The sequence below is a fragment of the Azohydromonas australica DSM 1124 genome, from assembly GCF_000430725.1.
Taxonomy (GTDB): domain Bacteria; phylum Pseudomonadota; class Gammaproteobacteria; order Burkholderiales; family Burkholderiaceae_C; genus Azohydromonas; species Azohydromonas australica.
This window is the reverse complement of sequence record NZ_AUMO01000038.1, coordinates 114,153-169,933: the sequence shown is the minus strand read 5'-3', so window position 1 is coordinate 169,933 and position 55,781 is coordinate 114,153. Positions and strand designations below refer to the sequence as shown.

Here is a 55,781-nt window from a genome sequence, read left to right as displayed (position 1 = left end):
CAGCACGAAGATGATCAGATTGATGATGGTGTGTGAGACTTCCACGGCTTCAGCTCCTCTTGACTTGGCCGTCCTGCGTCATCAGGCACGCGGCCACGATGTCGTCATCCATGGGCACGTTGACGCTGGTCGCATCCTTGGGCAGCACGAGCTTCAGGAAGTCCAGCACGTTGCGCGCGTACAGCGCCGAGGCGTCCGCCGCCACGAGCGCGGGCAGGTTGGTCTCGCCGACGATCGTCACGCCGTGCGCCTGCACGATCTGCCCGGGCACCGTCAGCGCGCAGTTGCCGCCGTTGGCCGCCGCGAGGTCCACGACCACCGAGCCGGGCTTCATGGACTGCACCATCTCCGCCGACACCAGCTTCGGCGCCGGGCGTCCGGGAATGAGCGCCGTGGAGATCACCACGTCGGCCGCCGCCACGCGCTTGGCCACCTCGGCGCGCTGCCTTGCCAGCCAGCTCTCGGGCATCGGGCGCGCATAGCCGCCCACGCCCTCGGCCGCTTCCTTCTCCTCGGCCGTCTCGTAGGGCACGTCGATGAACTTGGCGCCCAGCGACTCGACCTGCTCCTTGACGGAGGGGCGCACGTCGGAAGCCTCGATCACCGCCCCGAGCCGCTTGGCCGTGGCAATGGCCTGCAGCCCCGCCACGCCCACACCCAGGATCACCACGCGCGCGGCCTTCACGGTGCCCGCGGCAGTCATGAGCATCGGGAAGAATTTTTGATAGCGGTCGGCCGCGATGATCACGGCCTTGTAGCCGGCGATGTTGGCCTGTGACGAGAGCACGTCCATGCTCTGCGCGCGCGTGGTGCGCGGTGCGGCCTCCAGCGCGAAGCCGGTCACGCCGGCGGCGGCCAGGCGCTCCAGGCCTTCGCGGTCGAAGGGGTTGAGCATGCCGACCACGGTGGCGCCGCGCTTCATCAGCGCCAGCTCGTCCGGGTCGGGTGAGCGGACCTTGAGCACCAGGTCGCAACCCAGGGCCGCCTTCGCGTCCACCACCTCGGCCCCCGCGGCGCGGTAGGCCGCGTCGGGTGCGGCGGCGGCCACGCCGGCGCCGGACTGCACGAAAAGCTGGTGGCCCTGGGCCTTGAGCTTTTTCGCAGCTTCCGGGGTCGCGGCGACGCGAGTTTCTCCAGCCGCCGTCTCCAGCGGTACTCCAATCAGCATGGCTAGCCTCCTGAACCATTTACGATTACAAATACATCAGCACCCAACAGCCGCCAGGAACAGGCTGAAGTGCGAAATAACCCACAACGCGAATGGCGGGACTCTTGTTTGCCAATCGGGTTTACCCCTAAACTTCTTCTCAACCCTCCAAAACCAAGCCGAGTCGAATATGAAGTCCACCACCATTTCGTCGTCGAACACTTATTCGCGCACGCAAACGGCTTCCCCGAACGCTGCCTGGAGCGAACTTTTCGCGGCCATGCCCATCGGCATCGTCTATCACGCGGTGCGCGAGCTGTTGCACAAGCGCAACCACAAGCGCCTGGTGCTGCAAGCCTTCAAGCGTTGATCAGCCCTCCCCGAATGGGACGATCCGCCTGATCAGTGGCGCACCGTCGCTGATCAGGAACTCCTTGAACGCCTGCGCCACCGGCGGCAGGCGCTTGCCCTGGCGATGCACCACGTACCAGTGGAGCATCAGCGGGAAACCCTGGACATCGAGCGCACACAGGCTGCCCGATGCCAGCTCGCGCGAGATCGTGTGCGCCGACAGGAAGCTCAGTCCCATGCCGGCCATCACGGCCTGCTTGATGGTCTCGGTGCTGCGGATCTCCATCGCGATGTTGAGACCCGACAGGTCGCCACCAAAACCCTCCTGCATTGACTTCCACGTGTCCGAGCCGCGCTCGCGCACCAGAAAGGGCTGGCGCATGACCTCGCCCAGCTCCAGCCGCGGGCGCCCGGCCAGCGGGTGGCCCGGCGGCGCGACGATCACGTAGGGGTGCGGCGCGAAGGCCTCGTGCACGATGTCGAGGTCCTGCGGGGGCCGCACCATCACCGCGAGGTCGGTCCGGTTCTCGGCGATGTGCGCCAGCAGGCCGTCCCGGTTGTGCACCGTGAAGTTGAGCTGCACGCCGGGGTGCCGGCCCACGAAGTCCACCAGCAGCCGGGGAAAGAAGTAGTCCCCCGCGCTGATCACGCCCACGTTGAGCTTGCCGCCCGAGACGCCGCTGAACTGCGCCATCGCGGCCTCGGCGGCTTCGAACTGCAGGATGATCGACCGGCTGATGTGCAGCAGCTCGGTGCCCGCGGGCGTCAGGTACACCTTCTTGCCGAACTGCTCGAACAGCGGGTGCCCGGCGTGTTCCTCCAGCTTGCGCACCTGTATGGAGACGGCGGGCTGCGTCAGGTACAGCTCCTCGGCCGCACGCGAGTAGCTCAGGTGCCGGGCCACCGACTCGAACACCTTGAGCTGCCTGAAGGTCGCGTGCTTCACGTTGCAGTGTCCTGGTCAGCCGCCATGCGCCCTGGGTTGGCCCGCCTGCCGGTCCGGCTCAGGCCGCCAGCCGCTCCGTTTCCAGCAGCCGCACCTGCCCGCGCTGCTCGCTCATGGTCCGGGCCAGGAGCTTGACCAGGATGTGCACGGCGTCGATGTGCGGTGTCGGCGTGTCCGTCAGCCGCGCCAGCTCCACCACCGAGCCCACCAGCGCGTCGATCTCCGGTTCGCGCCCGGCCTCGACGTCCTGCAGCATCGAGGTCTTGTGCTTGCCCACCTTCTCGGCGCCGGCGATGCGCTTTTCCAGCGGCACGCGGAAGCTGATGTCCAGCTTGTGCGCCACCTCCTGGGCCTCGCGCATCATGGACGCGGCCAGCCCGCGCGACAGCGGGAAGCGGCAGATGTCCTCCAGCGTCGAGTGCGTGAGGCTGCTGATCGGGTTGAAGGTCAGGTTGCCCCACAGCTTGAGCCAGATCTCGGCCCGGATGTTGTCGAGCACCGGCGCCTTGAAGCCGGCGTTCTCGAAGCAGCGCGCGATGGCCTGCACGCGCGGCGTGGTGCTGCCGTCGAGCTCGCCCAGCGGGAAGCGGTCGCCCTCCACATGCCGGATCACCCCCGGCGCCACCAGCTCCGACGCCGGATAGACCACGCAGCCGATGACGCGCTCGGCCGGGATGCCCGCGGCGATGGCGCCGTTCGGGTCGACGCTGCTCACGCGCGTGCCCTCGAAGCGGCCGCCGTGGCGCTGGAAGTACCAGTAGGGGATGCCGTTCTGCATCGTGACGATCGCGGTCTCGGGGCCGAGCAGCTTGGGCAGCTCGGCGACCACGGGCTCCACCTGGTGGGCCTTCATCGCCAGGATCACCAGGTCCTGCGGCCCGGCCTCGGCGTAGTCGTCGGTGGCGCGCACCTCGCTGGCCGTGTGTTCCCAGCCGTCGGCGGTGACCAGCTTGATGCCGTGCTCGCGGATGGCCTCCAGGTTGCGGCCACGCACGATGAAGGTGACGTCCTCGCCCGCGAGGGCCAGCTTGGCGCCGACCAGGCCGCCGATCGCGCCGGCGCCGATGATTGCGATCTTCATGGACAAGCTCTCCTGTGGTTGAAATCTGGGGCCGGGCTTCAGCCCAGGCGGTTGCTGAGGCGGCCGATGCCCTCGATCTCGACCTCGACCAGGCTGCCGGGCTTCATGGAGCCCACGCCCACCGAGGTGCCGCACAGGATCACGTCGCCGGGCAGCAGGGTCATGTCCTGCGAGATCAGGCTCACCAGCCGCGGCACGGGGAAGGTCATGTCGCTGATCGGGTAGTCCTGGCGCACCTGGCCGTCGAGCAGCGTCCGCACGCGCAGCGACTGCGGATCCAGCCCGGTGGCGATGGCCGGCCCCATGGGGCAGAAGGTGTCGAAGCCCTTGGCGCGCGTCCACTGGGCGAAGGAGGCGTCGCGGTTGAGGATCTCGGCCTGCGTCACGTCGTTGGCGCAGGTGTAGCCAAAGACGGCCTCCAGGGCCTGCGCCTCGCTCGCGCCGCTGCAGCGGCGGCCGATGACGATGCCCAGCTCGCCCTCGAACACCACCTTGCCGCCGCAGCGCGGCACGGCGATGGGCTCCCCGTGCGCCGACCACGAGTTGGGCGACTTCAGCAGGTACAGCGGCTCCTCGGGCAGCCCCAGGCCCAGCTTGGCGCGCAGCGCGCCGAAGTTGTTCCACATCGCGACCACCTTGCTCGGCTGCGTGGGCGCGAGCAGGCGCACGTCGGCCAGCCTGAAGCTGCGGCCGGTGGCCTCGTGGCGGGTGAACAGGTCGCCGGCGTGCTCGTGCACGCGTTCGCCGTCGAGCCGGCCGAAGCCCGGGCGGCCGTCGAATTCGTAGCGGATCCAGAGGGTGTGCATGAAGGCTCCTCGCAGCTCGGTTCGGATTCAGTCGAAAGGCAGGCAGGCGGGCTGTACGGCCGCGGCGACGAGTTCGCCCATCGCGCCGGGATGGCGCGTGACGGCCACGCCCTTGGGCCGCACGCCCAGGCCCGGCTTGAACATCACGACGGGCTTGCGCATCCACTGCTCGATCCAGTGCGCGCACTCGGTGTCTGCGTCGGCGCCCAGGCTGCCGGCCACGAGCACGGCGTCCGTGCCGGGATCGGCCTCGAACAGGCGCAGCAGCTCCACCGGGCGCAGGCCGGCCACCTCTTCGGCGCCGCCGTGGCCCAGCGCCACCACCGTGGACTCGCCGAGCCCGTAGGTGGCGAGCTGGGTGGCCGCCAGGCTGATCAGGATGGGCGAGCTGGACAGCACGCCGATGCGCCCGCGCTGCAGGCCGTGGCCGGGAATCGCGCCGAGGTGGATCTCCCCCGGCGTGACCACGCCGCTGCAGCCGGCCAGCAGCCGCGTGGAGCTGCCGCGGAGCCGGCGCTGCACGCGCTGCAGGTCCGGCGCCGGGACGCCCTCGGTCATGCACAGCACCAGGCCGATGCCGGCCTCGACGGCCTCCTCGATCGCGTCGGCGGCATGGGCCGGCGGCACGCAGATCACCGAGACGGTGGCCGCGGCCCAGGCCTTGGCCTCCCGCACGCTGCCGAACATCGGCAGCCCGTCGGGCAGGTGCTCCACCGGGTCGCCGTAGGCCACGCCGGCATGGAAGCGGGAGCGGCCCGCGCTGCCGCCGGCGCGCCAGGCGGCGCTGCAACCCGGCCCGGAGCCGTCGTCGCCGCCCTGCAGGATCACGCGGCTGTGCTTGTTGACGAGGATGGCCATCGCGGCACCGCCTTCCGTCTCAGATGCCGAGCTCGCAACCGGTCAGCTTGGACCAGTCGCACGAGGGGAGCGCGCACGGCTTGTGGCGCTGCATGCACTCCTGGATCGCCCGGGCCAGAAAGTCCGCGTCATAGGCGGTCAGCAGGTGCGGCTGGCGGGTCTGGAGGTAGTGGCGGATCCGGGTCTCCGCTTCAGGGCTGTGGCGCAGCAGGCCGGCATAGGTTTCGGTGTCCCAGAACCAGCGCAGTCCCAGCTCGTAGAACGCCGCGTTGTAGGCGTTGCGCTCGATTTCCTCGGTCCGGAATTCCGGCGGCAGGTCGTTGAACATGGCCTTCTCCTTGAGAGTATCGGGATGGACAAAACCACTGTAGGGAGCTGCGTGGATATAGGACAGTTAATTGTTTTTGGTTTGACGATAAATGGCCGTTTATGGTTTTCTGGGCGCGACGGGGCCTGAATGTCCAACGCAGCGGGACATTCACGGACAAATTCAGGAACAGGAAAAACTCTTGCCGCCGCCGATGGCCGGACGCAAATAGACCTTGTCATTCCCGCTCAGGCGGCTGCCATGGGCAGCGCCTTGCACGGGAATGACGAAGCAGTGGGTCGGGGCGTGTCGGCCGGCGGCCCGGCTTCAGATCGCGCCGTCCGCCCGCAGCACTTCGAGGTCGTGGGCGTCGTAGCCCAGCTCCATGAGCACCTCCTCGGTGTGCTCGCCCAGCAGCGGCGCGCGCAGGACTTCGGTCGGGCTGTCGGAGAGCTTGATCGGGTTGCCCACCGTGAGGTGCTTGCCCCGCGTCGGATGCTCCACCTCCACCACCGTGCCGCTCTTGCGCAGCCACGGGTCCTCGGCGATCTCCTTCATGGACAGGATCGGACCGCAGGGGATGTCGTACTCGTTGAGGATCTCCATCGCCTCGAACTTGGTCTTGGTCATCGTCCACTGTTCGATGCGCGCGAAGATGGGCTTGAGGTGCAGCAGCCGCGCCTGCGGCGTCGCGTACGCCTCGTCGGTGATCCAGCCCTCCTCGCCGATCACCTTGCACACCGACGGCCACACCGCCGCCTGCGTGATGAAGTAGATGTAGGCGTTGGGGTCGGTCTCCCAGCCCTTGCAGCGCAGGATCCACCCCGGCTGCCCGCCGCCCGAGGCATTGCCGGCGCGCGGAACGGCCTCGCCGAACTTGCCGTCCGGGTACTGCGGGTACTCGTGCAGCGAGCCGGTGCGCTCCAGGCGCTGCTGGTCGCGCAGCTTCACGCGGCACAGGTTCAGCACCGCGTCCTGCATCGGGGCCAGCACCTTCTGGCCGCGGCCGCTGTGCGTGCGCTGGTACAGCGCGGCGAGGATGCCCAGCGCCAGGTGCAGCCCGGTGCCGCTGTCGCCGATCTGCGCACCGGTCACCACGGGCGGGCCGTCCTCGAAGCCCGTGGTCGAGGCCGCGCCGCCGGCGCACTGCGCCACGTTCTCGTAGACCTTGCAGTCCTCGTAGCGGCCCGGGCCGAAGCCCTTGACCGAGGCGACGATCATGCGCGGGTTGAGCTTGTTGATGTGCTCCCAGCTCAGCCCCATGCGCTCCATCGCGCCGGGCGCGAAGTTCTCGACCAGCACGTCGCACTGCTTGATCAGCGTCTCCAGCACCTGCTTGCCCTTGGGCTTCTTGGTGTTGAGCGTCACCGAGCGCTTGTTGTGGTTGAGCATCGTGAAGTAGAGGCTGTCCACGCCCGGGATGTCGCGCAGCTGCCCGCGCGTGGCGTCGCCCTCGCCGGGGCGCTCCACCTTGATCACGTCGGCGCCCAGCCAAGCCAGGAGCTGGGTACAGGTGGGACCCGACTGGACGTGCGTGAAGTCCAGGATGCGGACGCCGCTCAAAGCCTTGCTCATGTGTGACCCCTGTTGATGCGTTGATCGGTGTGGTGCGCGTGCGTCGCGCTCATGCGGTGTCGCCGGGCTGCGCCAGGCGGGCTTCCAGCTCGGTGATGCGCTTGCGCAGCGCGCGCTCGTCCTGGAAGCGGGAGGTCTCGTCGCGGATGATGGCGCCCACGCCTTCGACCTGGCCCTGCTCTGCCTTGAGCAGCGCCACCGTGAAGGCGATGGACAGCGTGTGGCCGTCCTTGTGCAGCGCCGGCACGCGCAGCAACGTGCTGCCGTAGCGCGTCTGTCCGCTGCTCATCGTCTTCTCGTAGCCGTCCCAGTGGCGGCCGCGCTGGCGCTCGGGAATGATGATGTCGAGCGAGCGGCCCAGCGCCTCGGCTTCGCTGAAGCCGAAGATGCGCGTGGCCGCCGCGTTCCACAGGACGATGTCGCCCTTGCCGTCCGTGACGACCACCGCGTCACCCATGGACCGAACCAGCTGTTCGAAATCGACTGCAGCCATGGCCGTCTCCTTCAAGACTCAGGCCACGCCGGCGGCGTGGAAGGTGGCGACGTTGCCGGCAGCGGCACGGGCCGGCGTGAAGTTGCTGATGCAGCTACTTCCCAGAGGTCTCTTCATCGTCACGCTCCTATGGTGTGGATGGACGGCTGTCCAACCAACTTGGGAGCTATGGTAGAAATCCGCTCTTCTTTTCGCCGTTGACTGCGGTCAAGCGGTCCCATCAGTAAATACCCCAGGGTGGTAAGCAGTGACTGCTCTGACTTCCTCCGTAGAGAACCACCGGCAGCGCAACGTCATTCACGTGCAGCTGAAGCAGAACATCGTGCTCAAGGAGATGAGCGACGGTGAGCGCGACGAGCTGGAGGCGATGCTCGAAGTGCGCGACTTCAACAAGGGCGACTACCTGCTGCACCAGGGCGTGCACGAGATGGAGCAGTACTTCATCCTCGACGGCGTGCTCAAGCGCGCGGTCACGAACGCCGATGCCAAGGAGATGATCCTGCGCTTCGCGGGCCAGAACGACATCGAGACCAGCTACGCCGCGTGGCGGCTGAACACGCCCACGCCCTACAGCATCATCGGCGTGAACAAGGGGCGCGTGGCCAAGCTGCCGATGCCCAGGTGGGTCGAGTTCATGGACCGGCACCCGAAGTTCAAGGCGGTGTTCGAGTACCACGTGATGCGCATCATGAGCGAGATCATGGCGCACACGATCACGCTGCACCTGCTAGACGCGCCCGGCCGCGTGCATCGTTTCATGCGAAAGCATCCCGACGTCAGCGAGCAGATCCCGCGCAAGGAGCTGGCCGCGCACCTGAACCTCACGGCCGAGACGCTGAGCCGGCTCAAGCAGCGCGGCAAGATCTGAGCGGCTAGCGCGGGCCGATGCCGTACCGGCGCAGCCGCTGCGCGATGGCCGAGTGCGAGGCCCCCAGCCGCTCGGCCAGCTTGCGCGTGGACGGGAACTGCGGATACAGCCGCTCCAGCAGCGCCTTTTCGTAGCCGGCCACCGCCTCGTCCAGCGTGCCGACGGCTTCGAGCGCCGGTGTGCCGGGATCGGCCCCGGCGCCGGCCAGCTCCAGGTCGTCCACGTCGATCATCGCGGCCTCGCTCATGGTCACGGCGCGGAAGATCACGTTCTGCAGCTGGCGCAGGTTGCCGGGCCACGGATTGGCCAGCAGCGCGGCGCGCGCGGCCGGCGTCAGCCGCGCCGTGGGCCGCCCGGTCTGGGCGCAGGCGCGGGCCACGAACACCTCGGCCAGCGGCACGATGTCCTCCCTGCGCTCGCGCAGCGGCGGCACCTGCAGGTGCAGCACGTCCAGGCGGAACAGCAGGTCCTGCCTGAAGTTGCCGGCAGCAACCATCTGCTCCAGCGCGCGGTGCGTGGCGCTGATGATGCGCACGTCGGCCTTGAGCTCCCGGTCGCCGCCGACGCGCCGGAAGCTGCCGTCATTTAGGAAGCGCAGCAGCTTGGCCTGCAGGTAGGGCGACATCTCGCCCACCTCGTCCAGGAACACGGTGCCGCCGTCGGCCAGCTCCAGCAGCCCGGGCTTGCCGCTGCGCAGCGCACCGGTGAAGGCCCCCGGCGCATAGCCGAACAGCTCGCTCTCGGCAAGGCTCTCGGGCAGCGCCGCGCAGTTGAGCGCGAAGAAGGGCTCGCCGCGCCGCCGGCTGCCGGCATGGCAGGCATGCGCCAGCAGCTCCTTGCCGGTGCCCGTTTCGCCGTGGATGAGCAGCGGCGCGTCCACCTGCGCCATGCGCGCCGCGCGCTGCTTGAGCTGGCGGATGGCCGGCGACTCGCCCAGGATCGACTCGAAGCCGCCGGCGCTGTAGTTCTGCAGCGCGCTCAGCCGCTCGCCGATGCGGTGCGGCGCGTGCAGCGTCAGCACGGCACCGGCCACCGAGCCGCCGGGCTCGTGCAGCGCCACGCTGTCGAACATGAACGGCTCACCGGCGATGTGCACCTCGGTGGGCGCCAGCCGGTAGCCCTTGGCCAGCAGCGTCTCGGCCAGTGCCGCGTCGCCGATGAGCTCCCTCAGCGACAGGCCGATCAGGCGCTGCTCCGGCAGCCGGCTGGCGGCCACCGCCGCCGCATTGGCCACCACGATCACCCCGTCGGCATCGACGGCCAGCACCGGGTCCTGCTGCGAGGCCAGCAACGCATCCAGGTACAGCCGCCGGCGTACCCCGGGCAGCATGGCCAGCACCTCCACCGACTCGACGCCCGTGACCTCCAGCAGCTCGCGGCGCAGCTGTTCCAGGCCCGCGGCGTCCAGTGCCGGTGCCTCGATGTAGAGATGCGGCGGCTCCACCTCCACCGCCGACACGTCGAGCGAGCGCCGCGCCAGCTTGAACAGGATTTCCTGGGCGATGCCGACGCGGTCGGCGAAAGAAACGTCGATGCGCATGCTCGGGTGCGTATTGAATTGCGGACAGTGTATTGAATTCGCTACGTAGTAAGCAAGCTATTGTTTTAAAAGGATTTTTTGCCAGTGGCATGCGGCTCGGAGCCGTGTGCTGTATCGATTTGCGTACAAGATAAGCCTTCAGCGCAAGCTCGGTTTTCGCAACCTGTTGATTTCATTGAGCTTTCTGAGTTGGCATGGGCGTTGCGATAGGGAGCGCAACGCGTCCCGCGGGGGCGCTCTTCTCTTCAGGACGGACGGCCATGCGTGTGTTGGTATTGGGCAGCGGTGTGATCGGGACCTCGGTGGCGTACTACCTCAGCCGTGCCGGCCACGAGGTGACGGTGGTGGACCGGCAGCCCGGCCCGGCGCTGGAAACCAGCTTCGCCAATGCCGGCGAGGTGTCGCCCGGCTACTCGTCGCCCTGGGCGGGGCCGGGCGTGCCGCTCAAGGCCATCAAGTGGTTGCTGATGCACCACCGCCCGCTCGTCATCAAGCCCTCGCTGGACCCGGCGCTGTGGCGCTGGATGCTGGCGATGCTGCGCAACTGCACCGAGGACGCCTACCGCCTCAACAAGAGCCGCATGGTGCGCCTGGCCGAGTACAGCCGCGACTGCCTGCGCGCGCTGCGCGAGGAAACCGGCATCCAGTACGACGACCGCGCCCAGGGCACGCTGCAACTGTTCCGCACGCAGAAGCAGCTCGACGCCACCGCCTCCGACATCGAGATCCTCAAGCAGTACGGCGTGCCCTTCGAGTTGCTGGACCGCGCCGGCTTCGTGCAGGTCGAGCCCGGCCTGGCCGACACGCAGCACAAGTTCGTGGGCGCGCTGCGCCTGCCCGGCGACGAGACCGGCGACTGCTTCAAGTTCACGCAGGCGCTGGCGCGCATGGCCGAGGCGCGCGGTGCGAAGTTCCGCTTCGGCGTGGGCATCCACGGCCTGGAGCGCAGCGGCAGCCGCATCACCGGCGTGCACACCGACGCCGGCGTGCTGCGCGCCGACCGCTACGTGGTGGCGCTGGGCAGCTACTCCACGAAGATGCTCAAGCCGCTGGGCATCGACGTGCCGGTCTATCCGGTCAAGGGCTTCTCCATCACCGTGCCCATCACCGACGCTACCGGCGCGCCGGAATCGACCGTCATGGACGAGACGCACAAGGTCGCGGTGACGCGGCTGGGCGACCGCATCCGCGTCGGCGGCACGGCGCAGCTTTCGGGTTTCGACCTGAACCTGGCCGAGGCGCGCCGGCGCACGCTGGAGTTCGTGGTCAGCGACCTGTTCCCGCGCGGCGGCGACGTGGCGCGCGCCGAGTTCTGGACTGGCCTGCGGCCGATGACGCCGGACGGCACGCCCATCGTCGGCGGCACCGACATCGACAACCTCTTCCTGAGCACCGGCCACGGCACGCTCGGCTGGACCATGGCCGCCGGCACCGGCCGCGCCATGGCCGACCTCATCAGCGGGCGTGAGCCCGAGATCAGCATGGACGGGCTGACCGTCGCGCGCTATGGGCGCGGCGCCCGGTCCGTGCATGTGCCGGCGGCGCAGCCGGCACTGGCTCGCAAGAGCTGAGTCTTTTCAAGCCGTGCCTCGTGCACGGGCGCGTACGCGCGCGGCAAGGCCCGGCAGCCATCAGCCGCCGGGCCTGCCCAGGAGCGCCCAGCCCACCCGGCTGGGCCTTCCCCTTTTCCCACCGCTTCCACACATACCAATAGAGGAGACATCCTGTGGAAACCATTACCGCGGTCGTCACGGCCATCAACGATTTCGTCTGGGGTCCGCCGATGCTGGTGCTGATCCTGGGCACCGGCCTGTTCCTGCAGCTGAGCCTGAAGCTGATGCCCATCCGCCGCATCGGCACCGGCTTCCTGATGGTCTGGCGCGGCCGGCGCCCGGCTGACGGCGCCGCGGGCGAGATCAGCCCCTACGCGGCGCTGATGACGGCGCTGGCGGCCACGGTGGGCATCGGCAACATTGCCGGCGTCGCCACGGCGATCGCCATCGGCGGCCCGGGCGCCCTGTTCTGGATGTGGATGACGGCGCTGGTGGGCATGGCCACCAAGTACGCCGAGGTGGTGCTGGCGGTGCATTTCCGCGAGACCGACGACCACGGCGAGCAGGTCGGCGGGCCGATGTACGCCATCAAGAACGGCCTGGGCAAGCGCTGGCGCTGGCTGGGCACGGCCTTCGCGATCTTTGGCGGGCTGGCCGGCTTCGGCATCGGCAACATGGTGCAGTCCAACAGCATTGCCGAGGTGATGTCGTCGAGCTTCGGCATCTCGCCCTGGGCCTCCGGCGTGGTGATGATGGTGCTCACCGGCTTCGTGCTGCTGGGCGGCGTCAAGCGCATCGGCGCGGTGGCCGAAAAGCTCGTGCCGTTCATGTGCGTGGGCTACGTGGTGGTATCGCTGACGGTGCTGGGCCTGTATGCCGAGCAGATCCCGGCCGCCTTCGGGCTGATCTTCCACCACGCCTTCAACCCGACCGCGGCCACCGGCGGCTTTGCCGGCGCGGCGGTGATGATGGCGATGCGCTACGGCGTGGCGCGGGGCATCTTCTCCAACGAGGCGGGCCTGGGCACGGCCGGCATCGCGCAGGCCGCGGGCCGCTCGCGCCACGCCGCCGAATCGGGCCTGATCGGGATGATGGGCACCTTCATCGACACGCTCATCGTCTGCACGATGACCGGTCTGGTGCTCATCGTCACCGGCGCCTGGAACAGCGGGCTCAAGGGCGCGGTGCTGAGCTCCAGCGCCTTCGAGACCGCCCTGCCCGGCTTCGGCGCCCACTTCCTGGCCGTGGCGATCGTCATCTTTGCCTACACCACCATCCTGGGCTGGGCCTACTACGGCGAGAAATGCTGGGAGTACCTGGTCGGCACCTCGGTCGAGAAGCCGTACCGGCTGGTGTGGACGGGCTTCGTGCTGGTGGGCGCGGTGACGCACCTGGACTTCGTGTGGCTGGTGTCCGACACGCTCAACGCGTTCATGGCCTTCCCGAACCTGGTGTCGCTGGTGCTGCTGGCGCCGGTGGTGCGCAAGGTGACGCAGGACTACTTCGAGCGCCAGGGCGTGCCCGCGCGCTTCACGGGCCGGACCGCCGGGTCGGCGCGATGAGCCGCCCCTTCTGGCAGGACACGGCCGGCGCGGTGCTGAGCGTCGACCTGGGGGCCATCCGCGACAACTGGCGCCAGCTGCGCGAGCGCGCCGGCAGCGCCCGTTGCGCGGCGGTGCTGAAGGCTGACGCCTACGGGCTGGGCGCCGCCCGGGTGGCGCCGGTGCTGGCCGACGCCGGCTGCCGCGACTTCTTCGTGGCGCACCTGGACGAGGCGCTGGCGCTCAAGCCCGTGCTGCCGGTCGGCGCGACGCTCATCGTGCTGCACGGCCCCACCCCGGGCGCCGAAGCCGAGTTCGTGGCGCATGGCGTGCTGCCGGTGCTCAACAGCGCCGCGCAGATCGCCGCCTGGCGTGCGCTGGCGCATCGGTTGGACCGCGAGCTGCCCGCCTTCGTGCAGGTGGACACCGGCATGGCACGGCTGGGCCTGTCGGCCGAGGAACTGCGCGCCCTGGCCAGCGACGCGCAGGCCCTGGCAGGCATTCGCGTGGCAGGGGTGATGAGCCACCTGGCGTGCGCCGAGGACCAGGCGCACCCAGCCAACCGGGCGCAGCTGGAGCGCTTCCTGGCCGCGCGGCGACTGCTGCCGGCCGCACCGGCGAGCCTGGCCAACTCTTCGGGCATCTTCCTGGGCGAGGACTACCACTTCGACCTGGTGCGACCCGGCGCGGCGCTGTACGGCGTGGCGCCGGTGGCGGGTGCCGACAACCCGATGCGGCCGGTGGTGCGGCTGCAGGGCAAGGTGATCCAGACGCGCGAGATCGAGCCCGGCACGCCGGTGGGCTACGGCCACAGCTGGCACAGCAGCGGTCAACGGACGCGCATCGCGACGGTGGCGGTGGGCTATGCCGACGGCTGGCTGCGTTCCCTGAGCAACCGGGGCTGCGCTTGGACGGGCGGCGTGGCGCTGCCGCTGGTGGGCAAGGTGTCGATGGACACCATCACGCTGGACGCCAGCGCGCTGCCCGACGGGGCGCTGCAGCCCGGCAGCCTGGTCGACCTGATCGGCGAACGGCAGGGCGTGGACGCCGTGGCCACGCAGGCGGGCACCATCGGCTACGAGATCCTCACCAGCCTGGGCGCGCGCTATGCGCGGCGGTATGTGGGGGAGATGGCGAAGTGAAGCCGAAGCCCGGTGCCGACGGCTGAGTCCGAAAGACCAAAGAGCCCGCCCGGACTTCGCTACCTCAGTCCGAGCGGGCTCCAGGCGTTCGAGGCCGGCGCGGGAAACGCATCACGCGCTGGCCCACCTGCGGCATTGCGCCTGCGACGCGAACCACGCCGCGCCACGCTCCAGGATGTCCGGCACCCAGTAGAGCGTCTGGATGCCTTGCCGCAGCGTGGGCAGGCCATCGTCGGAAGGCGGCGCATCGTCGAAGCCCAGCACGATCTCCGGCATGCCCGGGTAGGGCCGGCGATCGCGCAGCTTCAGCAGCTCCGCCGCGAGCATGGCGCGCAGCGCCGCCGGCCCGCCGCGCACGAGCAGGCGGATGCGTGACGCACCGACGGCCCAGGCCGCGATGAGCATGCCCTCGAAGCAGCGGTGGGGGTCGCGCTCCAGCAGCGCGCGCTCGGCCAGGCCTGCCGGCCCGACCGCCGCGGCGCACACCTCCATCGCCCGCGGCGTGGGCGCGCCGTGCACGCGCTCCCACTCCACGGCGGCCGGCCCGTGCACGCCGCGCAGCCCGCTGTCGCCGACGCTCTGCAGCACCATGTCGGACTCGATCTCGCCCGCGATGCAGCGCTTAAGGAGGCGGTAGCCCCCTCGGGCGAGATAGGCCGCATGGTCTATCGCGCCCTGCGGTGCAGGCGATTGAAGACGGACGACGGGGCGCATGGTCGTGTCTCCGCCGTGGGCCTCAGACCACGCCGACGGCGTGGAAGGTGGCGATCTTGTCGGCGTCGTAGCCCAGCTCGGCCAGCACCTCGTCGGTGTGCTCGCCCAGCAGCGGCGAGCCGGTGATCTCGGGCTTGAGGTCCGAGAACTTGATCGGGCTGCCCACGGTGAGGTACTTGCCGCGCTTCTTGTGCTCCACCTCCACGATGGAGCCGCTCTTGCGCAGGCTCTCGTCGTTGGCGATCTCCTTCATCGACAGCACCGGCGAGCACGGGATGTCGAACTTGCGCAGGATGTCCACGGCCTCGTACTTGGTCTTGTCCGACAGCCACTCCTCGATGGTCTTGAAGATCTCGAAGATGTGCGGCTGGCGCGCGTCGGGCGTCTTGTACGCCGGGTCGTCGATCCACTCCGGGCGGCCCAGCGCGCGGCAGATCGGCGGCCAGGCGTGGTCCTGCACCGTGAAGTAGATGTAGGCGTTGGGGTCGGTTTCCCAGCCCTTGCACTTGAGCACCCAGCCCGGCTGGCCGCCGCCGCCGGCGTTGCCGCCGCGCGGCACCACGTCAGTGAAGGTACCGTGCGGGTACTGCGGGTACTCCTTGAGGTAGCCCACGCGCTCCAGGCGCTGCTGGTCGCGCAGCTTCACGCGGCACAGGTTGAGCACGGCGTCCTGCATCGACACGGCGACCTTCTGTCCCTTGCCGGTCTTGTCGCGCCCGCGCAGCGCGGTGAGGATGCCGATGGCCAGGTGCATGCCGGTGTTGGAGTCACCCAGCGCGGCGGCGCTCACGGTGGGCGGGCCGTCCCAGAAGCCGGTGGTGGAGGCCGCGCCGCCGGCGCACTGCGCCACGTTCTCGTAGACCTTCAGGTCCGAGTAGTGGTGGCCGTCGCTGAAGCCCTTCACGGACGCCAGGATCATCTTAGGGTTCAGCTCCAGGATGCGCTCCCAGGTGAAGCCCATGCGGTCCAGCGCGCCAGGGCCGAAGTTCTCCACCATCACGTCGGAGCAGCGGATGAGCTTTTCCAACACTTCCTTGCCCTCGGCCGTCTTGGTGTCCAGCGTCAGCGAGCGCTTGTTGCTGTTGAGCATGGTGAAGTAGAGCGCGTCGGCATCGGGGATGTCGCGCAACTGGTTGCGGGTGACATCGCCCGAGCCCGGGCGCTCGACCTTGATCACGTCGGCGCCGAACCACGCCAGCAGCTGGGTGCACGCCGGGCCGGCCTGCACGTGCGTGAAGTCGATGATGCGGATGCCTTCGAGAGGTTTCGTCGTCATGATTCGCTCCTTGACCAATGGGTGCAGTGAGGTGTGAAGAGAAGCGGCTTACTTCTTGGTAGCCGCGCGGGTCGGATTCAGGTTGGTGATGCGGCCGCTCTCAGTGCCGGCCGTCTCGTCGATGACGGCGTTGATCAGCGTGGGCCGGCCGGAGGCCACGGCCTCGCGCATGGCGCGGCCGAGCTCGTCGGGCGTCACCACGGTGACGCCGTGGCCGCCGAAGGCGGTCATCATCAAGTCGTAGCGGGCGTTCTTGACGAACACCGTGGGTGCCGGGTCGGCGCCGCCGGACTGGTTCACGTCCGTGCCCTTGTAGACGCCGTTGTTGTTGAAGACGACGATGCACACGGGCAGCTCGTAGCGGCAGATGGTTTCGACCTCCATGCCGCTGAAGCCGAAGGCGCTGTCACCCTCGATGGCGATGACGGGCTTGCCGGTGGTCACCGCCGCCGCGACGGCGAAGCCCATGCCGATGCCCATCACGCCCCAGGTGCCAACGTCCAGGCGCTTGCGGGGCTCGTACATGTCCACGATGCTGCGGGCGAAGTCCAGCGTGTTGGCGCCCTCGTTGACCACCATCGCGTCCGGGCGCTCCTGCACCACCTTGCGGATCACGCCCAGCGCGCTGTGGAAGTTCATCGGCCCCGTGGTGGTGGCCTCCAGCGTCTGCGCCATCTTGGACAGGTTCTTGTCCTTGCGCTGCGCGATGGCGCTGGTCCACTCCGACGGCGGCTTCTGCCAGCCCGCACCGACGCCGTCCAGCAGCGCCGAGACGCAGGAGCCGATGTCGCCGATCAGCGGCGCGCTGATGGGCACGTTGCTGTCGATCTCGGTGGGCGAGATGTCGATCTGGATGAACTTCTTCGGCTCGGCGCCCCAGGTCTTGCCCTTGCCGTGCGACAGCAGCCAGTTCAGCCGCGCGCCCACCAGCATCACCACGTCGGCCTCGGCCAGCACGTAGGAGCGCGCCGCGGCGGCCGACTGCACGTGCGTGTCAGGCAGCAGGCCCTTGGCCATGGACATTGGCAGGTACGGGATGCCGGTGCGCTCGATCAGCTGGCGGATCTCGGCGTCGGCCTGGGCGTAGGCCGCGCCCTTGCCCAGCAGGATCAGCGGCCGCTTGGCGCCCTTGAGCAGGTCCAGCGCGCGCGCCACGGTGTCGGGCGCGGGCAGCTGGCGCGGTGCCGGGTCGCGCACCTCGACCAGCGAGCGGCGGCCGGCCTCGGCCTCCATGGTCTGCGAGAACAGCTTGGCCGGCAGGTCCAGGTACACGCCGCCGGGACGGCCGGACACCGCGGCGCGGATGGCGCGTGCGATGCCGATGCCGATGTCCTGGGCGTGCAGCACGCGGAAGGCGGCCTTGCAGAAGGGCTTGGCGGCATTGAGCTGGTCCATCTCCTCGTAGTCGCCCTGCTGCAGGTCCACGATCTCGCGCTCGCTGGAGCCGCTGATCAGGATCATCGGGAAGCAGTTGGTCGTGGCGTTGGCCAGCGCGGTCAGGCCGTTGAGGAAGCCGGGCGCCGAGACGGTGAGGCAGATGCCCGGCTTCTGCGTCAGGAAGCCGGCGGCCGCCGCGGCGTGGCCGGCGTTCTGCTCGTGGCGGAAGGAGATGACGCGCAGGCCCTCGGCCTGGGCCAGGCGGGTCAGGTCGGTGATGGGAATGCCGGGCAGGCCGTAGATGGTGTCGATGCCGTTGAGCTTGAGCGCGTCGATGACGAGATGGAAGCCGTCGGTGAGCTGCTGCTCCTGCTCTTGCCCGCCGGGCGCTTCGTTCAGCTCCACCGCGCCGGTGGCCAGGGCTGCCACGCGGGTGGCCGGGGACTTTTCGCTGACGATAGACATTTGGTTCCTCGTGCTTCGATGGTGGCTGTGCGATGTCGCCGTGGGTCTGGGATCGGGACCGGGCTTGTGGGAACTTTCGCCCGGTGTCCCGTTTTGTTCCATTGACTGCGGTCAATTTTCAAAAATTGATCGCGTCGTTGTGATTGCAACCTTCAGGGGAGGATTGCGGCCCCGGATGCCGGGTTATCCCGGACATCCGTGGGCGCAGCCCCGCTCTTGCCGGACCGTGAAGGCCGGCGGATACGGGCGTGGTGACTGGAGCGTCAGGCCGCGCCGGCGTAGGACTTGCTGTCCTTGGCCTGCTGCGCTGCCCCGTCCTGGCGGGCCTGCTCGATGAACGTGCGGCGCATCGGGCGCAGCACGAACCAGGCCATCAGCGCGGCCACGGCGTTCATCACGGCAGCCACGGTGAACACCGTCTCCCAGCTGCCGCTGGAGGTCACCAGCACGCTGGACAGGGGCACCAGCAGCGAGGCAGTGCCCTTGGCGGTGTAGAGCATGCCGGCATTGGAAGCGGCAAACTTGGAGCCGAAGGTGTCGGCGCAGGTGGAGGGGAACAGGCTGTAGATCTCACCCCAGGCAAAGAACACCAGGCCGGTGAGCAGCACGAAGGCCAGCGGGTTGTGGCCGAGTTGGTACAGGCCGTAGATGCTTGCGGCCTCGACGGCAAAGGCGACGAACATGGTCTGCTCGCGGCCGATCTTGTCCGAGACCCAGCCGAAGAACGGACGCGTCAGGCCGTTGAGCACGCGGTCGATGGCCATGGCGAAGGTCAGCGCCGGCAGCGCCAGACCCATGATGCTCACCGATACGTCGGCGATCTTGAAGTCCTTGGCGATCGGCGCGAGCTGCGCGGTGGCCATCAGGCCGCCGGCCGCCACCATCACGAACATCAGGTACATCACCCAGAAGACCGGCTTGCGCAGCACCTCGGAAGGCGCGTAGTCGCGGCGCGACTGCTGCAGCGTCGTGGCCGCCGTCTTCATGGTCTTCATGACCTTGTTCGGGTCCAGCAGCGCCAGCGCCGCCAGCATCACGATCAGGCCCTGGCCGATGCCGAAGTAGAAGAAGGCGTTCTCATAGCCGCTGGACTTGATCATCGCCGTGATGGGCAGGATGGTCAGCGCCGAGCCTGCGCCAAAGCCCGCGGCCGTGATGCCCGCCGCCAGCCCTCGGCGGTCGGGGAACCACTTCAGCGCGTTGCCGACGCAGGTGCCGTACACGGCACCGGCACCGATGCCGCTGACCGCCGCTGCGAAGTACAGCATCGTCAAGGTGTCGGCATAGGAGTTCATGACCCAGCCCAGGCCGCACATCAGGCCGCCGCCCAGCACGACCGGCCGGGGGCCGAACTTGTCAACCAGGTAGCCCTCGACGGGTACCAGCCAGGTTTCGGTCAGGACGAAGATGGTGAAGGCGATCTGGATGGCTGCCCGGGACCAGCCGTACTTGTCTGAGATCGGGTTGACGAACAAGGTCCATCCGTATTGCAGGTTGGCGATCATCGCCATGCACAGGACGCCTATCAGCAGCTGTCCCCATCGGAACATCGGGCCGCGTGGAGTTTCGGCAGAGGCTACTGAAGCCTGGTGTTGCGGGTTCATGGGTTGCGCTCCTCGGTATTGGGGCCGTTGGTGGCGGGCTCAATGTCGGACGTGCACCCCTCAAAAACGATTGACTGCGGTCAATAACCGAGAAATCCGGATAAGCGCTTTCCCTAGGTTTCCAGGGGCCTCTTGACGAGCTTCTGGAAGTGCCCGGGTCCGCCGTATCACGAGGCAGGATGGATGCGACGAGGTTCTGAAACCTATTACCAGGCAGCGGATTTTCAGGGTGACGTTGCATAAGAAACGACCCTGAGGGTTGACCCCAGTCGAACGCCATCTCGGTGATTTCCCTGGATTTCAAAATCTTGATCGCTGTCAACGGCGAAGTTCAAGCACGCCTCGGATAGTCCGCCGCAACACAGGCCACACGGGGACATCGCATGAACCACACCGATTCCTACGACCGGCAAGCCGTCGGTCGGGTCATCTCCGAGCGAGGTCATCTCGACGGCCCGCTGATGCCGGTGCTGCACGGCGTGCAGGACGCACTGGGCCATGTGCCGGAGCAGGCCGTGGCGCAGATCGCGCAGGGCCTGAACCTGTCGCGCGCCGAGGTGCACGGCGTGCTGACCTACTACCACCACTTCCGCACCCAGCCCGCCAGACGCCCGGTGCTGCAGGTGTGCCGCGCCGAGGCCTGCCGCAGCGTCGGGGGCGAGCAGCTGCTGCGCCATGCGAACGCGGCGGGCGGGTGTGGCGTCGAGGCGGTGTACTGCCTGGGGTTGTGCGCCATGGCGCCGGCCGTGATGCTGGAAGGCCAGCCCTACGGGCGCATGACGGCCCAGCGGCTGGACGACCTGCTCGACGACGTGGGAGGCGCACGATGAGCACCACCACCGTCTACGTCTCCCGGGACGCCGCGGCGCTGGCCGCCGATGCCGACCTCGTCGCCGCCGCCATTGCGGCCCATGCCGACGGCGCGCAGGCGCCCGTGCGGATCGTGCGCAACGGCTCGCGCGGGCTGCTGTGGCTGGAGCCGCTGGTGGAAGTTCAGACCTCGCAGGGGCGCATCGCCTACGGCCCGGTGCGCGTGCAGGACGTGCGTTCGCTGTTCGAGGCGGGGTGGCTGCAAGGCGGCGCGCACCCGCTGCGCCTGGGAGCGGTGGAGGACATCGCCCAGTTCAAGGGCCAGCAGCGGCTGACGTTCGCGCGCTGCGGCCTGGACGATCCGCTGGCGCCCGTGGCCTGGAACGGCTTGCGGGCGGCACTGGCGCTGGCGCCGGAAACGATCGTGCAGCAGGTGCTCGACGCCGGCCTGCGCGGCCGTGGCGGCGCGGCCTTCCCGGCCGGCATCAAGTGGCGCACCGTGGCGCAGGCATCCGCCGATCGCAAGTACGTCGTCTGCAACGCCGACGAGGGCGACTCGGGCACCTTTGCCGACCGCATGCTGATGGAGGGCGACCCGTACCTGCTGATCGAAGGCATGGCCATCGCCGCCCTGGCGGTGGGCGCCGGCAAGGGCTTCATCTACATCCGCTCGGAGTACCCGCATGCCGTTGCGGCCTTCGAGTCGGCGCTGCGTGCCGCGCGCCAGGCCGGCGTGCTGGGCGCGGCGCTGCTGGGCACCGGCCCGGCCTTCGACATCGAGGTGCGCGTGGGCGGCGGCTCCTACGTCTGCGGCGAGGAGACGGCGATGCTGGAAAGCCTGGAAGGCAAGCGCGGCATCGTGCGCGCGAAACCGCCGCTGCCCGCTGTCCAGGGACTGTTCGGCCAGCCCACGGTCATCAACAACGTGCTGACCTTCGCCGCCGTGCCCACCATCATGGAGAAGGGTGCAGCCTTCTACCGCGACTTCGGCGCCGGCCGCTCGCGCGGCACGCTGCCCTTCCAGCTCGCGGGCAACGTCAAGCGCGGCGGGCTGTTCGAGCTGCCTTTCGGGCTCACGCTGCGCGAGCTGGTGTTCGACATCGGCGGCGGCACGGCCAGTGGCCGGCCGGTGAAGGCCATCCAGGTCGGCGGCCCGCTGGGGGCCTACGTGCCGGAGGCGCAATGGGACCTGCCGCTGGACTACGACGCCTACGCCGCGCAAGGCCTGGTGCTGGGCCACGGCGGCGTGGTGGTGCACGACGACACGGTGGACATGGCGCAGATGGCACGCTTCGCCATGGAGTTCTGCGCGCTGGAGTCCTGCGGCAAGTGCACGCCCTGCCGCATCGGCTCCACCCGCGGCGTGGAGGTCATCGACCGTATCGTGCTCAACCACAACCGGCCGCAGCAGGTAAGGCTGCTGCGCGACCTGTGCGACACCATGCTGGCCGGCAGCCTGTGCGCCATGGGGGGCATGACGCCCTACCCCGTGCTGTCCGCCCTGAACCACTACCCGCAAGACTTCGGCCTGCTCGGCGACGACGAGCAGGCGGCCTGAACGCGACCGAACATCCTGGGAGCCAAGCGATGCCTTACGACGACACCGACTACGGCACGCCCAAGCGTGCCGCGGACCAGCAGCTCACGCTGGAGATCGACGGCCAGGCCGTCACCGTGCCGGCCGGCACCTCGCTGATGCGCGCAGCCATCGAGGCCGGCATTTCGGTGCCCAAGCTGTGCGCCACCGACAGCCTGGAGCCCTTCGGCTCCTGCCGGCTGTGCCTGGTGGAGATCGACGGCCGGCGCGGCTTCCCGGCCTCGTGCACCACGCCGGCCGAGGCCGGCATGAAGGTTCGCACGCAGAGCGACAAGCTCTCCAAGCTGCGCCACGACGTGATGGAGCTCTACATCTCCGACCACCCGCTGGACTGCCTCACCTGCGCCGCCAACGGCGACTGCGAGCTGCAGGACATGGCCGGCGCGGTCGGGCTGCGCAACGTGCGCTACGGGCTGGAGGGCAAGAACCACCTGGACGCGTGCAAGGACGAGTCCAACCCTTACTTCAGCTACGACCCGAGCAAGTGCATCGTCTGCAACCGCTGCGTGCGCGCCTGCGAGGAGACGCAGGGGACCTTCGCCCTGACGATCTCCGGGCGCGGCTTCGACAGCCGCGTCTCGCCCGGGCAGGACCAGTCCTTCATGGACAGCGAGTGCGTGAGCTGCGGCTCGTGCGTGCAGGCCTGCCCCACCGGGACGCTGCAGGACAAGAGCGTCGTCGCGCTGGGCATGCCCACCAAGAGCGTCGTCACCACCTGCGCCTACTGCGGCGTGGGCTGCGGCTTCAAGGCCGAGGTGAAGGGCGAGCAGGTGGTGCGCATGACGCCGTGGAAGGACGGCCAGGCCAATGACGGCCACTCCTGCGTCAAGGGCCGCTTCGCCTGGGGCTATGCCACGCACAAGGACCGCATCACCACGCCCATGGTTCGTGAGCGCATCACCGACCCGTGGCGCGAGGTGGGCTGGGACGAGGCCATTCAACACGCGGCCGCGGGCTTCAAGCGCATCCAGGCCGCGCACGGCCGCGACGCGGTGGGCGGCATCACCTCCTCGCGCTGCACCAACGAAGAGACGTACCTGGTGCAGAAGCTCATCCGCGCGGCCTTCGGCAACAACAACGTCGATACCTGCGCCCGTGTCTGCCACTCGCCCACCGGCTACGGGCTGGGCCAGGCCTTCGGCACCTCGGCCGGCACGCAGACCTTCCGCTCGGTCGAACAGTCGGACGTGATCATGGTGATCGGCGCCAACCCGACGGACGCGCACCCGGTGTTCGCCTCGCGCATGAAGAAGCGCATCCGTCAGGGCGCCAGGCTCATCGTGGTGGACCCGCGGCGCATCGACCTCGTGGCCTCGCCGCACGTCACGGCTGATTACCACCTGCAGCTGCGCCCGGGCACCAACGTCGCGCTGGTCACGGCGCTGGCGCACGTGATCGTCACCGAGGGCCTGCTCGACGAAGGCTTCGTCGCCGAGCGCTGCGAGGAGCGCAGCTTCCAGCAGTGGCGCGAGTTCGTGGCGTGGGCGGACAACTCGCCTGAAGCCACGGAAGCCGTCACCGGCGTGCCGGCAAGCGAGGTGCGGGGCGCGGCACGGCTGTACGCCACCGGCGGCAACGCGGCCATCTACTACGGGCTGGGCGTCACCGAGCACGCGCAGGGCTCGACCATGGTGATGGGCATCGCCAACTTGGCGATGGCCACCGGCAACATCGGCCGCGACGGCGTGGGCGTGAACCCGCTGCGCGGGCAGAACAACGTGCAGGGTTCCTGCGACATGGGCAGCTTCCCGCACGAGCTGCCGGGCTACCGGCACGTGTCCGACGGCAGCGTGCGCGCCGACTTCGAGGCCGCCTGGGGCGTGACGTTGTCGGCCGAGCCGGGGCTGCGCATTCCGAACATGTTCGATGCCGCGCTGGAGGGCAGCTTCAAGGGGCTGTACGTGCAGGGCGAGGACATCGTGCAGTCCGACCCCGACACACAGCACGTGACCGAGGCGCTGTCGCGGCTGGAGTGCCTGGTGGTGCAGGACATCTTCCTGAACGAGACGGCCAAGTACGCGCACGTGTTCCTGCCCGGCTCCAGCTTCCTGGAGAAGGACGGCACCTTCACCAATGCCGAGCGGCGCATCTCGCGCGTGCGCAAGGTGATGAAGCCGCTGGGCGGCCTGGCCGACTGGGAGGTGACGATCAAGCTGGCCGAGGCGCTGGGCTACCCGATGCACTACCGGCATCCCTCGGACGTCATGGACGAGATCGCGCTGCTCACGCCCAGCTTCCGCGGCGTGAGCTACGCCAAGCTGGAGCGGCTGGGCAGCGTGCAGTGGCCGTGCAACGAGGACACCGACGAGGCCGGCACGCCCACCATGCACGTCGACGGCTTCGTGCGGGGCAAGGGCCGCTTCATGGTCACCCAGTACGTCGCCACGCCCGAGAAGGTCACGAAGCGCTTCCCGCTGGTGCTCACCACCGGGCGCATCCTCAGCCAGTACAACGTCGGCGCCCAGACGCGGCGCACGGCCAACAACCGCTGGCATGACGAGGACCGGCTGGAGATCCATCCGCACGACGCCGAGGAGCGCGGCATCGCCGAAGGCGACTGGGTCGGCATCGGCAGCCGTGCCGGCGAGACGGTGCTGCGCGCCCGCCTGAGCGAGCGCATGGCGCCAGGCGTGGTCTACACCACCTTCCATTTCCCGGAGTCGGGCGCCAACGTGATCACCACCGACAGCTCCGACTGGGCCACCAACTGCCCCGAGTACAAGGTGACGGCGGTGCAGGTCACCAAGGTCAGCCAGCCTTCGGAGTGGCAGCGCGGCTACACCCAGTTCAATCGCCACCAGCTCGACATGCTGGAGCGCCGGCGCGAGGGCGCCGAGGCCGGCGTGGAAGGGAAATGACCATGGAGATCCTGCCGATGACGGCCCGTCCGGGCGCACGGCGCCTGCAGACCCTGCGCTGCCTGGGCGGCGTGCCGAGCGAAACCGGCGACGACGTGGCCGACGAGGTGCCGGTGGCGCTGCAGTACAACGGCCTCTCGCATGCGGTGATGCTGGCCACGCCGCTGGACCTGGAGGACTTCGCGTACGGCTTCTCGCTCAGCGAGGGCTTGGTCGACCGGGCCGAGGACCTGCGCGACGTCGAGGTCGAGGAGGTCGAACGGGGCATCGTGCTGCACGTCGAGATCGCCAGCCGCTGCCTGGCGCGGCTGAAGGAGCGGCGGCGCACGCTGGCAGGCCGCACCGGCTGCGGACTGTGCGGCCTGCAGAGCCTGGAGCAGGCGCTGCCGCGCTGCGAGCAGCGCGTGGCGCCGGTGATGCTGGGCGCCTCGGCGCTGTCGCGGGCGCTGGACGGCATGCGCTCGCGCCAGCTGCTGCAGTCGGTGACCGGGGCGACGCACGCGGCGGCCTGGTGCGGCACGGACGGTGAAGTCCTGCTGCTGCGCGAGGACGTGGGCCGCCACAACGCCCTGGACAAGCTCATCGGCGCGCTGGCGCGCCAGCAGGCGGACGCCACGCAGGGCTTCTTTGCCGTGACCAGCCGCGCGAGCTACGAGATGGTCCAGAAGACCGTGCGGGCCGGCGTGGGGGCGCTCGCCGCCATTTCCGCTCCCACTGCGCTGGCCGTGAACACGGCGCAGGCGGCCGGCCTGTGCCTGATCGGCTTCGCGCGCGGCCTGGACTGGGTCGCCTACAGCGCCACCGAACGACTGACCCTGGAGCGACTTGCCGCATGAACACCGAACGCCTGATCCAGATGGCCAACAGCATCGGCGAGTTCTTCGCCGCGTGGCCCGATGCCGACGAAGCTCGCCGCGACCTCGCGGCCCACATCCAGCGCTACTGGGAGCCGCGCATGCGGCGCGGCCTCTTCGAGCACATCCAGCTCGAACAGGGCGCGGGGCTGTCGGAGATCGTCCTGCAGGCGCTCAGGCCGCACCGGGCCGAGGCGGGCTGAGCGGCGTTCAGCCCGCCCCGCTGACCGCGCGCAGGACGGCGGTGCCGCTGCCACCCCTCAGCAGTATCAGGGACTCGGCCCCTGGGCTACAAGGAAGATGGTTGCCACAAGCTCCGAGGAGCTTGCGCAACCACCAAGGACGCGTTGCGGCCTCGGTGCGAACCATCGCTTGCCCAAGGGAGAGACCACCATGCTCATCGGCGTACCCAAGGAGATCAAGGACCACGAGTACCGCGTCGGCCTCACGCCGTCGTCGGTGCGCGAGCTGGTGGCCGCGGGCCACCAGGTTCTCGTCGAGCACGACGCGGGCGCGGGCATCGGCGCCGGCGACGCGGCCTACGGGCAGGCGGGAGCGCGGATCGGGACGGCCGAGGAGGTCTTCGCAAGCGCGGAGATGATCGTCAAGGTCAAAGAGCCGCTGGCGCCGGAGCGGGCGCGTCTGCAGCCGGGCCAGGTGCTCTTCACGTACCTGCACCTGGCGGCAGACCCGCAGCAGTGCCAGGAACTGCTGGCCAGCGGCGCCATCTGCATCGCCTACGAGACCGTCACGGCGCCGGGCGGCGGCCTGCCCCTGCTGGCGCCGATGTCGGAGGTGGCCGGGCGCATGTCGGTACAGGCGGCTGCCCGCAGCCTGGAACGCGCCCAGGGCGGCCGGGGCATGCTGCTGGGCGGCGTGCCGGGCGTGGCTGCCGCCCGGCTGGTGGTGCTGGGAGCCGGCGTGGTGGGCAGCAATGCCGCGCTCATGGCCGTCGGCTCGGGGGCGCAGGTGGTGGTGATCGACCGCAGCCTGGAGGCGCTGCGCCGCATCGAGCAGCGCTTCGGTGCCCGCGTGCTGACGGTGTTTTCCAACCGCGACAACGTGGAGGCCCACGTGCGCTCGGCGGACGTGGTGATCGGCGCCGTGCTGGTGCCCGGCGCGGCGGCACCGCGGCTGGTGTCGCGCGAGCTGCTGGCAGGCATGCAGCCCGGGTCGGTGGTGGTTGACGTGGCCATCGACCAGGGCGGCTGCTTCGAGACCTCCAGGCCCACCACGCATACCGACCCGACCTACGTCGTCGAGGGCGTCGTGCACTACTGCGTGACCAACATGCCCGGCGCCGTGCCGCTGACTTCGGCACACGCGCTCAACCACGCCACGCTGCCCTATGTGATGGCCCTGGCGGACAAGGGCTGGCAGCGGGCGCTGCGGGAGGACGTCCACCTGCTCCACGGCCTCAACGTCGCCGCCGGCAAGCTCACTTGCCGCCAGGTCGCCAGCAGCCTGGGGATGCCCTTTCACCCGCCGCAGGGGCTGTTGGAAGACTGATCCGAAGCCAGGTTCTGGCCGGCGCGGCAGTCACCGTGGCGGACGGCAGCGCCGCAAAAGGGAACAGGACCGATCGGCACGCACGTTGAACATCCACAACAACATACGCGTGGTTCCCTAGCCCACTTTTACCTCGGACGTCTTCTGCAACGCCCTTTTTCTCCTTCTCCCCTCCTCACATCGGGCAAACCCCGCAGCAGAAGACCTGATCTGACAGGACATGCAAAGCCGGTATGTTGTTTTTGGCTTGCCAGAGGCCGACAGCCTCAGCGGCTGCTCGTGGACGCCCCTGACGCATAGAGGCGCCGGGCACTTGCCAGGAGGCCTTCGAGCGCCGACGAATCGGTCAGCCGTTCGATCCACCATGCCAGCGCCTTGCCCTGCGCGCCCACGCGCCACGCGACGCTGAGTTTCTCCGGCTCGCGTTCACGCTCCACGCGCTTGCGCACCAGCACGCCGGCATCGAGCAGCCCCTCGGCACACATCGCGGGCAGGTAGCCCACGCCGACGCCCTCGGCCTGCAGCCGCAGCTTGGCGCGCAGGTTCGGCACGGTGATCGTGCGCTGGCCGCTGAGCAGACCGGCGCTGCGCACCGGCAGCCGCCGCGCCGAGTCGGCCACTGCGACCGCCCGGTGCGCGCGGACCTGCGCCTCGCTCAGCGGCTCGGCCGCCCGGGCCAAGGGATGGAACGGCGCCACGCAGAACCAGAACTCGACCTGCGCCACCTCCCGCGCCAGGTAGCCGCCGCCAGCCGGCCCAGGGCCCACGGCCAGTGCCAAGTCGCTGCGCACGTCGAGCAGGGACTCCCAAGTGCCGGTGATGGCCTCCTCCACGACGCGCAGCCGCGTGGCGTCGGCCGCCTCGTGGAAGGCGGCGATGGCCGGCGCCAGCGCCTCCGTGGGGATCAATCCATCCAGCGCCAGCTGCAGGCTGCTCTCCCAGCCCGAGGCCACGCGCTGCACCCGGCACTCCAGGTCGGCCGCCGCCTGCAGCAGCAGCCGGCCTTCGCGCAGCAGCTCGCGGCCCGCCTCGGTGATCTCGATGCGCGGCCCGTTGCGGCGGAAGAGCGACACCTTCAGGTCCTCCTCGATCTTCGCCACCGTATAGGAGATGGTGGACGGCACCTTGTGCAGTTCCTCCCCAGCGGCGCTGAAGGAGCCGCGGCGGTCAATGGCGTCGATCAGTTCCAGGCTCTCCAGCGTCAGCTTGCCCATGGTGTTCCTTTTTCGATGCCATCGATCATAAGCGTCGAAAACACTCGTACCGCGCTTTGACGTGGGTCAACACAATGACGCCATGCCGCTGAGAAACGGCATCCAAAAACTGATTCGAAACCATCGAAAGAAAGGATCCGCCATGATCACGCTGCGCAAGTCGTCCGACCGGGGCCACGCCAACCACGGCTGGCTCGACAGCCACCACAGCTTCTCCTTCGCCGACTACCACGACCCGGCGCACATGGGCTTTGGCAACCTGCGCGTCATCAACGAGGACCGCGTTGCCGCCGGCCAGGGCTTCGGCACGCACGGCCACCGCGACATGGAGATCGTCAGCTACGTGCTCGACGGCGAGCTGGCGCACCAGGACAGCATGGGCAACGGCCGCGCGGGCGGCGCCAGCGGCGTCATCCGCCCCGGCGACGTGCAGCGCATGAGCGCGGGCTCGGGCGTGCTGCACAGCGAGTTCAACCACGCCGAGGACCGGACGACCCACTTCCTGCAGATCTGGATCCTCCCGCGGCAGCGCGGCATCGCGCCGGGCTACGAGCAGAAGCACTTCGACCCGGCGCAGCGCCGTGGCCGGCTGGTGCCCGTCGTCTCCGGCCACGGCACCGAGGGCGCGCTGTCGATGAACGCCGATGCGCAGATCGAGGCCGGGCTGTTCGACGGCGACGAGCGCGCCACCAAGGCGCTGGACCCGCAGCGCCTGGCCTACGTGCACGTCGCCCGCGGCGAGATCGAGGTCAACGGCCAGCGCCTGGGCGCCGGCGACGCCGCGATGCTCGACGGCGAGACGCAGCTGGCGCTGACCCACGGCCGCGGCGCAGAAGTGCTGGTGTTCGACCTCGCGCGCTGACCAGCGCCTTCATCCACCCATTCACCCGTTTTCCAGGAGAACCGCCATGGATGCTTCGCTGAACAAGTTCCTCGTCCCCGCCGGCCGCGTGCTGCTGGCGCTGATCTTCGTCACCTCGGGCTTCGCCAAGCTCACCGGCCTGCAGGGCACCGCCGACTACATCGCCAGCACGGGGCTGCCGCTGCCCCTGCTGCTGGCGCTGGGCGCGGGGCTGCTGGAGCTGGGCGGCGGCCTGGCGCTGGCGGTGGGCTTCAAGGCGCGCTGGGCGGCGCTGGCGCTGGGCGTCTTCACGCTGGCCGCGGGCGTGCTGTTCCACGCCTACTGGTCCGCCCCGGCCGATCAGGCGTACGTGCAGCAGCTCATGTTCATGAAGAACCTGGCCATCGCCGGCGGCCTGTTCCTGGCCGCGGCCTTCGGCGCCGGCTCGCTGAGCCTGGATGCGCGCGTGGCGCGCGGCGGCGCCCGCCTGGCCCGCGCCTGAGCGAGGCGCGGCATGGTGGTCAAGGAACGTCGCTGTCGAGCGGCGTTCCGATACCCGCCTTGAGGCCGGTCTCGTCGCAGGCTTTGCACGGGACCCACGGTCCCCGGCCACCACCCAGCCCGGGCCAGCCCCCCGTGCCCGTGCAGCTCGGACAGTCCCGCCCCTGGTCCTGCAACGTGGCCGCCAGCACCAGGCGCTGCTCCCACTCATCGTTGGTCATGCTTCATCCTTCGAAGTGGTTGACGCTGAACCGATGAAGCTGGCGCCCGCCGCCGTGGTCCGGCGTGGAGGCAGCCCCTCAGTCCGCGCCGGCAAAGATACGGGCGGCTTCAGGCTCCTGAGGCACCCCTTCCGCAACTCCCGGCCCCCCGGTGAAGGGCTTGCGCAGGCTGAGTTTTCACTGGACGAAACGAGCACGCCGGCATGGCACCCAGGTTGCCTCGTGTGCCGGACCTCGGCTCCCATGGCGCAGCAAATGCAAGATTTCCTGCTCCTCACGGCTTTCGTCGGCCTGCTCGACATCCGCTGGCGCGTGCACCGGGCCTTCCGTCAATGGCTGGCGTGCCAGCCCGAGGACGTGCGCCAGAAGATTCGCACGGCCATGGCACGAGGCCCGTTCTAGCCCGACCGCAGCCTTCCAGAGACGGGAGATCAATGCCCGCGGCGCCGGCCATCACCGTCGAACAGGGCATCCGGGCGGCCGGCGTGGGCCGGTTCCAGTACCGGCTCTTCGCCATCTTCGGCCTGGTCTGGCTCGCGGATGCGATGCAGGTGCTCTCGATCGGCTTCACCGCGCCCTCCATTGCCGCGACCTTCGGCCTTGCCGTGCCCACGGCGCTGCAGACCGGGACGCTGTTCTTCATCGGCATGCTCATTGGCGCCTTCGGGTTCGGCCGCCTCGCGGACCGGATCGGCCGCCGGCCCGTGCTGATGATGGCGGTGACCGTCGATGCGGCCTGCGGTGTCGCGTCCGCCTTCGCGCCAAGCTTCCAATGGCTGCTGGTGCTGCGCTTTCTCACCGGCATCGGCGTCGGCGGCACCCTGCCCGTGGACTACACGATGATGGCCGAGTTCCTGCCCGCGGACCGCCGCGGCCGCTGGCTGGTGATGCTGGAGTCGTTCTGGGCCGTCGGCACGATCCTGCTCGCTCTCCTGGCCCTGGCCGCCGTTTCGCGGGGCGACGACGCCTGGCGGCTGATCTTCTTCGTGACCGGCATCCCGGCGCTGGTGGGCGTGGTCTGCCGCTTCTTCATCCCGGAATCGCCGCACTACCTGAACCGGTCCGGGCGCTCGGCCCAGGCGCGCGCGGTGCTTCAGCGCGTGGCGGCAACCAACCGGGTGGCCGTGGACATCGGCCCGCTGCAGCCCCAGCAGCGTGAGCGCCCTTCGGTGCTGGCGCTCTTCGCGCCCGGCTACCGGCGCCGCAGCCTCTGCCTGCTGGCCGCCTGGATGCTGATCTCGATTGCGTACTACGGCGTCTTCGTCTACCTCCCCGTGAAGCTGGCGGGCGAGGGCTTCGGCTTCATGCGCGGGCAGGTCTTCCTGATCCTGCTGGCGCTCGTGCAACTGCCGGGCTTCGCGCTCTCGGCCTACGGCGTCGAGCGCTGGGGCCGCAAGCCCACGCTGATCGGCTTCCTGTTGTTGAGCGCGGTGGGCTGCCTGCTCTACAGCCTGGACCCGTCGCCAGCCGTCGTCATCGGCTCCACGCTGCTGATGAGCTTCTCGCTGCTGGGCACCTGGGGAGCGCTTTACGCCTTCACGCCCGAGGTCTACCCGACGGACCTGCGGGCCAGCGGCATGGGCACCGCCGGCGCGATGGCGCGCTTCGGCGGCCTGTTCGCCCCCTCCATCGTCGCACCGGTCATGGCGAGCCACTTCACGCTGGCCCTCGTGCTGCTGTCGTCCTTCCTGGCGGCAGCGGCCCTGGCGATCCGGCTGGTGGACATCGAGTCGAGGCAGCGCGCGCTCGATTAGCCGCGCGATGCGCGGCCGGCCGTTCCCTGGACCGGCAGCACTTCGAGCCGAGCCGCACAACCGCCTGACGTCCCTTGATGCGGCCTTGTTGTCTTTTTCTAGACGATCGGTCTAATATCCAGTCATGGAAGCCCAAGTCCAAGTTCCCCGACGCCGTGGCAGGCCGCCGCGGCAGCGCGACGACGTGACCGACACGCGCGAGCTGCTGTTGCGCGCAGGGCTGGAGGTGCTGACCGAAAAGGGGTTTTCCGCGACCGGCATCGAGGAAATTCTGGCCCGTGTGGGAATTCCCAAAGGCTCTTTCTATCACTACTTCGGCAGCAAGGAAGATTTCGGCCTGAATCTGATTGAGCGCTACGGCCAATTCTTCGCCCGGAAACTGGACAGGCACCTTTGCAACCCGGCACTTTCTCCCTTGAACCGTTTGCATGCCTTCGTTGACGATGCGAAGGCGGGCATGGCACGTTTCGAATTCCGCCGCGGTTGCCTGATTGGAAACCTGGGGCAGGAAATGGGCGCACTGCCTGAAAGCTTCCGCGCCCGGCTCAAGGAAACCTTCGAGGATTGGCAGTCCCGTTTCTCCGCCTGCCTGGTCGAGGCCCAGGAAGCGGGCGAACTGGCCCGCGAAGCCGACGCCAAACAACTCGCGGCTTTCTTCTGGATCGGCTGGGAGGGCGCCGTGCTGCGTGCCAAGCTGGAGCGGAGCGCTGCACCGCTTGACGTCTTTGCCAGGTTTTTCTTCGCCAGCTTGCCATCGAGCTGAATTTTTTGTTCTTTACCAGACGATCGGTCTAAAGTCCAAAGGAGAACTGCATGTTCAAGGGAATCCTGATCGAGAAGGACGAAGCGGGCTATCGCGCCGCCGTCAAGGACATCGACGAGGCGCAGTTGCCCACCGGCGACGTGACCGTTCGCGTCAGCCACTCGACGCTCAATTACAAGGATGGCCTGGCCATTACCGGCAAAGGGCCGGTGGTGCGTAAATTCCCGATGGTGCCCGGCATTGACCTCGTCGGCACCGTCGAGGAAAGCACTCATGCGCAATACAAGGCGGGGGACCGTGTTTTATTGAACGGCTGGGGTGTCGGAGAAACCCACTGGGGCGGACTGGCGCAAAAGGCGCGGCTCAACGGCGATTGGCTGATTCCTTTGCCCGCCGGCTTCACGCCGCAGCAGGCGATGGCGATCGGAACCGCCGGCTATACCGCCATGCTGTGCGTGCTCGCCTTGGAAAGGCACGGCGTCAAGCCCGCCGACGGAGAGATCCTGGTCACCGGCGCCGCGGGTGGCGTCGGCAGCGTCGCCGTGGCGGTGCTGGCGAAACTGGGGTACTCGGTGGTGGCCCTCACCGGGCGCCCGCAGGATGGCGAATACCTGAAAGACCTGGGCGCCACGGAAGTGCTGGAGCGCTCGCAGTTTTCCGCCCCCGGCAAACCATTGGGCAAGGAACGCTGGGCCGGCGCCGTGGACGTCGCCGGCAGCCACGTGCTCGCCAACGTCTGCGCCACGACCAAGTACCGGGGCGTGGTGACCGCCTGCGGCTTGGCGGCCGGCATGGATCTTCCGGCCACCGTCGCACCGTTCATCCTGCGCGGCGTCACCCTGGCCGGCATCGACAGCGTGATGTGTCCGCGTGCCGACCGGCTGCAGGCGTGGCAGCGGCTGGAAACCGATCTGGATATGGCGAAACTCGGCAACATCAGCCAGGAAGTCGGCCTGGACGAAGCCATTCCGCTGGCCAGCAAACTGCTCGAGGGCAAAGTGCGCGGCCGCATCGTCGTAGACGTCAATCGATGACGAAAATACCGGCAGTACCTCGACAGAACCTATTTTTCATACGCAGGAGAGAGGCATGACCCAAGCGAACCAGGCCCCAGTGAGCCGTTTTCCCGTTCCTGAGCTGAAGGACATTCCGGACGATATTCGGGCGCGTATCCTGGCCGTCCAGGAAAAATCCGGGTTCATTCCCAACGTGTTCCTGACGCTCGCCCACCGGCCCGATGAGTTCCGCGCATTCTTCGCCTATCACGACGCGCTGATGGACAAGCCCGGCAACCTGTCCAAGGCGGAGCGGGAAATGATCGTGGTGGCGACGAGTGGCGCCAACCAATGCCAGTATTGCGTGATCGCGCACGGGGCCATACTGCGCATCCGGGCCAAGAACCCGCTCATCGCGGACCAGGTTGCGACGAATTACCGCAAGGCCGACATCACCGACCGCCAGAAGGCCATGCTGGATTTTGCGATGAAGGTTTCGCAATCTGCCCACCTGGTAGGCGAATCCGATTTCGACACGCTCAAGGCCCAGGGCTTCACCGAGGAAGACATCTGGGACATCGCCGGCATTTCGGCTTTCTTCGGCATGTCCAATCGGCTGGCCAATGTGACCAACATGCGTCCCAACGCCGAGTTTTATTCGCTGGGCCGCTGAGGCCAGGCGCGCTGCGCGATGTAAATATTGGAAGACCGGCCAGCATCATTTGCTGGCACGGCCGCAGCGCCCCGCTTTACATGCGAGCCAGCATGTCGCCCACGACGACATGCAGCGATCCGTGGCTCAGGGGTATCGGCGCGCCTTGATTCCTGAGATCGCAGGAATCTTTCACCGCAGCCAGGGCATGAACCGACGAATTCCTGCGGTCGCAGGAATTGAACGGCCCTTGCGGCGTTGCAGCAGCGGGCACGCTGGGCCAGGCAAAGCCAGGAGGTTGAACGGCCTGGCGCCCGCCACGGCAGCCGGGGCGGGAATCCTCTTCAGGTGGCCGGCCCCGGGTGCATCGGGCAGGAGCGCGCTCAGGGCTGCTGCGCAAGGGCGTCGGAAAGCGCCTCCACCAGCGCGTCGATCTGCGCGGTGCTCGTGATGAAGGGCGGCGCGAGCTGGATCGTGTCGCCGCCGAAGCGCACGTAGAAACCTTTCTCCCAGCAGCGCATGCCGATCTCGAAGGGCCGGCGTGCCGGCTCGCCCGGCAGGGCGGCGATGGTCAGGCCGGCAGCGAGCCCGAAATTGCGGATGTCCAGCACGTGCTTTGAGCCGCGCAGGCTGTGCACCGCCGACTCGAAGTACGGCGCCAGGTTCCGCACGTGGCCGGGCATGTCTTCCTTCTGCAGCACGTCCAGCGTGGCCAGCGCGGCGGCGCAAGCCACCGGGTGCGCCGAGTAGGTGTAGCCGTGCGGGAACTCGACGTTGTAGTCGGCGCCCGCGGCGTCCATGAAGGCTTGGTAGATCTCGGCCTTGGCCACCACGCCGCCCATCGGGATGACGCCGTTGGTCACCTGCTTGGCGAAATTGAGGATGTCCGGCGTCACGCCGAAGGCCTCCGCGCCCGTCCAGGCGCCAGCGCGGCCGAAGCCCGTGATCACCTCGTCGAAGATCAGCAGGATGCCGTGCTGCGTGCAGATCTCACGCAGCCGCTGCAGGTAGCCCTCGGGCGGCACGATGACGCCGGCCGAGCCCGAGAACGGCTCCACGATGACAGCGGCGATGTTGGACGCGTCGTGCAGCGCGATCAGCTCCAGCAGTTCGTCAGCGAGCTCCCGGCCGTTCTTGGGCAGGCCGCGGCTGAAGGCGTTGCCCGCCAGCAGGGTGTGCGGCAGGTGGTCGGCCTGCAGCGCCTCGCCGAAGAGCTTGCGGTTGCCCCCGATGCCGCCCACGCTGATGCCGCCGAAGTTCACGCCGTGGTAGCCCTTGGCGCGGCCGATGAGGCGCGTCTTGGAGGGCTGGCCCTTGAGCCGCCAGTAGGCGCGCGCCATCTTCAGCGAGGTGTCGGCCGCCTCGGAGCCCGAGCCGACGAAGAAGACGTGGTCCAGCCCGACTGGCATCAGCGAGGTGATGCGCTCGGCCAGCTCGAAGGCCAGCGGCTGGCCGAACTGGAACGGCGGCGCGTAGTCCAGCTTGGCGACCTGGCGCGAGACGGCCTCGACGATCTCGCTGCGGGCGTGGCCCAGGCCACAGGTCCACAGCCCTGAGAGGCCGTCGAAGATCTGGCGGCCGTGGGCGTCTTGGTAATGGCAGCCCTTGGCCTCCACGAGGATGCGCGGGTCCTTCTTGAACTGGCGGTTGCCGGTGAAGGGCATCCAGTGGGCATCGAGCTGCGCTTGCGTGGGCAGCAGCGCGGATCGGGACAGGTCGCTGAGATCCATGGTGAAGAGGCCCAGAGGCCGCCTTGGTGTTTTGCTGGGCCTCATTCTGGAAAGCGCATCAGTTCCAATAAATTACATTCTTTCGCAGCTCGCTTGCGTTGCAGTGAAAGTGAATGGTCAAGAAAGCATTGCTGGGACAGGTCAGCGACACGGAGATCCGGCTGCTGCGCATCTTCAAGGCGGTCGTCGAGTGCGGCGGCCTGGGCGCCGCCGAGCTGGAGCTCAACATCGGGCTCTCGACGGTCAGCCGCCATCTCAAGGACCTGGAAGCGCGGCTGGGGCTGGTGCTGTGCCGCCGCGGCCGGGCCGGCTTCTCGCTGACGGCCGACGGGCAGCGCGTCTACGACGGCGCCCTGCGCCTGCTGGAAGCCATGGACGCGTTCCGCACCGACGTGCGGGACCTGCACGCCGAGCTGGTGGGGACGCTGTCCATCGGCCTGTTCGACAAGACCGTCACCAACCCGCAGGCCCACATCGGCGAGGCCATCCGGGATTTCCGGCGTGCGGCGCCCGAGGCGCTGCTGGACGTGAGGGCCGGCACCCTCAACGAGATCGAGTCCGGCGTCATCGACGGGCGGCTGCAGGTGGGCATCGTGCCGGAGCACCGCCGCTCGGAGAGCCTGGAGTACATCGAGCTGTTCGGCGAGACGATGTACCTCTACTGCGGCCGGCAGCACCCGCTGTTCGGCATGCGCCACCAGGATCTCCGCTGGCAGGAGCTTCAGGATTACGACTACGCGGGCCTGGCCTTCCACTCGCCCAACATGGATGCGACGCACCGTTTCCGGCTGCGGCGGAAGGCGGCCGTCAGCGACCAGGAGGCCGTCCTCACGCTGATCCTGTCGGGCTGCTACATCGGCTTCCTGCCCGACCACTACGCGGCAGCGTTCGTCCGCGAGGGCCTGATACGGCGCGTCGAGCATCCCGAGTGCATGTACGAGCTGCAGTTCGTGGCCGTTCTGCGTCGCTCGCCGCGCCCGTCCCGGCTGTCCACGACCTTCGTGGAAGCGCTGCGGCGGGCTCACGCCTGAGCCGGACGACCGGCTCCCAGGCCCGTCAGGCGGCAGCCGCCGCCGAGCGCCGGTGCAGTGCCAGCCAGCCCAGGCCCGCGCCCATCAGCAGCACCGGCACCACGGAGCCCAGGTTCAGCCAGCTCCAGCCCTGGCTCGCGCTGACCAGCGCGCCCGAGCTGAAGGAGCTCAGCGCCATGACGGCGAACATGATGAAGTTGATGGCGCCCTGGGCCCGGTCCTTCTCCTGCGCCGTGTAGGCGGACAGCGACAGCGTCGTGCCGCCGGTGAACAGGAAGTTCCAGCCCACGCCCAGCAGGAACAGCGCCACCGAGAAGTGGTGCAGCTCGACGCCGGAGAGCGCGATGGCGATGCAGGCCGCGTACAGCGCCACGCCGGCGCCCATCACGCTCAGCACGCCGAAGCGGCGGATCAGGTGCCCGGTGACAAAGCCCGGCGCGAACATGCCGATGACGTGCCACTCCAGCACGAAGGCGGCGTCGGAGAACGGCAGGCCGCACTGCTGCATGGCCAGCGGCGTGGCCGACATCAGCAGGTTCATGACGCCGTAGCTCAGCGCGCTGGCACCCGCGGCCACGATGAAGACCGGTTGGCGCATGACCTGGGCCAGCGGGCGACCGGCATCAGCGCCGGCCTGGCGCGGCGCCACCGCCGGAAAGCGGATGGTGGCCAGCAGCGCCAGCGCCAGGCAGGCGACGAGCGCCAGCGCGAGGTACGCGCCGACGAAGGGCAGCGCAGCCAGCTCGCGCGTGCGCGACGCCAGGTTCGGGCCCAGCACGGCGCCCATCAGCCCGCCGGCCATCACCAGCGACACCGCCTTCTCGCGCGCGGCCGGCGCCGCGAACTCCGCGGCCGTGAAGCGGTAGAGCTGGCCGTTGGCCTGGTAGTAGCCCGCCACCAGCGTGGCGAAGCACATGAGCCAGAAGTTGCGCGTGCTGGCCGCATACGCGCACAGCAGCGTGGAGCCGAGCGCCGTCAGCAGCCCCAGCTGAAAGCTCAGCTTGCGGCCGAAGCGCGCCTGCGTCCAGGCGACCGGGCCGGTGCACAGCGCGCCGCCGACCACGTAGGCCATGACCGGCAGCGTGGCCATCCAGGCGTAGGGCGCGAGCGACAGGCCCACCAGCCCGTTGATGGCGATGAAGGTGACGTTGTTCGTGAGGAACAGGCCCTGCAGGACGACCAGCGTCCAGAGATTGCGGTTCATGCGGAAGAGATCAGTGGTGCTGCCGCAGGCCGGGCTGGGTGCCTCGTCTGCGGGCGGTTGGTTCAGGCCTGCGGGCCCATGGTCAGGACCATCCGGTACCTGGCTTGGCCGGACATCATCCGCCGGTACGCATCCAGCGCGTTTTCCAGCGGCATGGTTTCGATCAGCGGGCGGACGTCGGCCAGGACGCTGAAGTCCAGCGTCTTCTCGGACTCGAAGGGCGTGCCGGTGATGCTGCCTTGCACCATGTGCTCGCCGCCCACCAGTTGCCCGGGCAACACCGCCAGCGGCTCACGCCGCTTGATGACGCCGGCGTCCGCGCCGCAGATGCCACAGGCCTCGACCTGGATCAGCACCTCACCCGCGCCGGGCTGCGGCGTGTCCCGTTCGACCAGCTCCAGCAGGCCCGGCTCGCTCTCCTGCATCGCCCTGTAGCTCTTCTTCATGACTGTTCTCCGGAGATGACCGAACCGGTACCCAGCAGCGCCACCACGCCGAGCTGCGCAGCTTCCACGGCACCGGCGAGGTAGCCCGGAAACGAGGGCGACCACTCGCTGGCGATGCCGGTCAGGCGGCCGGCCCAGGGGCCGCTGGCCACAGCAGCGTCCGGGGCGGCGGCATGGTGGGCGGCGCCGTCCACGTCGGCGGCGGTCGCCGTGCAAGGGTCCAGCGCCCAGTCCTTGAGGGCGTCGGCCCGGGGCGTCGCGGCCTGCGGGCCGAACAAGCGGGCGAGCTGCGCGCGGCAGTGCGAGCGCAGCACGTCCTCGGGAATGTTCATGCGGGCCTGGGCCGGCACGCCGAGGAAGCCGAAAAGCGCGGCAGCGCCGCCCGGCATCGAGGCGTCGTGAATCTCGCCCAACGGCCCGGCCATGCTGCGGGCCTCACCCGACAGGCCCTGCCCGCGCCAGAACGGGGTGTCGTAGACGGCGACGTACTTGGCATGCGGCGCCATCCAGGTTGCTGTGTCCTGCCACTGCCGGGACAGGGCTTGCGGCAGCGCCGGCGCGAACGCCATGGTGGCCATGCACAGGCGCGGCGGCGCGGCCAGCAGCACGTGCTCGACCCGCCAGGAACTGACGATCCCGTGCACGTCCTCGGCTTCCAGCTCGACGTGTGGCCCGGTGCAGCGCAACCGCCGGACGTGCCGGCCGGTGACCAGGCGCGCGGGGTCCAGCTTGCGGCGCAAGGCGTCGGTCAGCGTCTCCATGCCGCCGTCCAGGCGCAGGGCCGACGGCGAGGAGGCATAGCCGCGCATGCGCATGGGACGTGCACCCGGTGAGCGCTCGACCACCATGTCGCCCGCCTCGTGCTGCTCGAAGACCTGGAGGCCGAGCTCCCGAACGAGCTGATCGAACCCGGGCTGCAGCTCGGGCCAGTACCAGGTGGGCCCCAGGTCGAAGCGGTCGAGGTTGCCGGGTGTGGCGGCGCCGCCGGCCGACAAGGACGCGATGCGGCCATTGAAGCGCTCGCGGGCCTCGATCAGCACGTAGTCCTGGACGCCCCGCTGCTCCAGCAGGAAGGCGGCATACAGGCCGCTGAGGCCACCGCCGACGATGGCGACTCGCGCAGTCCGCATGGCCTCACTCCCCCGCCATCACGCCGGCCAGATGGCCGGTCTTGAGGAACAGCGTGGCACCGGCGTCGCTGGCGGCGAGATCCGGATAGGCGCCCGCAGGCAGGCGAATCCAGGAACCCTGCGGGCAGCGCTGCCCGTCGAAACGCAGCTCGCCGGCGACCACCAGCAGCTCGGCGCTCTCCACGGCATGCTCAAACACGGGCGTCCCCGGCGCCAGGCGTTCCAGGGCAACGCGCTCGGTGCCGTCGGAGAACAGCGGGCAGACGTCCCGGTCCTGTGCGTGCCGCCAGGCGGACTCGGGGCGGGTGTCAATGCGCACGCTGCGGTTTTCGCCCGGCTTCATCTGCCAGAGCTTGACGAAGATGAGCGCGCCTTCGTCGCTGTACGGCTGGTGGGACGACCCCGGCGGATTGCGGAGGTACCAGCCAGCGGGGAAGTGCCCCTCCGCGTCGGAAAAGGTCCCGGAAAGCACAAGAATTTCTTCGCCACCGGGATGATCGTGCGCCGGAAAGCGGGAAGCCGGCGCGTAGCGCACGAGGCTGGTGGCGCGGGCCTTCTCGGTGCCGATGCGGTCGAGCATCACGCGCTCGACGCCGAGCTGCGGCGAGGGCGTCCATCGGTACTGGTCGGGCAGGACGACCACGGGTTGAGAGAAATCCGCATGGATGCGCATGGCGGCTCGTGCTTCAGAGCAGGCGCACAGGGACGCCGTTGATCAGGAGGCGGAAGGCCCGGGCGCGGCAGTCGCGCGCTAGGGCGTCCGGCGAAGCACCGCACTGTTCCAGTCTCCGGCACTGCCCGCAAACGAGAAAATCTTCTTCCTGCCCAAAGAAAATCTTTAGCGCCGTGAAGGCTCGTGTTTACCTTCGCTGGATAGACAACGGGTGGCGCGCCGCAAGGAAGGATCGGCCCCTGCAGCGCGCTGCACCGTCAAGGCAGCAGGTCTCTACAGGGTGAGCACCGCGTGCAGGCCCGCGGCGGCCACCAGCAGATCCCGCTCACGGCCCGGGTGTCCCACCAGCTGCAGGCCCACCGGCAGGCCCGTGGGTCCGAGCAGGCCGGGCACGTTGACGCAGGGCCATCCGAGCAGCGTCCACACGCGGCTGAACACAGGGTCGCCCGTGGCCGCCAGTCCTGCGGGCGCCTCGCCCGGAGCCGCGGGCACGACGAGCGCATCGAGCCCGTGCATGAGCTGCGCCACCTGCTGCCGGCCGGACTGCGCCAGCGCTTGCGCCTGGCTGTAGGCCGCTTCCGTCACCTCGTGCCCCGTGCTCAGCAGGGTGCGCAGCGCCTCGCTGAGCTGCGCCCGGTTCGCTTCGAACTCGCGTGACAGGCTGCGTGCCGCCTCGTAGGCCATCACGGTCTTCTGCGCCTGCATCAGGCCCGACAGGGCTTCGGGCAGCGCCAGCAGGGGCACGCGCATGCCGGCATCCGCCATGCGTGCCAGGCCGTCCTCCCATGCAGCGGCGCCGCCGGCATCGATGGCCGGCCATTCGTGGGTGCGGCAGGCCGCCAGGCGCAGCGAAGCCGGCGCAGGGCGGGGCAGCGGCTCGAAGGGTTGCCGCCGCAGCGCGCAGCGCATCAGCTCCAGGTCGTCGGCACTGCGCGCCAGCCAGCCCAGCGTGTCCAGCGACGGCGCAAAGGGTTTCACGCCTTCCAGGCTGAAGGCGCCGTGCGTGGGCTTGAGCGCGAAGACGCCGCAGTAGGAGGCCGGACGGATGAGCGAGCCCGCCGTCTGCGAGCCGAAGGCCAGCGGCACCATGCCCGACGCCACCGCGGCCGCGGAGCCGCTGGACGAGCCGCCGGGCGTGTGGCCGGCGCGCCAAGGATTCACCGTCGGCCCCGGCGTGAAGTAGGCGAATTCCGTGGTCACCGTCTTGCCCATCACCACGGCGCCTGCTTCGCGCGCCAGGCGTACCGCGCGCGCATCGGCCGCCGGACGGTGGCCGCGGTAGAGGGGCGAGCCGTGCCCGGTGGGCAGGTCGGCGGTATCGAAGATGTCCTTGACCGCCAGCGGCACGCCGGACAGGAGGCCCGGCGCCTCGCCGCCGGCCAGCCGCCGGTCCACGCCACGCGCGTGCGCCAGCGCCAGCTCGGGGTCGAAGCTTTCCCAGGCATGCAGTGCGGGCTCCAGGGCCTGGATGCGCTCGATGGCGGCGCGCGCGGCGTCCTCGGCGCTGCTCTTTCCGGCGAGCAGGGACGCGCGAACATCCACCGCGCTCGGTGCGTTCTCAATGATCATCGGTGAATCTCCCAAGGACCCGCGTGCCGCAGGTCGTGGTGTGGCGGCCTCAGGCCTTGGCCGCGGACCCTGGCCGGCGCAGCGCGCCGGCACTGGCCTCGCTGTGCCGCGGCGAGAGGTTGTCCAGGATCATGTGCAGCGATTCGTTGAGCCGCTTGACCTGGCCGGGCGTCATGCCCTCGAAGCTGCGCAGCACGATGTGCTGCGTGGCGATCTGGCCACGCTCGATGGCACGCTGGCCGGCCGGCGTGAGCGACACCACCGTGACCCGCGCGTCCTGCGTCGAGGTCGAGGTCTCGACCAGCCCTTCGTCCTTGATGCGGTAGACCGTCTTGGTCACGGTGGAGAGCTTGGCCACCGCGTGCAGCGCGATGTCGGACATGCTGCTGGTGCCCTGCTCCTTGAGGATCATGAGGATGCGCCAGGTGGGCACGTCCAGCGCCACGGCCTTGAGCGCCTTCTCCATCTCCAGCGTGTAGACGCCGTACACCCGCGCCAGCCAGTAGAACGGGTACTCCTCGCGGGCGAAGTCGGGGCTGGCGGGGTTGTAGCGGCTCACGGACGGCATGGTGTTCAAGGGTTGCCGGGACGCGGGCGCGTCCCCGCGGCATCTTAGCCGCCCGCCCCCGGCGGTCCGGCCGGGGCGGCAGGGCCGGCACGCGGCCCGGAACGAACACGCGCCGCCTCATGCCACCAGCCGGTCCTGGTGCGCGCCCATGCCCAGGTAGGCCTCGACGATGCGCGGGTCGCCGGCCAGCGTGTGGGCCTCGCCTTCCACCACCACGCGGCCCAGCTCCAGCACGTAGCCGCGCTGCGCCAGCCGCAGCGCCGCGCGGGCGTTCTGCTCCACCAGCAGGATGGCCACGCCGCGCCGGCGCAGCGTGTCGATGATGCGGAAGATGTCGTGCACGATCAGCGGCGCCAGCCCCAGGCTGGGCTCGTCGAGCATCAGCAGGCGCGGCCGGCCCATGAGCGCGCGGCCCAGCGCCAGCATCTGCCGCTCGCCGCCCGAGAGTGTGGCCGCGGCCTGGTGCCGGCGCTCCTTCAGGCGCGGGAACAGCTCGTAGACCTCCTCCAGCGCCTGGCCGCGCCGCTGCGCGGCGTCGGCCAGGAAGCGGTAGGCGCCCAGCTCCAGGTTGTCCAGCACGCTCATGCTGCCGAACAGCGCGCGCTGCTCCGGCACGAGCGCCAGCCCGCGCGCCACGCGCGCGCCGATCTGGCCCGCGGGCAAGGCTTCGCCCGCGAAGCGGATCTCGCCGCCCCGCGGCGGCAACGCGCCCATCAGCGCGTTGAGCAGCGTGCTCTTGCCCGCGCCGTTGGGGCCGATGACGGTCACGATCTCGCCCGCGTGCACGCGCAACGACACGCCGGCCAGCGCCTCGATGCGGCCGTAGGCCACGCTCAGGTCCCGCACGTCGAGCAGGACCTCGGCTTGAGAAGAAGTCGTTGCGCTCACAGCTCGGCTCCCAGATACGCTTCCAGCACCTTCGGATGGCGCTGCACCTCGGCCGGCGGACCTTCGACGATCTTCTCGCCGAAGACCATCACCGCCACCCGGTCCACCAGGCTCATCACGAAGTCCATGTCGTGCTCCACCAGCACCACCGCCAGGCCTTCGCCGCGCAGGCGGTTCAGCAGCTCGGCCAGCGCCTGCTTCTCCTGCAGCCGCAGGCCCGCGGCCGGCTCGTCCAGCAGCAGCACCGACGGGTCGGCGCACAGTGCGCGCGCGATCTCCAGCAGCCGCTGCTGCCCCAGCGCCAGGCTGCCGGCCTCCTGCTGCGCCAGCGCGCCCAGCCCGACGCGGTCGAGCTGGCGCCGCGCCTCGGCCAGCAGCCGCGCCTCCTCGGCGCGGTCCAGCCGCAGCGCGCTGCGCAGCAGCCCCGCGCTGCCGCGCAGGTGCGCGCCCAGCGCCACGTTGTCCAGCACGCTCATGCCGGGCAGCAGCTTCACGTGCTGGAAGGTGCGCGACAGGCCCGCCTCGGCCAGGCGCCGCGGCGACCAGCCCACCACGCTCCGGCCCAGGAAGCGCACCTCGCCGGCAGTGGGACGGTCCACGCAGGAGAGCTGGTTGAACAGCGTGCTCTTGCCCGCGCCGTTGGGCCCGATCACGGCCAGGATCTCGCCGGCGCGCACTTCCAGGTCCACGTCGCGGTTGGCCACCAGCCCGCCGAAGCGGCGGGTCAGGCCGCGTACCTGCAGCACCAGCGAGCCGCGCGCCGGCATGGCGCGCCGCGGCAGCGGCGGTGCAGAGGGCACGGGCCCGGCAGCAGCACCGTCCGCGGCACCCGAAGCCCGATGCTGGCGCAACCGGCCCCACAGCCCCTCGGGCGCCTTGTGCATCAGCACGATGATCAGCAGCCCGAACACGATGGCCTCGTAGTTGCCGCCCTGCCCCAGCAGCCGCGGCAGCCAGTCCTGCAGGAAGTCGCGCGCCAGCGTCACCAGCGTGGCGCCGGCCAGGGCGCCCCACAGGTGGCCCACGCCGCCCAGCAGCGCCATGAACAGCACGTCGATGCCCGCGCCCAGGCTGAAGGGCGCCGGGCTGACGAAGCGCTGCTCCATCGCGTACAGCCAGCCCGACGTGCAGGCCAGCAGCGCCGACAGCACGAAGGCCGTCAGTTTCACCTGCAGCACCGGCACGCCCATGGACTCGGCCATGGCCTGCCCGCCGTTGAGCGCGCGCAGGGCGCGGCCGGTGCGGGAGTCCAGCAGGTGGTGCGCCAGCACCAGCGCCAGGCCCAGCGCGGCCCAGATCGGCACCGCCATCTCCTGCGGCTGGTCCAGGGTCCAGCCGCCGATGCGCAGCGCCGGCAAGCCGGTGATGCCGGTGTGCCCACCCAGCGGCTCCAGGGTGCCGAACAGGTAATAGAGCGCCAGCGCCCAGCAGATGGTGCCCAGCGGCAGGTAGTGGCCCGACAGGCGCAGCGTCAGCAGCCCCAGCACGCCGGCGATGGCCAGCGTGAGCAGCAGTGCCGCCGGCAGCGCCAGCCAGGGCGAGCCGGCCAGCGGCGCCAGCGCCGCGGGCACGCCGCTGCCCGCGGTGAGCCAGGCCGCCGTGTAGGCGCCCAGGCCCAGGAACGCGGCTTGGCCGAAGCTGGTCATGCCGCAGACGCCGGTGAGCAGCACCAGGCCCAGCGTGGACATGGCGGCCAGCCCGACGTGGTTGAGCAGCGTCACCTGGAAGGCCGGCAGCCACGGCGTCGCCAGCAGCACGGCCGCCATGGGCAGCAGCAGCCACAGCGCCGACCGCGCGCGCAGCCGCTGGCGCCAGGGGGCCCGGGTCACCGGGCTGGACAGCACCGCGCTCATGCGTGCTCCTCCTCGACACGGCCCGCCGACAGCGAGCGCCACAACAGGAACGGCAGGATCAGCGTGAACACGATCACTTCCTTGAAGGCACTGGCCCAGAACGTTGAGAAAGCTTCCACCAGGCCCACGCCCAGCGCCCCCAGCGCGCCCACCGGGAAGCTCACCAGGCCGCCGACCACGGCGCCCACGAAGCCCTTGAGGCTGATGAGGAAGCCGGAGTCGTAATAGAGCGTGGTCAGCGGCGCGATCAGCACGCCCGAGAGCGCGCCGATGAGCGCGGCCAGCGCGAAGCAGCTGCGCCCGGCCTGGGCGGGCGAGATGCCCATGAGCTGCGCGCCGAGCCGGCTCACGGCCGTGGCGCGCAGCGCCTTGCCGCGCAGGCTGCGCTCGAAATAGAGGAACAGCCCCGCGATCAGCGCCAGCGTCACTGCCAGCACCCACAGCGTCTGCGACTTGAGCATGACCGGGCCGAGCTGCAGCCCGACCTCGGAGAAGGGCTCCGTGCGCGCGCCCTCGGCACCGAACATCAGCAGCGCCACACCCACCAGCACCACGTGCAGCGCGATGGAGACGATCAGCAGCACCAGCCCGTGAGCGGCGGCGATGGGGCGGAAGCACAGGTCGTACAGCCAGGGGCCCAGCGGCACGACGAGGGCCAGCGTCAGGGCCACCTGCGCCAGCAGGGGCAGCGAGGCCTGCGCGGCCCAGCGCGTGAGCGCCAGCAGCGCCAGCGCGTAGAGCAGGCCGCGGGCATCGCGCCAGCGCAGCGGGCCGTCCTCGCAGGCGGCGCCGCGGCGGGACTCCCAGGCGCGCTGCAGGAAGTGCAGCAGCGCCACGCCGAAGACCAGCCACGCCAGGCGCGGCGCCTGGCCGGCCTGCAGCGCGGCCATGGTCATGGCGCCGAAGGTGACGAACTCCCCCTGGGGCACGAGCAGCACCCGGGTGACGGTGAAGACCAGCACGATCGACAGGGCCAGCAGCGCGTACACCGCGCCGTTGGTCATGCCGTCCTGGCCCAGCAGCAGGGCAATCTGCAGGTTCATGGCTTGCGGTGCCCGGGGCTTACTTGAGCAGCGCCCACTTGCCGTTCTTCACGGTGATGAGCTCGCGGCCACGGTCGTCGAAGCCGCTGTGGTCCGAGGCGCTGAGGTTGTAGACGCCCTGCGTGGCGGGCAGCTCCTTGACCTGCTCGATGGCGTCGCGCAGTGCGCTGCGGAAGGCCGGCGTGCCGGGCTTGCCGGCCTTGAGCGCCTTGGGAATGGCCGCCTGCAGCAGCAGCCCGGCGTCGAAGACGTTGGCGCCGAAGGTCGCGGGCACGGTGCCATGCAGCTTCTGGTAGGCCGCCACGTAGCCGCCGGCGATCTGCTTGGACGGATGGCTGTCGGGAACCTGGTCCAGCACCAGCATCGCGCTGGCGGCCAGGATGGTGCCCTCCACCTTCTTGCCGCCGAGCTTGAGGAAGTCCGGCAGTGCCGCGCCGTGGGTCTGGTAGACCTTGCCGCGGTAGCCCTGGTCCACCAGCGTGGTCTGCGGCAGCACCGCGGAGCTGCCCGGCGCGGCGATCAGCACCGCATCCGGCGCGGCGGAGAGCACCTTGAGGCTCTGCGCGGTGAGCGAGGTGTCCTGGCGCTGGAAGCGCTCGGTGGCGGCGACCTTGATGCCCGAGTCGGTCGCCATGGCGCCGAACACCTTGAGCCAGTTGTCGCCGTAGGGGTCGGCCGTGCCGATGAAGCCCACCGACTTCACCTTGGCCGCCACCATGTGCTGCACCAGGGCGCGGGCGATGAGGTCGTCGTTCTGCGTGGTCTTGAAGACCCATTTCTTCTGCTCGTTCATGGGCAGTACCACGGCGGCCGTGCCCACCGGCGCGAACATGGGCACGCCGGCCTCGGCCACGAACTGGATCACGCCCATGGCGTTGGGCGAGCCGCTGGGGCCGATGAGCGCATCGACCTTGTGCTCGTTGATGAGCTTTTTCACGGCCGCCACCGAGGCCGTCGGGTCGCTGGCGTCGTCCAGCGAGATGTACTCGACCGTCTGCCCGGCCACCTGCGTGGGCAGCAGCGGCACGGTGTTCTTCTGCGGCAGGCCCACCAGCGCGATCGGGCCGGTGGAGGAGGACACGACGCCCACCTTGATCTGCGCCTGCGCGGCGGTGGACAGCACCAGCACGCTGGCCAGCAGGAAGGGGCGGAAGGACAGGGACTTCGGCATCGGGGGACTCCGTGGCGCCGCGGCGCCGGGTGGAACACGAGAGCGGCCAGGGAGGACGGCCGCGCCGCTTCCCCTGTGCAGCAATCGTGCCACTTTTCACGTAATTACCCGAACCCGCATTTACCCTAGATCAAGCCCGCGCCCGCCCTCCTCGGACCGCACCGGCAAAGCCATGTGCAGACGCCAAATCGCTCCGACACAGCGCAGATGCTTGTCGCGCCGTGGTTTTCACCAATTGCGTGCGTTCGCGCCCCGTTGGGCGGCATCCAGCGAATAAACGCGCACCGGACTGGCGCTTTTTGAGGACGTTCAATTTTTTACTTGACTTTTCACGTAATCAGCTTCTATTGTTGCGCCCCATCCGACGACCACTTTTTCCGCCGCGACCGGAGAACCCGATGACCTTGCTGAACCTGGAGCGCACGAGCGCATCGCCCGGGCCTGAGCCCAAGAGCCCCGCCTCGCTGGACCTGCTGTGCAGCGACATCCGCCGCCGCCGCCAGGAGTTCACGCGGCTGCGCCACATCGCGCCGGACGTCATCGAGCGCTTCATTGAGGTGGGCGTGTACCGCGCGCTGGTGCCGCGCGCCTTCGGCGGCGACCAGAAGTCGCCGCGCGAGTTCTGCGAGCTGGTCGAGACCCTGTCGCAGGCCGACGGCTCCGCCGGCTGGGTGGCGAGCTTCGGCATGGCCGTGACCTACCTGGCGGCGCTGCCGCCGGCCACCTTCGCGCAGATCTATGCCGGCGGCCCGGACGTGGTGTTTGCCGGCGGCATCTTTCCGCCGCAGCGCGCGCCACGCGTTGAGGGGGGGTTCGAAGTCAGCGGGCGCTGGAGCTTTGCCAGCGGCTGCATGGGCGCGCAGCTCATCGGCGTGGGCATCGCGCCGGCGGAGGGCGAGAAGTCCGGCCTGCCGCGCATGGCGGTGATGCCGCGCGAGAAGGCGCGCATCGAGCTGGCGTGGGAGGTGTCCGGACTGGTGGGCACGGGCAGCCACGACGTGGTGGTCGATCGCGTGGTGGTGCCCGAGGAATGGACCTTCGTGCGCGGCAGCGCCTCGCAGCGCGAGGAGCCGATGTTCCGCTACCCCACGCTGTCCTTCGCGGCGCAGGTGCTGTCCGTCGTCGGGCTGGGCATCGCGCGCGGCGCCATCGAGGAGCTGCGCGCGATGGCCGCGGGGCGTGTCTCCGTCACCGGCGCGCCGCGCCTGGCCGACCGGCCGCAGGTGCAGCTGGAGCTGGGCCGCGCCGAGGCACAGCTGCGCGCGGCGCGCGCCTTCTTCTATGCCGCCATCGACGAGGCCTGGGAGGTGCTGCTCAAGGGCGACGCGCTCAGCCCGGAGCAGGTCAGCATGTTGCGGCTGTCATCCACCCACGCGGCGCGCACCGGCGCGGAAGTCGCCCGCAGCGTGCAGCTGCTCACCGGCATGACCGGCGTGTACGACGCCAGCCCCATCTCGCAGCAGGTGCGCGACAGCCACGTGCTGACCCAGCACGCCTTCATGGGCGACATCACCTACCAGAACGCCGGCGCGATGTTGTTCGGCCAGGCCCCGCTGCCGGGCTACCTCTGAGCCCCGCCTCTAACCCTTCTTCTTCCGACCCCCTTCAAGGACCCGCATGAGCTCCACCCCCGTGAAACCGCTGCGCACGCTGTTCTGCATCGGCATCAACCAGAACTTCTTCGACGCCGGCCCCGAGGAGGCCAAGGCCGTGTGGCTGGCCTTCGGCCGCATGATGAACGGCATCGGCGCGCTGCCCGGCGTGAAGGTGCTGGGCAACATGGACGACGACCAGTCCATGGTCGGCCCCTCCACCACCTCTCCCTGGACCTGCTACGTGCTGGCCGACGTGCCCGACGTGCAGACCGTGCACGCCGCGTGCAACCTGCTGCGCACCATCGTCGTGGGCGACGGCCCCTACAAGCTCTGGAAGTACGCGCGCATCGAGGCCCGCATGGGGCGCGAGCTGGTCGTGCCGCCGGAGCTGCTGGCGCAGCCGGCGCCGGCTTCCGCGGCCGTCGCGGCTTGAGGCGGGAGGCTGCCGTGACCACGCCGCAGGCCCTAGAGAGCCGCCTGGCGCAGCTGGAAGCCCGGCTGCGCCGCTTCGAGGACGCCGACGCCATCCGCGCCTGCGTCACGCGCTACATGGCGCTGTGCGACCGGCTCGATGCGTCCACGTCGCTGCACGAGCTGCTGGACTGCTTCACCGAGGACGCCCTGTGGGCCGGCAAGGGCGCGCGCTACGGCGCGAGCTTCGGCGGGCACCAAGGCCGCGAGGCGATCGGCGCCATGTTCGGCCGCTACATGCGCACGCCGGCGCACTTCGCGCTCAACGTGCACTTCCTCACCAGCGAGCACATCGTGCCCACCGGCGAGGACAGCGCCGACGCCGAGTGGGTGATGTTGCAGACCTCCACCTTCGCCGACGGCGCCTCGCACCTCAACGCCGCGCGGCTGCAGCTGGGCATGGCCCGCTGCGCCGACGGCCGCTGGCGCATCGCGCGCTTCCAGACCGAGAACCTGTTCAGCCGCCCGGTGAGCCACTGGCACAGCGACGCCCCGCTGCCCGTGCCCGCCGCGCAAGCCGCCTGAGCATTTATCCACCTTCAGACCCCGCCTCCACGATGAACGCCCCGATTGCTCCCCTGACCTTCCAGCGCCCGCTGGCCGACCTCGTGCGCGAGGACCGCGTGCACACCTCGCTCTACACCGACCCGCTGATCTTCGAGCAGGAGATGGACCGCATCTTCCGCAACTGCTGGGTGTGGGTGGCGCATGCCAGCGAGCTGCCCGACCCCGGCAGCTTCAAGACCCACTGGGTCGGCAGCGAGCCGGTGATCGTGGTGCGCGACCGCAAGAACCAGGTGCACGTGCTGCTCAACCGCTGCCGCCACCGCGCCGCTACCGTGTGCGAGCACAAGAAGGGCAAGACCGCCAGCTTCGTGTGCCCGTACCACGGCTGGGCCTACGCGCTGGACGGCTCGCTGCGCGGCGTGCCGCACCCCGAGAGCTATGGCGACTGCCTGGACAAGGGCGAGTTCCCGCTGGTGAGCCTGCGCGTGGAGCAGTACGCCGGGATGATCTTCGCCACCTTCCGCGACGACATCGAGCCGCTGCAGCAGTGGCTGGGCCCGGCCAGGAAGTGGATCGACCTGTTCATGAAGCAGGGCGCGGGCTACCCCGTGAAGGTCGCCGGCGAGCACCGCTTCCGCTTCCCCGGCAACTGGAAGATCCAGCTGGAGAACACCACCGACGCCTACCACTTCCCGCTGGTGCACAAGAGCTTCCTCAGCTCGGTGGACCCGCAGACCGAGCGCATGCTCGACTTCGTGGGCGGCCCGGGCTACGTCGAGGACCTGGGCAACGGGCACAGCGTGATGGTGATGATCCCGGAGCTGGTGGACCTGGAAGCCAATCTGGACGACCCCGTCCCCGCGCGCTTCGAGGAGCTGGCGCAGGCGCTGCGCGACGAGGGACATGAGGAGGCGCAGGTGCGGCGCATCGTGCGCGCCGTGGGCGGCTCGGGTTTCAACCTCAACCTGTTCCCCAACATCGCCTGCTCGATGGCGTTCTTCCGCGTGCTGCAGCCGGTGGCGGTGAACGAGACCGAGATCCACCACGCCGTCATCACCATGGACGGCGGCCCGGCCGTGGCCAACCAAGCGCGGCTGCGGCTGCACGAGCACTTCCAGGGCCCGATGGGCTTCGGCACGCCCGACGACTCCGAGGCGTGGGAGCGGGTGCAGAAGGGCTCCAGCGCGGGGCGCGACCTGTGGATCCTGCTCAACCGCGGCCTGCCCGGCGAGCGCCTCACCGCCGACGGCCGCGCCGGCGACGTCAGCGCCGAGACCGGCATGCGCGCCGCCTACCAGCAGTGGAAGAAGCTGATGACGGCCTGAGCCGCCCGCACCCGAGCAACCCCCCATCCCCAGCACCATGAACCTCGACCTTCTCTACAGCGCCACCGCCTTCGTCTGGGCGGAGGCCGACATGCTCGACCATGCCGAGTACGCCGCCTGGCTCGACCTCTGGACGCCCGATGGGCTCTACATCGTGCCCATCGACCCGGCCACCGAAGACTTCGCCAACACGCTCAACTACGCCCACGACGACGCCGACATGCGCGCCAAGCGCGTGGCGCGGCTCACCAGCGGCGAGTCCGTCTCCACCCAGCCGCGCGCGCGCACCGTGCGCAACGTCTCGCGGCTGCGCGTGCTCGGCGACGCGGGCGGCGTGCTCACGCTGCGCGGCGCGCAGGACCTGCGCGACTTCCGCAAGGCCTGCTTCCACCAGCACACCGCCGACGTGACCTGGGAGCTGGAGCGCAACGGCAGCGGCTGGCGCATCCGCCGCAAGGTGGTGCGGCTGATCAACTCGGCCGACACGCTCACCAGCGTGGGGTACCTGCTGTGAACCGCAAGGCCTTCATGAGCGACGCCGACGCCACGGCGCTGCCCGTCGCGCTGGTCACCGGCGCCGCGGCCGGCCTGGGCCGCCACATCGCCGAGGAGCTGCATGCCGCGGGCTACCGCGTCGCGCTCAGCGACCGCGACGGCGAGGCCGCGCAGCGCGCCGCCGCCGAGCTGGACCCGTCCGGCGCCACGGCCTGCGGCCTCGCGCTGGACGTGCTGCAGCGCGGCCACTTCGAGGCCGCGCTGGACCGGCTGCGCAACGCCTGGGCCGTGCCGCAGGTGCTGGTCAACAACGCCGCGCTCACGCTCACGACGCCGGTGATGCAGATCACGCCGGAGGAGTTCTCGCAGGTGCTGGACATCAACCTGCGCGGCACCTTCCTGGGCTGCCAGGTGCTGGGGCAGGCCATGGCCGAGGCCGGCTTCGGCCGCATCGTCAACCTGGCCTCGCTGGCGGGCCAGAACGGCGGCACGGCCTCGGGGGCGCACTACGCCTCGTCCAAGGCCGGCATCCTGACGCTGACCAAGATCTTCGCCCGCGAGCTGGCCTCGCGCGGCGTGACCGTCAACGCCGTGGCGCCGGGCCCGCTGGAGCTGCCCTCGGTGCGCGCCGCGGTGCCGGCCGAGCGGCTGGAGCAGTTGACGAAGCAGATTCCCGTGCAGCGCCTGGGCAACCCGCGCTTCATCGCCCGGCTGGTGGTGCTGCTGGCCTCGGCCGAGGCCGACTCCGCCACCGGCGCGGCCTGGGACGTCAACGGCGGCATCTTCATGCGCTGACCGCTCTGCAGGAGTCCACACCCATGAGCACGCAATCTCTCATCGACGTGGTGGTGCGCCACCGCGAGCTCCAGGGCCAGGCCGTGGCGGTGCTGACCCTGGCCGATCCGGCCGGCGCGCCGCTGCCGCCCTTCAGCGCCGGCGCCCACGTGGACCTGCACCTGCCCGGCGGGCTGGTGCGGCCCTACTCCCTGTGCAGCAACCCCGGCGAGCGCCGCGCCTACCGGCTGGGCGTGCTGCAGGACCCGGCCTCGCGCGGCGGCTCCGTGGCCGTGCACCGCGAGCTGCGCGAGGGCACGCGGCTGCGCATCAGCGCGCCGCGCAACCACTTCCCGCTGGCCGAGGCGGCGCCCTACAGCGTGCTGGTGGGCGGCGGCATCGGCATCACGCCGATGCTGGCCATGGCGTGGACGCTGCACGCGGCGGGCACCGCCTTCGAGCTGCACTACTGCGCCCGCAGCCGCACCCAGGCGGCCTTCCTGGACGAGATCGCCGCCGCGCCCTGGGCGCAGCGGGTGCACCTGCACTTCGACGACGACGGGGCGCCGCAGCGGCTGGACGCCGCCGCGGTGCTGCGCGCCGCGCCGGCCGGCCGCCACCTCTACGTCTGCGGGCCCAGCGGCTTCATGGACTGGGTGATGGGCGAGGCGGCGCAGGCCGGCCTGGACAGCGCGCAGATCCACCGCGAGTACTTCGCCGCGCCCACCGCGGGCACCGCCTCGACAGGCGAAGACCCAGCTTTCGAGCTGGTGGCCCAGCGCAGCGGCAAGACCGTGCGCGTGGCGCCGCAGCAGTCGCTGCTGGACGCGCTCAAGGGCCTGGGCATCGAGGTGCCCGTGTCCTGCGAGCAGGGCGTGTGCGGCACCTGCGCCTGCACCGTGCTCGAAGGCGAGCCGGAGCACCGCGACGCCTACCTCACGGACGAGGAGCGCGCCGCCAACGACCAGATCCTGGTCTGCTGCTCGCGCGCGCGCTCGCCGCGACTGGTGCTGGACCTTTGAGCCCGGGAGAAGCCGCCATGACCGACCTCCGCCTCGCGCACGCCCCGGGCGTGCCCTCCACCGCCGACTTCCGCACCGGGCTGTCGCTGCTGCCCGGCGGCGTGACCATCATCACCACCGACGGCCCGGCCGGCCGGGCCGGCTTCACGGCCTCGGCCGTGTGCAGCGTCACCGACGCGCCGCCCACCGTGCTGGTGTGCATGAACCGCTCGTCCTTCGCGCACCAGTTCTTCACCGGCAACCGCGTGCTGTGCGTCAACGTGCTGGCCGCGGCACAGCAGCCGCTGTCGGCGTTGTTTTCCAATCGCGACATGACCATGGCGCAGCGCTTCGAGCAATGCGCCTGGCAGCCGCTGGCCACCGGCGCGCCCGCCATCGAGGGCGCGCTGGTGAACCTGGACGGCGAGATCGTCGCCACGCACGACGTGGGCACGCACAGCGTGTTCATCGTCGAGCTGCGCCGCGTCCACGTGCCCGAGGACGCGGTGCAGCAGGCCGGCCTCGCGTACTTCAATCGCGGCTACCACGCACTGGCTGCGGCGGCCTGAGTGCCGCATCGCCCGGCCCCGCCTTCACCTCCCCGAACTTCCATGAGCACCCCTTCCGATTCCTGGGCCTGGCCCAATGAACCCCACATCGTCGTCGCAGGCGCGGGCGCCATCGGCTGCAGCCTGGCCACGCGGCTGGCTGCCGCCGGCCAGCGCGTGAGCCTGCTGGCGCGCGGCGCCACGCTGGCGGCCATCCAGGCGCAGGGCCTGCGGCTCGACGACCTCGACGGCGCCTGGCAGGCGCGCGTGCACGCCGCTTCCGATGCACAGGCGCTCGAAGCGGCAGATTTGCTGTTCCTGTGCTGCAAGTCGCAGGACCTGCCCGCGCTGGCCGCGCAGGTGCAGCCGCTGATCACGCCGCGCACGCTGGTCGTGCCCTGCGTCAACGGCGTGCCCTTCTGGTACTTCCATCGCAGCGGCGACCGCTTCGAGGGCGAGACGGTGCGCGCCGTGGACCCGGCAGGCCGCCTGGGCACGCTGCTGCCGCTGGAGCAGGTGCTGGGCGCCATCGTCTTCATCACGGCCGAGACGCCGGCGCCGGCCCACGCCGTCTCGCGCACGCCGCACCTGCTGATGCTGGGCGAGCCGGGCGGCGGCATCACGCCGCGGCTGCAGGCGGCATGCGCGCTGGTGGCCACGGCGGGCATCGAGGCGCGGCCGCTGGAGCGCATCCGCGACAAGCTCTGGACCAAGCTCATCGCCAACATCACCTCCAACCCGCTGTCGGTGGTGACCGGCGCCACGCTGCAGGCCATCTACACCGAGCCCGCGCTGCTGGCCACCGTGCGCCAGGTGATGCACGAGGCCATGCTGGCTTCGAGCTGCTACGGCGCGCGGCTGGAGATCGACCCGATCGAGTTCCTGCGCCTGGGCGCCGCCATGGGCCCCGTGCGCACCTCGATGCTGCAGGACCACGAGCGCGGCCGCCCGCTGGAGCTGGCCGCCATCGGCGACGCCGTGGTCGAGCTGGGCGAGCGCTATGCGCTGCCGATGGCCGCCACGCGCGCGCTGGTCGAGCAGGCCCGCCGGCGCCACGCGCGCGGCACCGCCGAAGAAAGATCCCCTTCCCTGGCCATCCCCGCCTAAAGCCACCATGGACCTCACCCCGCACCCCGACCACATCCAGCCCGCGCACATGAGCGACGCGGAATGGCAGCTGCGCGTGCAGCTGGCGCACTGCTACCACCTCGTGGACCACTTCGGCTGGACCGAGACCATCTTCAACCACATCTCGGCCCGCGTGCCCGGCAGCGACTTCTACCTGGTCAACCCCTTCGGGCTGAACTACGACGAGGTGACGCCGGCCAACCTGCTGAAGGTGGACCTGGAAGGCCGCAAGGTGGAGCCCTCGCCTTACGACGCCAACCCCGCGGGCTTCGCGCTGCACGGGGCGATCCACGGCGCGCGCGAGGACATCCACTGCGTGATCCACACCCACACCACGCCGGTGTCGGCCATCGCGCTCAAGCGCGCGGGCTTCGGCCACGACGACTTCTACGGCGCGCAGCTCTTCGGCCGCGTGGCG

General features: G+C 69.7%; 54 protein-coding genes and 1 pseudogene (1 of these 55 only partly in view). 29 read left to right on the top strand and 26 right to left on the bottom strand.

Going from position 1 to position 55,781, the window contains the following annotated elements; genetic code table 11:
- Positions 1-49: 49 nt before the first annotated feature.
- Positions 50-1,168: a Re/Si-specific NAD(P)(+) transhydrogenase subunit alpha gene (locus tag H537_RS0106580; RefSeq protein ID WP_028997259.1), complete on the bottom strand. Its 1,119-nt coding sequence runs from the start codon at positions 1,166-1,168 to the stop codon at positions 50-52.
- Positions 1,169-1,337: 169 nt separating this feature from the next.
- On the opposite strand from H537_RS0106580, the gene H537_RS52415 reads away from it, so the two are divergent.
- Complete coding sequence (locus tag H537_RS52415) at positions 1,338-1,517, top strand: hypothetical protein (RefSeq protein ID WP_028997258.1); 180 nt, start codon at positions 1,338-1,340, stop codon at positions 1,515-1,517.
- Here the strand turns inward: H537_RS52415 and H537_RS0106570 are convergent, their stop codons facing one another.
- From H537_RS0106570 to H537_RS0106540, 7 genes are all read right to left on the bottom strand, one after another.
- A complete protein-coding gene (locus H537_RS0106570) occupies positions 1,518-2,444 on the bottom strand; it encodes a LysR substrate-binding domain-containing protein (protein WP_028997257.1) in 927 nt (308 codons plus the stop codon).
- Positions 2,445-2,502: 58 nt separating this feature from the next.
- Positions 2,503-3,525, bottom strand: a complete 1,023-nt coding sequence (locus H537_RS0106565; protein WP_028997256.1) for a 2-dehydropantoate 2-reductase — start codon at positions 3,523-3,525, stop codon at positions 2,503-2,505.
- Positions 3,526-3,563: 38 nt separating this feature from the next.
- Entirely contained in the window at positions 3,564-4,331 is a 768-nt protein-coding gene (locus H537_RS0106560; protein WP_028997255.1) for a fumarylacetoacetate hydrolase family protein, read from the bottom strand.
- A gap of 27 nt (positions 4,332-4,358) precedes the next feature.
- Positions 4,359-5,189: a hypothetical protein gene (locus tag H537_RS0106555; RefSeq protein WP_028997254.1), complete on the bottom strand. Its 831-nt coding sequence runs from the start codon at positions 5,187-5,189 to the stop codon at positions 4,359-4,361.
- 19 nt (positions 5,190-5,208) lie between these two features.
- A complete protein-coding gene (locus H537_RS0106550; protein ID WP_028997253.1) occupies positions 5,209-5,517 on the bottom strand; it encodes an HAD family hydrolase in 309 nt (102 codons plus the stop codon).
- 306 nt (positions 5,518-5,823) lie between these two features.
- Positions 5,824-7,071, bottom strand: a complete 1,248-nt coding sequence (gene frc, locus H537_RS0106545; protein WP_028997252.1) for a formyl-CoA transferase — start codon at positions 7,069-7,071, stop codon at positions 5,824-5,826.
- Between the two features lie 49 nt (positions 7,072-7,120).
- The gene (locus tag H537_RS0106540) at positions 7,121-7,564 is read right to left on the bottom strand and encodes a PAS domain-containing protein (RefSeq protein ID WP_043458310.1); all 444 of its coding nucleotides are present in this window, start codon (positions 7,562-7,564) and stop codon (positions 7,121-7,123) included.
- A gap of 247 nt (positions 7,565-7,811) precedes the next feature.
- Between H537_RS0106540 and H537_RS0106535 the strand changes: the two genes are divergently transcribed.
- Positions 7,812-8,432, top strand: a complete 621-nt coding sequence (locus H537_RS0106535) for a Crp/Fnr family transcriptional regulator (RefSeq protein WP_028997250.1) — start codon at positions 7,812-7,814, stop codon at positions 8,430-8,432.
- Positions 8,433-8,436: 4 nt separating this feature from the next.
- On the opposite strand, the gene H537_RS0106530 is transcribed toward H537_RS0106535, so the two are convergent.
- Positions 8,437-9,972 carry a sigma 54-interacting transcriptional regulator gene (locus tag H537_RS0106530; protein ID WP_028997249.1) on the bottom strand — a complete coding sequence of 512 codons (1,536 nt, stop codon included), beginning with the start codon at positions 9,970-9,972 and terminating at the stop codon, positions 8,437-8,439.
- Between the two features lie 260 nt (positions 9,973-10,232).
- Between H537_RS0106530 and H537_RS0106525 the strand changes: the two genes are divergently transcribed.
- The 3 genes from H537_RS0106525 (at position 10,233) to alr (ending at position 14,208) form a co-directional block, all read left to right on the top strand.
- Positions 10,233-11,543: a D-amino acid dehydrogenase gene (locus tag H537_RS0106525; RefSeq protein WP_028997248.1), complete on the top strand. Its 1,311-nt coding sequence runs from the start codon at positions 10,233-10,235 to the stop codon at positions 11,541-11,543.
- Positions 11,544-11,698: 155 nt separating this feature from the next.
- A complete protein-coding gene (locus H537_RS41600; RefSeq protein ID WP_051242049.1) occupies positions 11,699-13,087 on the top strand; it encodes an alanine/glycine:cation symporter family protein in 1,389 nt (462 codons plus the stop codon).
- Complete coding sequence (gene alr / locus H537_RS0106515) at positions 13,084-14,208, top strand: alanine racemase (protein ID WP_028997247.1); 1,125 nt, start codon at positions 13,084-13,086, stop codon at positions 14,206-14,208. The genes H537_RS41600 and alr overlap by 4 nt, the downstream gene beginning before the upstream one ends.
- Positions 14,209-14,319: 111 nt before the next feature.
- On the opposite strand, the gene H537_RS41595 is transcribed toward alr, so the two are convergent.
- The 4 genes from H537_RS41595 to oxlT form a co-directional block, all read right to left on the bottom strand.
- Positions 14,320-14,922 (bottom strand): hypothetical protein, encoded by a 603-nt coding sequence (locus tag H537_RS41595; RefSeq protein ID WP_156901470.1) that lies wholly within the window; start codon positions 14,920-14,922, stop codon positions 14,320-14,322.
- A 22-nt stretch (positions 14,923-14,944) separates the two neighbouring features.
- Positions 14,945-16,198 (bottom strand): formyl-CoA transferase, encoded by a 1,254-nt coding sequence (frc, locus tag H537_RS0106505; protein WP_028997245.1) that lies wholly within the window; start codon positions 16,196-16,198, stop codon positions 14,945-14,947.
- 48 nt (positions 16,199-16,246) lie between these two features.
- A complete protein-coding gene (oxc, locus tag H537_RS0106500) occupies positions 16,247-18,040 on the bottom strand; it encodes an oxalyl-CoA decarboxylase (RefSeq protein WP_084150484.1) in 1,794 nt (597 codons plus the stop codon).
- A gap of 263 nt (positions 18,041-18,303) precedes the next feature.
- Complete coding sequence (gene oxlT / locus H537_RS41590; RefSeq protein ID WP_051242047.1) at positions 18,304-19,644, bottom strand: oxalate/formate MFS antiporter; 1,341 nt, start codon at positions 19,642-19,644, stop codon at positions 18,304-18,306.
- Between the two features lie 383 nt (positions 19,645-20,027).
- Here oxlT and H537_RS0106490 point away from each other — a divergent pair, with 383 nt between their 5' ends.
- The 6 genes from H537_RS0106490 to ald all read left to right on the top strand — a co-directional run bounded on the left by H537_RS0106490 (position 20,028) and on the right by ald (position 27,272).
- The gene (locus H537_RS0106490) at positions 20,028-20,474 is read left to right on the top strand and encodes an NAD(P)H-dependent oxidoreductase subunit E (RefSeq protein WP_084150483.1); all 447 of its coding nucleotides are present in this window, start codon (positions 20,028-20,030) and stop codon (positions 20,472-20,474) included.
- Positions 20,471-22,012, top strand: a complete 1,542-nt coding sequence (locus H537_RS0106485) for a formate dehydrogenase beta subunit (RefSeq protein WP_028997242.1) — start codon at positions 20,471-20,473, stop codon at positions 22,010-22,012. The genes H537_RS0106490 and H537_RS0106485 overlap by 4 nt, the downstream gene beginning before the upstream one ends.
- A 29-nt stretch (positions 22,013-22,041) precedes the next feature.
- On the top strand, positions 22,042-24,909 hold the full coding sequence (gene fdhF / locus H537_RS41585; RefSeq protein WP_043458309.1) for a formate dehydrogenase subunit alpha: 2,868 nt from the start codon (positions 22,042-22,044) through the stop codon (positions 24,907-24,909).
- Positions 24,906-25,745 carry a formate dehydrogenase accessory sulfurtransferase FdhD gene (gene fdhD, locus H537_RS0106475; RefSeq protein ID WP_028997241.1) on the top strand — a complete coding sequence of 280 codons (840 nt, stop codon included), beginning with the start codon at positions 24,906-24,908 and terminating at the stop codon, positions 25,743-25,745. The genes fdhF and fdhD overlap by 4 nt, the downstream gene beginning before the upstream one ends.
- Complete coding sequence (locus tag H537_RS0106470; RefSeq protein ID WP_028997240.1) at positions 25,742-25,966, top strand: formate dehydrogenase subunit delta; 225 nt, start codon at positions 25,742-25,744, stop codon at positions 25,964-25,966. The genes fdhD and H537_RS0106470 overlap by 4 nt, the downstream gene beginning before the upstream one ends.
- Positions 25,967-26,156: 190 nt before the next feature.
- A complete protein-coding gene (gene ald, locus H537_RS0106465; protein WP_028997239.1) occupies positions 26,157-27,272 on the top strand; it encodes an alanine dehydrogenase in 1,116 nt (371 codons plus the stop codon).
- A gap of 266 nt (positions 27,273-27,538) precedes the next feature.
- Here the strand turns inward: ald and H537_RS0106460 are convergent, their stop codons facing one another.
- Positions 27,539-28,486, bottom strand: coding sequence for a LysR family transcriptional regulator (locus tag H537_RS0106460; RefSeq protein ID WP_028997238.1), 948 nt, complete (start codon positions 28,484-28,486; stop codon positions 27,539-27,541).
- Between the two features lie 142 nt (positions 28,487-28,628).
- On the opposite strand from H537_RS0106460, the gene H537_RS0106455 reads away from it, so the two are divergent.
- Both H537_RS0106455 and H537_RS0106450 read left to right on the top strand, forming a co-directional pair.
- Positions 28,629-29,348, top strand: a complete 720-nt coding sequence (locus H537_RS0106455; RefSeq protein ID WP_028997237.1) for a pirin family protein — start codon at positions 28,629-28,631, stop codon at positions 29,346-29,348.
- Between the two features lie 46 nt (positions 29,349-29,394).
- On the top strand, positions 29,395-29,829 hold the full coding sequence (locus H537_RS0106450; RefSeq protein ID WP_028997236.1) for a DoxX family protein: 435 nt from the start codon (positions 29,395-29,397) through the stop codon (positions 29,827-29,829).
- 19 nt (positions 29,830-29,848) lie between these two features.
- On the opposite strand, the gene H537_RS41580 is transcribed toward H537_RS0106450, so the two are convergent.
- Positions 29,849-30,049 carry a hypothetical protein gene (locus H537_RS41580; protein ID WP_043458308.1) on the bottom strand — a complete coding sequence of 67 codons (201 nt, stop codon included), beginning with the start codon at positions 30,047-30,049 and terminating at the stop codon, positions 29,849-29,851.
- Between the two features lie 255 nt (positions 30,050-30,304).
- Between H537_RS41580 and H537_RS52410 the strand changes: the two genes are divergently transcribed.
- The 5 genes from H537_RS52410 to H537_RS0106420 all read left to right on the top strand — a co-directional run bounded on the left by H537_RS52410 (position 30,305) and on the right by H537_RS0106420 (position 34,234).
- Complete coding sequence (locus tag H537_RS52410) at positions 30,305-30,451, top strand: hypothetical protein (RefSeq protein ID WP_156901468.1); 147 nt, start codon at positions 30,305-30,307, stop codon at positions 30,449-30,451.
- Between the two features lie 32 nt (positions 30,452-30,483).
- Positions 30,484-31,803, top strand: a complete 1,320-nt coding sequence (locus H537_RS0106435) for an MFS transporter (protein WP_028997235.1) — start codon at positions 30,484-30,486, stop codon at positions 31,801-31,803.
- Positions 31,804-31,927: 124 nt separating this feature from the next.
- Positions 31,928-32,566 carry an acrylate utilization transcriptional regulator AcuR gene (gene acuR / locus H537_RS0106430; RefSeq protein ID WP_028997234.1) on the top strand — a complete coding sequence of 213 codons (639 nt, stop codon included), beginning with the start codon at positions 31,928-31,930 and terminating at the stop codon, positions 32,564-32,566.
- Between the two features lie 50 nt (positions 32,567-32,616).
- Positions 32,617-33,600, top strand: coding sequence for an acrylyl-CoA reductase (NADPH) (gene acuI, locus H537_RS0106425; RefSeq protein ID WP_028997233.1), 984 nt, complete (start codon positions 32,617-32,619; stop codon positions 33,598-33,600).
- A 55-nt stretch (positions 33,601-33,655) separates the two neighbouring features.
- Positions 33,656-34,234 (top strand): peroxidase-related enzyme, encoded by a 579-nt coding sequence (locus tag H537_RS0106420; protein WP_028997232.1) that lies wholly within the window; start codon positions 33,656-33,658, stop codon positions 34,232-34,234.
- Between the two features lie 362 nt (positions 34,235-34,596).
- Here the strand turns inward: H537_RS0106420 and aptA are convergent, their stop codons facing one another.
- A complete protein-coding gene (gene aptA, locus H537_RS0106415; RefSeq protein ID WP_051242045.1) occupies positions 34,597-35,943 on the bottom strand; it encodes an omega-aminotransferase AptA in 1,347 nt (448 codons plus the stop codon).
- Between the two features lie 113 nt (positions 35,944-36,056).
- Between aptA and H537_RS0106410 the strand changes: the two genes are divergently transcribed.
- Entirely contained in the window at positions 36,057-36,974 is a 918-nt protein-coding gene (locus H537_RS0106410) for a LysR family transcriptional regulator (RefSeq protein WP_064735924.1), read from the top strand.
- Between the two features lie 25 nt (positions 36,975-36,999).
- Here the strand turns inward: H537_RS0106410 and H537_RS0106405 are convergent, their stop codons facing one another.
- From H537_RS0106405 to H537_RS0106360, 10 genes and pseudogenes are all read right to left on the bottom strand, one after another.
- On the bottom strand, positions 37,000-38,178 hold the full coding sequence (locus H537_RS0106405; protein ID WP_028997229.1) for an MFS transporter: 1,179 nt from the start codon (positions 38,176-38,178) through the stop codon (positions 37,000-37,002).
- 62 nt (positions 38,179-38,240) lie between these two features.
- Positions 38,241-38,468 (bottom strand): annotated as a pseudogene (locus H537_RS56700) (alcohol dehydrogenase); the annotation flags it as partial.
- A 152-nt stretch (positions 38,469-38,620) separates the two neighbouring features.
- Entirely contained in the window at positions 38,621-39,754 is a 1,134-nt protein-coding gene (locus tag H537_RS0106395; RefSeq protein WP_028997227.1) for a flavin monoamine oxidase family protein, read from the bottom strand.
- A 4-nt stretch (positions 39,755-39,758) separates the two neighbouring features.
- Complete coding sequence (locus H537_RS0106390; RefSeq protein WP_028997226.1) at positions 39,759-40,427, bottom strand: cupin domain-containing protein; 669 nt, start codon at positions 40,425-40,427, stop codon at positions 39,759-39,761.
- Between the two features lie 273 nt (positions 40,428-40,700).
- Complete coding sequence (locus tag H537_RS0106385; protein WP_043458305.1) at positions 40,701-41,996, bottom strand: amidase; 1,296 nt, start codon at positions 41,994-41,996, stop codon at positions 40,701-40,703.
- A gap of 49 nt (positions 41,997-42,045) precedes the next feature.
- Positions 42,046-42,555: a MarR family winged helix-turn-helix transcriptional regulator gene (locus tag H537_RS41575; RefSeq protein WP_211234971.1), complete on the bottom strand. Its 510-nt coding sequence runs from the start codon at positions 42,553-42,555 to the stop codon at positions 42,046-42,048.
- A 126-nt stretch (positions 42,556-42,681) separates the two neighbouring features.
- A complete protein-coding gene (locus tag H537_RS0106375) occupies positions 42,682-43,452 on the bottom strand; it encodes an ABC transporter ATP-binding protein (protein WP_028997224.1) in 771 nt (256 codons plus the stop codon).
- Entirely contained in the window at positions 43,449-45,305 is a 1,857-nt protein-coding gene (locus H537_RS0106370) for a branched-chain amino acid ABC transporter ATP-binding protein/permease (RefSeq protein ID WP_051242041.1), read from the bottom strand. The genes H537_RS0106375 and H537_RS0106370 overlap by 4 nt, the downstream gene beginning before the upstream one ends.
- Positions 45,302-46,348, bottom strand: coding sequence for a branched-chain amino acid ABC transporter permease (locus tag H537_RS0106365; protein WP_028997222.1), 1,047 nt, complete (start codon positions 46,346-46,348; stop codon positions 45,302-45,304). The genes H537_RS0106370 and H537_RS0106365 overlap by 4 nt, the downstream gene beginning before the upstream one ends.
- A 19-nt stretch (positions 46,349-46,367) precedes the next feature.
- The gene (locus H537_RS0106360) at positions 46,368-47,519 is read right to left on the bottom strand and encodes an ABC transporter substrate-binding protein (protein ID WP_084150481.1); all 1,152 of its coding nucleotides are present in this window, start codon (positions 47,517-47,519) and stop codon (positions 46,368-46,370) included.
- A gap of 398 nt (positions 47,520-47,917) precedes the next feature.
- Between H537_RS0106360 and H537_RS0106355 the strand changes: the two genes are divergently transcribed.
- The 10 genes in view from H537_RS0106355 to H537_RS0106310 are tightly spaced (at most 46 nt apart) and all read left to right on the top strand, a layout consistent with a single transcriptional unit that may run on beyond the window.
- Complete coding sequence (locus H537_RS0106355; RefSeq protein WP_028997220.1) at positions 47,918-49,090, top strand: acyl-CoA dehydrogenase family protein; 1,173 nt, start codon at positions 47,918-47,920, stop codon at positions 49,088-49,090.
- Positions 49,091-49,136: 46 nt separating this feature from the next.
- Positions 49,137-49,547 (top strand): hypothetical protein, encoded by a 411-nt coding sequence (locus tag H537_RS41570; RefSeq protein ID WP_051242039.1) that lies wholly within the window; start codon positions 49,137-49,139, stop codon positions 49,545-49,547.
- Positions 49,548-49,561: 14 nt separating this feature from the next.
- On the top strand, positions 49,562-50,110 hold the full coding sequence (locus H537_RS0106345) for a nuclear transport factor 2 family protein (protein ID WP_084150480.1): 549 nt from the start codon (positions 49,562-49,564) through the stop codon (positions 50,108-50,110).
- Positions 50,111-50,142: 32 nt separating this feature from the next.
- Positions 50,143-51,417, top strand: coding sequence for an aromatic ring-hydroxylating oxygenase subunit alpha (locus H537_RS0106340; RefSeq protein ID WP_028997218.1), 1,275 nt, complete (start codon positions 50,143-50,145; stop codon positions 51,415-51,417).
- Positions 51,418-51,454: 37 nt separating this feature from the next.
- A complete protein-coding gene (locus tag H537_RS0106335) occupies positions 51,455-51,931 on the top strand; it encodes an aromatic-ring-hydroxylating dioxygenase subunit beta (RefSeq protein ID WP_028997217.1) in 477 nt (158 codons plus the stop codon).
- A gap of 14 nt (positions 51,932-51,945) precedes the next feature.
- Entirely contained in the window at positions 51,946-52,707 is a 762-nt protein-coding gene (locus H537_RS0106330) for an SDR family NAD(P)-dependent oxidoreductase (protein ID WP_028997216.1), read from the top strand.
- 23 nt (positions 52,708-52,730) lie between these two features.
- Positions 52,731-53,708: a PDR/VanB family oxidoreductase gene (locus tag H537_RS0106325; protein ID WP_028997215.1), complete on the top strand. Its 978-nt coding sequence runs from the start codon at positions 52,731-52,733 to the stop codon at positions 53,706-53,708.
- Positions 53,709-53,725: 17 nt separating this feature from the next.
- The gene (locus H537_RS0106320; RefSeq protein WP_051242037.1) at positions 53,726-54,256 is read left to right on the top strand and encodes a flavin reductase; all 531 of its coding nucleotides are present in this window, start codon (positions 53,726-53,728) and stop codon (positions 54,254-54,256) included.
- A 42-nt stretch (positions 54,257-54,298) separates the two neighbouring features.
- A complete protein-coding gene (locus tag H537_RS41565) occupies positions 54,299-55,342 on the top strand; it encodes a ketopantoate reductase family protein (RefSeq protein WP_043458304.1) in 1,044 nt (347 codons plus the stop codon).
- Between the two features lie 7 nt (positions 55,343-55,349).
- Positions 55,350-55,781 carry the 5' portion of a class II aldolase/adducin family protein gene (locus H537_RS0106310; RefSeq protein ID WP_028997213.1) on the top strand. The gene runs 339 nt beyond the window's last position, so 432 of the gene's 771 nt are visible here — the first part of the coding sequence; the start codon lies at positions 55,350-55,352; its stop codon lies off the right edge, out of view.

Bases quoted from the DNA above. Each gene is read 5' to 3' on its own strand.
- H537_RS0106355 (WP_028997220.1), top strand. From the start codon at position 47,918: ATGACCTTGCTGAACCTGGAGCGCACGAGCGCATCGCCCGGGCCTGAG.
- H537_RS41570 (WP_051242039.1), top strand. From the start codon at position 49,137: ATGAGCTCCACCCCCGTGAAACCGCTGCGCACGCTGTTCTGCATCGGC.
- H537_RS41595 (WP_156901470.1), bottom strand. From the start codon at position 14,922: ATGCGCCCCGTCGTCCGTCTTCAATCGCCTGCACCGCAGGGCGCGATA.
- H537_RS0106530 (WP_028997249.1), bottom strand. From the start codon at position 9,972: ATGCGCATCGACGTTTCTTTCGCCGACCGCGTCGGCATCGCCCAGGAA.
- H537_RS0106550 (WP_028997253.1), bottom strand. From the start codon at position 5,517: ATGTTCAACGACCTGCCGCCGGAATTCCGGACCGAGGAAATCGAGCGC.
- fdhD (WP_028997241.1), top strand. From the start codon at position 24,906: ATGACCATGGAGATCCTGCCGATGACGGCCCGTCCGGGCGCACGGCGC.
- aptA (WP_051242045.1), bottom strand. From the start codon at position 35,943: ATGGATCTCAGCGACCTGTCCCGATCCGCGCTGCTGCCCACGCAAGCG.
- H537_RS0106450 (WP_028997236.1), top strand. From the start codon at position 29,395: ATGGATGCTTCGCTGAACAAGTTCCTCGTCCCCGCCGGCCGCGTGCTG.
- H537_RS0106460 (WP_028997238.1), bottom strand. From the start codon at position 28,486: ATGGGCAAGCTGACGCTGGAGAGCCTGGAACTGATCGACGCCATTGAC.
- acuI (WP_028997233.1), top strand. From the start codon at position 32,617: ATGTTCAAGGGAATCCTGATCGAGAAGGACGAAGCGGGCTATCGCGCC.
- H537_RS0106565 (WP_028997256.1), bottom strand. From the start codon at position 3,525: ATGAAGATCGCAATCATCGGCGCCGGCGCGATCGGCGGCCTGGTCGGC.
- oxlT (WP_051242047.1), bottom strand. From the start codon at position 19,644: ATGAACCCGCAACACCAGGCTTCAGTAGCCTCTGCCGAAACTCCACGC.
- H537_RS0106485 (WP_028997242.1), top strand. From the start codon at position 20,471: ATGAGCACCACCACCGTCTACGTCTCCCGGGACGCCGCGGCGCTGGCC.
- H537_RS0106580 (WP_028997259.1), bottom strand. From the start codon at position 1,168: ATGCTGATTGGAGTACCGCTGGAGACGGCGGCTGGAGAAACTCGCGTC.
- H537_RS0106325 (WP_028997215.1), top strand. From the start codon at position 52,731: ATGAGCACGCAATCTCTCATCGACGTGGTGGTGCGCCACCGCGAGCTC.
- H537_RS0106390 (WP_028997226.1), bottom strand. From the start codon at position 40,427: ATGCGCATCCATGCGGATTTCTCTCAACCCGTGGTCGTCCTGCCCGAC.
- acuR (WP_028997234.1), top strand. From the start codon at position 31,928: ATGGAAGCCCAAGTCCAAGTTCCCCGACGCCGTGGCAGGCCGCCGCGG.
- H537_RS0106335 (WP_028997217.1), top strand. From the start codon at position 51,455: ATGAACCTCGACCTTCTCTACAGCGCCACCGCCTTCGTCTGGGCGGAG.
- H537_RS41565 (WP_043458304.1), top strand. From the start codon at position 54,299: ATGAGCACCCCTTCCGATTCCTGGGCCTGGCCCAATGAACCCCACATC.
- H537_RS0106435 (WP_028997235.1), top strand. From the start codon at position 30,484: ATGCCCGCGGCGCCGGCCATCACCGTCGAACAGGGCATCCGGGCGGCC.
- H537_RS0106405 (WP_028997229.1), bottom strand. From the start codon at position 38,178: ATGAACCGCAATCTCTGGACGCTGGTCGTCCTGCAGGGCCTGTTCCTC.
- fdhF (WP_043458309.1), top strand. From the start codon at position 22,042: ATGCCTTACGACGACACCGACTACGGCACGCCCAAGCGTGCCGCGGAC.
- H537_RS0106330 (WP_028997216.1), top strand. From the start codon at position 51,946: ATGAGCGACGCCGACGCCACGGCGCTGCCCGTCGCGCTGGTCACCGGC.
- oxc (WP_084150484.1), bottom strand. From the start codon at position 18,040: ATGTCTATCGTCAGCGAAAAGTCCCCGGCCACCCGCGTGGCAGCCCTG.
- H537_RS0106370 (WP_051242041.1), bottom strand. From the start codon at position 45,305: ATGAGCGCGGTGCTGTCCAGCCCGGTGACCCGGGCCCCCTGGCGCCAG.
- H537_RS0106395 (WP_028997227.1), bottom strand. From the start codon at position 39,754: ATGCGGACTGCGCGAGTCGCCATCGTCGGCGGTGGCCTCAGCGGCCTG.
- H537_RS0106340 (WP_028997218.1), top strand. From the start codon at position 50,143: ATGAACGCCCCGATTGCTCCCCTGACCTTCCAGCGCCCGCTGGCCGAC.
- H537_RS52410 (WP_156901468.1), top strand. From the start codon at position 30,305: ATGCAAGATTTCCTGCTCCTCACGGCTTTCGTCGGCCTGCTCGACATC.
- H537_RS0106455 (WP_028997237.1), top strand. From the start codon at position 28,629: ATGATCACGCTGCGCAAGTCGTCCGACCGGGGCCACGCCAACCACGGC.
- ald (WP_028997239.1), top strand. From the start codon at position 26,157: ATGCTCATCGGCGTACCCAAGGAGATCAAGGACCACGAGTACCGCGTC.
- H537_RS0106420 (WP_028997232.1), top strand. From the start codon at position 33,656: ATGACCCAAGCGAACCAGGCCCCAGTGAGCCGTTTTCCCGTTCCTGAG.
- H537_RS0106470 (WP_028997240.1), top strand. From the start codon at position 25,742: ATGAACACCGAACGCCTGATCCAGATGGCCAACAGCATCGGCGAGTTC.
- H537_RS0106540 (WP_043458310.1), bottom strand. From the start codon at position 7,564: ATGGCTGCAGTCGATTTCGAACAGCTGGTTCGGTCCATGGGTGACGCG.
- H537_RS0106365 (WP_028997222.1), bottom strand. From the start codon at position 46,348: ATGAACCTGCAGATTGCCCTGCTGCTGGGCCAGGACGGCATGACCAAC.
- frc (WP_028997252.1), bottom strand. From the start codon at position 7,071: ATGAGCAAGGCTTTGAGCGGCGTCCGCATCCTGGACTTCACGCACGTC.
- H537_RS0106360 (WP_084150481.1), bottom strand. From the start codon at position 47,519: ATGCCGAAGTCCCTGTCCTTCCGCCCCTTCCTGCTGGCCAGCGTGCTG.
- H537_RS0106560 (WP_028997255.1), bottom strand. From the start codon at position 4,331: ATGCACACCCTCTGGATCCGCTACGAATTCGACGGCCGCCCGGGCTTC.
- H537_RS52415 (WP_028997258.1), top strand. From the start codon at position 1,338: ATGAAGTCCACCACCATTTCGTCGTCGAACACTTATTCGCGCACGCAA.
- H537_RS0106320 (WP_051242037.1), top strand. From the start codon at position 53,726: ATGACCGACCTCCGCCTCGCGCACGCCCCGGGCGTGCCCTCCACCGCC.
- frc (WP_028997245.1), bottom strand. From the start codon at position 16,198: ATGACGACGAAACCTCTCGAAGGCATCCGCATCATCGACTTCACGCAC.
- H537_RS0106410 (WP_064735924.1), top strand. From the start codon at position 36,057: ATGGTCAAGAAAGCATTGCTGGGACAGGTCAGCGACACGGAGATCCGG.
- H537_RS0106555 (WP_028997254.1), bottom strand. From the start codon at position 5,189: ATGGCCATCCTCGTCAACAAGCACAGCCGCGTGATCCTGCAGGGCGGC.
- H537_RS0106525 (WP_028997248.1), top strand. From the start codon at position 10,233: ATGCGTGTGTTGGTATTGGGCAGCGGTGTGATCGGGACCTCGGTGGCG.
- H537_RS0106385 (WP_043458305.1), bottom strand. From the start codon at position 41,996: ATGATCATTGAGAACGCACCGAGCGCGGTGGATGTTCGCGCGTCCCTG.
- H537_RS41580 (WP_043458308.1), bottom strand. From the start codon at position 30,049: ATGACCAACGATGAGTGGGAGCAGCGCCTGGTGCTGGCGGCCACGTTG.
- H537_RS0106490 (WP_084150483.1), top strand. From the start codon at position 20,028: ATGAACCACACCGATTCCTACGACCGGCAAGCCGTCGGTCGGGTCATC.
- alr (WP_028997247.1), top strand. From the start codon at position 13,084: ATGAGCCGCCCCTTCTGGCAGGACACGGCCGGCGCGGTGCTGAGCGTC.